The 57,671-nt window shown below is 41.0% G+C and carries 52 protein-coding genes and 1 riboswitch (1 of these 53 running past the window's edge); of the genes, 14 read left to right on the plus strand and 38 right to left on the minus strand.

The window, feature by feature from the left end; all coding sequences use genetic code 11:
• Positions 1-217: 217 nt before the first annotated feature.
• Positions 218-1,183 carry an NAD(P)/FAD-dependent oxidoreductase gene (locus tag LCM11_RS18365; RefSeq protein ID WP_224895726.1) on the minus strand — a complete coding sequence of 322 codons (966 nt, stop codon included), beginning with the start codon at positions 1,181-1,183 and terminating at the stop codon, positions 218-220.
• Between the two features lie 837 nt (positions 1,184-2,020).
• Here LCM11_RS18365 and LCM11_RS18370 point away from each other — a divergent pair.
• Complete coding sequence (locus tag LCM11_RS18370; RefSeq protein WP_224895727.1) at positions 2,021-2,866, plus strand: TetR/AcrR family transcriptional regulator; 846 nt, start codon at positions 2,021-2,023, stop codon at positions 2,864-2,866.
• 47 nt (positions 2,867-2,913) lie between these two features.
• Here LCM11_RS18370 and LCM11_RS18375 read toward each other — a convergent pair whose 3' ends face one another.
• From LCM11_RS18375 to LCM11_RS18400, 6 genes are all read right to left on the minus strand, one after another.
• Positions 2,914-3,378 (minus strand): hypothetical protein, encoded by a 465-nt coding sequence (locus LCM11_RS18375; protein WP_224895728.1) that lies wholly within the window; start codon positions 3,376-3,378, stop codon positions 2,914-2,916.
• Positions 3,379-3,398: 20 nt separating this feature from the next.
• Positions 3,399-4,631 (minus strand): NAD(P)/FAD-dependent oxidoreductase, encoded by a 1,233-nt coding sequence (locus tag LCM11_RS18380; protein WP_224895729.1) that lies wholly within the window; start codon positions 4,629-4,631, stop codon positions 3,399-3,401.
• Between the two features lie 167 nt (positions 4,632-4,798).
• On the minus strand, positions 4,799-5,716 hold the full coding sequence (locus LCM11_RS18385) for an aldo/keto reductase (RefSeq protein WP_224895730.1): 918 nt from the start codon (positions 5,714-5,716) through the stop codon (positions 4,799-4,801).
• Positions 5,717-5,860: 144 nt separating this feature from the next.
• A complete protein-coding gene (locus tag LCM11_RS18390; protein ID WP_224895731.1) occupies positions 5,861-6,124 on the minus strand; it encodes a hypothetical protein in 264 nt (87 codons plus the stop codon).
• A gap of 243 nt (positions 6,125-6,367) precedes the next feature.
• The gene (locus LCM11_RS18395; RefSeq protein WP_224895732.1) at positions 6,368-7,159 is read right to left on the minus strand and encodes an ABC transporter ATP-binding protein; all 792 of its coding nucleotides are present in this window, start codon (positions 7,157-7,159) and stop codon (positions 6,368-6,370) included.
• 915 nt (positions 7,160-8,074) lie between these two features.
• Entirely contained in the window at positions 8,075-8,272 is a 198-nt protein-coding gene (locus tag LCM11_RS18400; RefSeq protein ID WP_014645022.1) for a DUF2188 domain-containing protein, read from the minus strand.
• Positions 8,273-8,423: 151 nt separating this feature from the next.
• Positions 8,424-8,533: riboswitch (SAM riboswitch) on the plus strand.
• A 91-nt stretch (positions 8,534-8,624) separates the two neighbouring features.
• Here LCM11_RS18400 and LCM11_RS18405 point away from each other — a divergent pair.
• Together LCM11_RS18405 and metX are read left to right on the plus strand one after the other, a co-directional pair.
• Positions 8,625-10,328 carry an O-acetylhomoserine aminocarboxypropyltransferase/cysteine synthase family protein gene (locus LCM11_RS18405; protein ID WP_224895733.1) on the plus strand — a complete coding sequence of 568 codons (1,704 nt, stop codon included), beginning with the start codon at positions 8,625-8,627 and terminating at the stop codon, positions 10,326-10,328.
• A gap of 19 nt (positions 10,329-10,347) precedes the next feature.
• The gene (metX, locus tag LCM11_RS18410) at positions 10,348-11,400 is read left to right on the plus strand and encodes a homoserine O-acetyltransferase MetX (protein ID WP_224895734.1); all 1,053 of its coding nucleotides are present in this window, start codon (positions 10,348-10,350) and stop codon (positions 11,398-11,400) included.
• Between the two features lie 69 nt (positions 11,401-11,469).
• On the opposite strand, the gene LCM11_RS18415 is transcribed toward metX, so the two are convergent.
• From LCM11_RS18415 to LCM11_RS18460, 10 genes are all read right to left on the minus strand, one after another.
• Positions 11,470-12,816, minus strand: a complete 1,347-nt coding sequence (locus tag LCM11_RS18415) for a polysaccharide deacetylase family protein (RefSeq protein ID WP_224895735.1) — start codon at positions 12,814-12,816, stop codon at positions 11,470-11,472.
• Between the two features lie 96 nt (positions 12,817-12,912).
• A complete protein-coding gene (kynA, locus tag LCM11_RS18420; RefSeq protein ID WP_224895736.1) occupies positions 12,913-13,749 on the minus strand; it encodes a tryptophan 2,3-dioxygenase in 837 nt (278 codons plus the stop codon).
• A 19-nt stretch (positions 13,750-13,768) separates the two neighbouring features.
• Positions 13,769-14,413, minus strand: coding sequence for a DUF4166 domain-containing protein (locus LCM11_RS18425; RefSeq protein WP_224895737.1), 645 nt, complete (start codon positions 14,411-14,413; stop codon positions 13,769-13,771).
• Between the two features lie 249 nt (positions 14,414-14,662).
• Positions 14,663-16,189 (minus strand): RQC-minor-2 family DNA-binding protein, encoded by a 1,527-nt coding sequence (locus LCM11_RS18430; RefSeq protein WP_224895738.1) that lies wholly within the window; start codon positions 16,187-16,189, stop codon positions 14,663-14,665.
• An 83-nt stretch (positions 16,190-16,272) separates the two neighbouring features.
• On the minus strand, positions 16,273-16,974 hold the full coding sequence (rpiA, locus tag LCM11_RS18435; protein WP_224895739.1) for a ribose 5-phosphate isomerase A: 702 nt from the start codon (positions 16,972-16,974) through the stop codon (positions 16,273-16,275).
• Between the two features lie 294 nt (positions 16,975-17,268).
• Positions 17,269-17,901 carry a response regulator transcription factor gene (locus tag LCM11_RS18440; protein ID WP_224895740.1) on the minus strand — a complete coding sequence of 211 codons (633 nt, stop codon included), beginning with the start codon at positions 17,899-17,901 and terminating at the stop codon, positions 17,269-17,271.
• Positions 17,901-18,938: a sensor histidine kinase gene (locus LCM11_RS18445; RefSeq protein WP_224895741.1), complete on the minus strand. Its 1,038-nt coding sequence runs from the start codon at positions 18,936-18,938 to the stop codon at positions 17,901-17,903. The genes LCM11_RS18440 and LCM11_RS18445 overlap by 1 nt, the downstream gene beginning before the upstream one ends.
• The gene (gene liaF, locus LCM11_RS18450) at positions 18,935-19,654 is read right to left on the minus strand and encodes a cell wall-active antibiotics response protein LiaF (protein WP_224895742.1); all 720 of its coding nucleotides are present in this window, start codon (positions 19,652-19,654) and stop codon (positions 18,935-18,937) included. The genes LCM11_RS18445 and liaF overlap by 4 nt, the downstream gene beginning before the upstream one ends.
• 76 nt (positions 19,655-19,730) lie before the next feature.
• A complete protein-coding gene (locus LCM11_RS18455) occupies positions 19,731-20,372 on the minus strand; it encodes a PspA/IM30 family protein (protein ID WP_224895743.1) in 642 nt (213 codons plus the stop codon).
• Positions 20,373-20,393: 21 nt separating this feature from the next.
• Positions 20,394-20,744, minus strand: coding sequence for a flagellar basal body rod protein (locus LCM11_RS18460; protein ID WP_224895744.1), 351 nt, complete (start codon positions 20,742-20,744; stop codon positions 20,394-20,396).
• 258 nt (positions 20,745-21,002) lie between these two features.
• Here LCM11_RS18460 and LCM11_RS18465 point away from each other — a divergent pair, with 258 nt between their 5' ends.
• From LCM11_RS18465 to LCM11_RS18475, 3 genes are read left to right on the plus strand one after another with little or no spacing between them, the layout of a single operon-like run.
• On the plus strand, positions 21,003-22,829 hold the full coding sequence (locus tag LCM11_RS18465) for a polysaccharide biosynthesis protein (protein WP_224895745.1): 1,827 nt from the start codon (positions 21,003-21,005) through the stop codon (positions 22,827-22,829).
• Positions 22,830-22,872: 43 nt separating this feature from the next.
• Positions 22,873-23,640 carry a GNAT family N-acetyltransferase gene (locus tag LCM11_RS18470; protein ID WP_224895746.1) on the plus strand — a complete coding sequence of 256 codons (768 nt, stop codon included), beginning with the start codon at positions 22,873-22,875 and terminating at the stop codon, positions 23,638-23,640.
• A gap of 1 nt (position 23,641) precedes the next feature.
• Positions 23,642-24,643, plus strand: coding sequence for a lipid II:glycine glycyltransferase FemX (locus LCM11_RS18475; RefSeq protein WP_224895747.1), 1,002 nt, complete (start codon positions 23,642-23,644; stop codon positions 24,641-24,643).
• A gap of 946 nt (positions 24,644-25,589) precedes the next feature.
• Here the strand turns inward: LCM11_RS18475 and LCM11_RS18480 are convergent.
• From LCM11_RS18480 to LCM11_RS18560, 17 genes are all read right to left on the minus strand, one after another.
• The gene (locus tag LCM11_RS18480) at positions 25,590-26,390 is read right to left on the minus strand and encodes a formyltransferase family protein (RefSeq protein WP_224895748.1); all 801 of its coding nucleotides are present in this window, start codon (positions 26,388-26,390) and stop codon (positions 25,590-25,592) included.
• Positions 26,387-27,355 carry a polysaccharide deacetylase family protein gene (locus tag LCM11_RS18485; RefSeq protein WP_224895749.1) on the minus strand — a complete coding sequence of 323 codons (969 nt, stop codon included), beginning with the start codon at positions 27,353-27,355 and terminating at the stop codon, positions 26,387-26,389. The genes LCM11_RS18480 and LCM11_RS18485 overlap by 4 nt, the downstream gene beginning before the upstream one ends.
• A complete protein-coding gene (gene neuB, locus LCM11_RS18490; RefSeq protein ID WP_224895750.1) occupies positions 27,348-28,421 on the minus strand; it encodes an N-acetylneuraminate synthase in 1,074 nt (357 codons plus the stop codon). The genes LCM11_RS18485 and neuB overlap by 8 nt, the downstream gene beginning before the upstream one ends.
• Before the next feature lie 8 nt (positions 28,422-28,429).
• Entirely contained in the window at positions 28,430-29,584 is a 1,155-nt protein-coding gene (gene neuC, locus LCM11_RS18495; RefSeq protein WP_224895751.1) for a UDP-N-acetylglucosamine 2-epimerase, read from the minus strand.
• Between the two features lie 18 nt (positions 29,585-29,602).
• Positions 29,603-30,595, minus strand: a complete 993-nt coding sequence (locus LCM11_RS18500) for an NAD-dependent epimerase/dehydratase family protein (RefSeq protein WP_224895752.1) — start codon at positions 30,593-30,595, stop codon at positions 29,603-29,605.
• Entirely contained in the window at positions 30,592-32,025 is a 1,434-nt protein-coding gene (locus tag LCM11_RS18505) for a nucleotide sugar dehydrogenase (protein WP_224895753.1), read from the minus strand. The genes LCM11_RS18500 and LCM11_RS18505 overlap by 4 nt, the downstream gene beginning before the upstream one ends.
• A gap of 35 nt (positions 32,026-32,060) precedes the next feature.
• Positions 32,061-32,753 (minus strand): cytidylyltransferase domain-containing protein, encoded by a 693-nt coding sequence (locus LCM11_RS18510; RefSeq protein ID WP_224895754.1) that lies wholly within the window; start codon positions 32,751-32,753, stop codon positions 32,061-32,063.
• Positions 32,746-33,798 carry a nucleotidyltransferase family protein gene (locus LCM11_RS18515; protein ID WP_224895755.1) on the minus strand — a complete coding sequence of 351 codons (1,053 nt, stop codon included), beginning with the start codon at positions 33,796-33,798 and terminating at the stop codon, positions 32,746-32,748. Before LCM11_RS18515 ends, LCM11_RS18510 begins: the two co-directional genes overlap by 8 nt.
• A gap of 142 nt (positions 33,799-33,940) precedes the next feature.
• Entirely contained in the window at positions 33,941-35,056 is a 1,116-nt protein-coding gene (locus tag LCM11_RS18520) for an alpha-2,8-polysialyltransferase family protein (RefSeq protein ID WP_224895756.1), read from the minus strand.
• On the minus strand, positions 35,049-36,311 hold the full coding sequence (locus LCM11_RS18525; protein WP_224895757.1) for a lipopolysaccharide biosynthesis protein: 1,263 nt from the start codon (positions 36,309-36,311) through the stop codon (positions 35,049-35,051). Before LCM11_RS18525 ends, LCM11_RS18520 begins: the two co-directional genes overlap by 8 nt.
• A complete protein-coding gene (locus LCM11_RS18530; RefSeq protein WP_224895758.1) occupies positions 36,298-37,488 on the minus strand; it encodes a hypothetical protein in 1,191 nt (396 codons plus the stop codon). Before LCM11_RS18530 ends, LCM11_RS18525 begins: the two co-directional genes overlap by 14 nt.
• Positions 37,489-37,515: 27 nt before the next feature.
• Complete coding sequence (locus LCM11_RS20530) at positions 37,516-38,871, minus strand: polysaccharide biosynthesis tyrosine autokinase (RefSeq protein ID WP_224895759.1); 1,356 nt, start codon at positions 38,869-38,871, stop codon at positions 37,516-37,518.
• Between the two features lie 46 nt (positions 38,872-38,917).
• Positions 38,918-40,060, minus strand: coding sequence for a DegT/DnrJ/EryC1/StrS family aminotransferase (locus LCM11_RS18540; RefSeq protein ID WP_412098162.1), 1,143 nt, complete (start codon positions 40,058-40,060; stop codon positions 38,918-38,920).
• On the minus strand, positions 40,053-41,318 hold the full coding sequence (locus LCM11_RS20585; protein WP_224895761.1) for a NeuD/PglB/VioB family sugar acetyltransferase: 1,266 nt from the start codon (positions 41,316-41,318) through the stop codon (positions 40,053-40,055). The genes LCM11_RS18540 and LCM11_RS20585 overlap by 8 nt, the downstream gene beginning before the upstream one ends.
• Positions 41,302-42,489, minus strand: a complete 1,188-nt coding sequence (locus tag LCM11_RS18550; RefSeq protein ID WP_224895762.1) for a glycosyltransferase family 4 protein — start codon at positions 42,487-42,489, stop codon at positions 41,302-41,304. Before LCM11_RS18550 ends, LCM11_RS20585 begins: the two co-directional genes overlap by 17 nt.
• Position 42,490: 1 nt before the next feature.
• Positions 42,491-44,764, minus strand: a complete 2,274-nt coding sequence (locus tag LCM11_RS20535) for a nucleotide sugar dehydrogenase (protein WP_318246161.1) — start codon at positions 44,762-44,764, stop codon at positions 42,491-42,493.
• 335 nt (positions 44,765-45,099) lie between these two features.
• Entirely contained in the window at positions 45,100-46,200 is a 1,101-nt protein-coding gene (locus tag LCM11_RS18560) for a M24 family metallopeptidase (protein WP_224895764.1), read from the minus strand.
• A 181-nt stretch (positions 46,201-46,381) separates the two neighbouring features.
• Here LCM11_RS18560 and LCM11_RS18565 point away from each other — a divergent pair, with 181 nt between their 5' ends.
• Positions 46,382-46,780 carry a hypothetical protein gene (locus LCM11_RS18565; RefSeq protein ID WP_224895765.1) on the plus strand — a complete coding sequence of 133 codons (399 nt, stop codon included), beginning with the start codon at positions 46,382-46,384 and terminating at the stop codon, positions 46,778-46,780.
• A 98-nt stretch (positions 46,781-46,878) separates the two neighbouring features.
• Here LCM11_RS18565 and LCM11_RS18570 read toward each other — a convergent pair whose 3' ends face one another.
• Together LCM11_RS18570 and LCM11_RS18575 are read right to left on the minus strand one after the other, a co-directional pair.
• Entirely contained in the window at positions 46,879-47,928 is a 1,050-nt protein-coding gene (locus LCM11_RS18570) for a PQQ-dependent sugar dehydrogenase (RefSeq protein ID WP_224895766.1), read from the minus strand.
• 100 nt (positions 47,929-48,028) lie between these two features.
• Complete coding sequence (locus LCM11_RS18575; protein ID WP_224895767.1) at positions 48,029-48,616, minus strand: biotin transporter BioY; 588 nt, start codon at positions 48,614-48,616, stop codon at positions 48,029-48,031.
• 260 nt (positions 48,617-48,876) lie between these two features.
• Between LCM11_RS18575 and LCM11_RS18580 the strand changes: the two genes are divergently transcribed.
• Positions 48,877-50,331, plus strand: a complete 1,455-nt coding sequence (locus LCM11_RS18580) for an Eco57I restriction-modification methylase domain-containing protein (protein ID WP_224895768.1) — start codon at positions 48,877-48,879, stop codon at positions 50,329-50,331.
• A 98-nt stretch (positions 50,332-50,429) separates the two neighbouring features.
• On the opposite strand, the gene LCM11_RS18585 is transcribed toward LCM11_RS18580, so the two are convergent.
• Positions 50,430-52,706 (minus strand): ATP-dependent DNA helicase, encoded by a 2,277-nt coding sequence (locus tag LCM11_RS18585; protein WP_224895769.1) that lies wholly within the window; start codon positions 52,704-52,706, stop codon positions 50,430-50,432.
• 174 nt (positions 52,707-52,880) lie between these two features.
• On the opposite strand from LCM11_RS18585, the gene LCM11_RS18590 reads away from it, so the two are divergent.
• The 3 genes from LCM11_RS18590 (at position 52,881) to cysK (ending at position 55,525) form a co-directional block, all read left to right on the plus strand.
• Complete coding sequence (locus LCM11_RS18590; RefSeq protein ID WP_224895770.1) at positions 52,881-53,822, plus strand: SGNH/GDSL hydrolase family protein; 942 nt, start codon at positions 52,881-52,883, stop codon at positions 53,820-53,822.
• A gap of 17 nt (positions 53,823-53,839) precedes the next feature.
• Positions 53,840-54,472, plus strand: coding sequence for a YpmS family protein (locus LCM11_RS18595; protein ID WP_089751507.1), 633 nt, complete (start codon positions 53,840-53,842; stop codon positions 54,470-54,472).
• Positions 54,473-54,595: 123 nt separating this feature from the next.
• Complete coding sequence (gene cysK, locus LCM11_RS18600; RefSeq protein ID WP_224895771.1) at positions 54,596-55,525, plus strand: cysteine synthase A; 930 nt, start codon at positions 54,596-54,598, stop codon at positions 55,523-55,525.
• A 39-nt stretch (positions 55,526-55,564) separates the two neighbouring features.
• On the opposite strand, the gene LCM11_RS18605 is transcribed toward cysK, so the two are convergent.
• Positions 55,565-56,176, minus strand: a complete 612-nt coding sequence (locus LCM11_RS18605) for a trimeric intracellular cation channel family protein (RefSeq protein ID WP_224895772.1) — start codon at positions 56,174-56,176, stop codon at positions 55,565-55,567.
• Between the two features lie 247 nt (positions 56,177-56,423).
• On the opposite strand from LCM11_RS18605, the gene LCM11_RS18610 reads away from it, so the two are divergent.
• From LCM11_RS18610 to LCM11_RS18620, 3 genes are all read left to right on the plus strand, one after another.
• Positions 56,424-56,951: a helix-turn-helix domain-containing protein gene (locus LCM11_RS18610; RefSeq protein WP_224895773.1), complete on the plus strand. Its 528-nt coding sequence runs from the start codon at positions 56,424-56,426 to the stop codon at positions 56,949-56,951.
• Positions 56,952-56,968: 17 nt separating this feature from the next.
• Positions 56,969-57,121, plus strand: a complete 153-nt coding sequence (locus tag LCM11_RS18615) for a sporulation histidine kinase inhibitor Sda (RefSeq protein WP_224895774.1) — start codon at positions 56,969-56,971, stop codon at positions 57,119-57,121.
• Positions 57,122-57,197: 76 nt separating this feature from the next.
• A protein-coding gene (locus tag LCM11_RS18620; protein WP_224895775.1) for a YqjF family protein crosses the window boundary here: on the plus strand, positions 57,198-57,671 show its 5' portion. It continues 231 nt past the right edge of the window; the window shows 474 of its 705 coding nt (coding positions 1-474); its start codon is at positions 57,198-57,200; its stop codon lies beyond the right edge, outside the window.

Genomic DNA, 57,671 nt, shown 5'->3' on the forward strand with positions numbered 1-57,671 from the left:
GCGAGGAGACTTGCCAGTTCCCCCGCAGGAAAGCGAGCTGTTTCCGCAGCCATCCCTTCTCTATATTAAGTAACGGACCCGATTTATCTCGAAATCAAGTCTTCAACAAACGGGAGCTTTACTTAAATATCAACGTGGAAGTTTAACGGAGCCAATTATAAAAAAGACGGTACCTCGAATTTGCAGGTGCCGTCTTTTTTATAATTACTAATATGGTTTACCAGCTGAAATAAGCAGCTGCATCTTTTCCAGATAAGTAAGCACTCTCCAGGCGAGTACGCTTGGCTTCATCATTCTCTCTAAGGAATGCATCTCCCGCAGCTACAAGCGTTCCTTCACCCGATAGATCTAGATAAGAAGATTGCACAACATTTTTCGCCTGAGCATAACGCCAGCGTTTCAACTGTTCAGACTCAAGATCTTTCCAATCGAAGTAAGAAGCCGCTTTTTCTTTAATTAAAGAAAGCACATAATCTTCCCCGTAGTATTTCCTGGACCAGTCTGATTTCATATAGATACTGACTGTGGTTTCCTTTGAAATCCCTTTCTTCTCGTGGTCCACCATTCGTTCCATTCCCTCTGGAAGATCAGTATCCACATGACCGTCTTCAGGAAGGTTAGTAGGATGATTGAACTTGTAAATCCCTACATAAGTTGGCTCAAACACAACTCTCTTCAACTGGTTATATACAGATGAATCCACACGTACTTCACTGTCTTTTAACAGCTCTATTATTTGAGGGACAGGCATAGTCAGCAATACCTTTTCTGACTGCCACTCATTCCCATTCTCATCGTATAAGCGAAACCCACTTGTATTCTGGACAATTCGGGTCACCGTGGTATGTAGTGACGTCGGAATACCTTTAGCCAGGTGTTTAGCCAGGCTGTTCATACCGTCTACGGCTGTATAACGAGGGTACTCATCACCAAACCATCGCTTAATCCACCCTTGATCAAGCCATCCTTCAACCTCTTCTTCAAACTCCTTCGTTCTTACGGTGAAAAACTGTGCCCCGTGGTCCGCTTTACCACCTGCAACTCGCCTTGTTGCCAGTCGTCCTCCGACACTCTTGCTTTTATCGACTAACAGGAGATCTTTTCTTCCTTGCTTTAAAAATCGATTGGCAGCTGTGATCCCTGAGAAACCCGCGCCCACAATTGTAATCTCATAATTATTCATTCTTCCACCTCAATGTCTATTATAATTAATTTTCCGAAAATATATTTGGTGATGTTCTTATTCTAACAGAAAATGTTTAAGCTACTTTAACCTTTTTACATTTACTGACCCCGCCAACCTGTAAAAAAACTGCAGGTATAATTAACGGTATCCGACTAAAATTCTAATTAGAAACCTCCGAGTTCGTTCAAAAACTGAATACTAGATTTCACCTACATTCTAATGCCATCAAACAGCTAATGAATCTTTATAGCTGCAACCTTAATAAATCCCAGCTGCTTCAGCTCTTCTATAGTAGTATCATTTCTTTCTACCACCATAAATTCCTGCATTTCATTGAATAAATGTAAGTCAGAAAAAAAGATGAACCTATATCTCCATCGACTTTAAAACTTTGTTCAGCCACCACTTTTTCATCCAATTCTAAACGCACTTCTTTAAGCGGCTGGAACCTTCCATTCCTGACAACTCTATTTTATGACACGGAGACTTTCAAGAGGAAATACGTTAAAATAAAGTCGGAATATAGAAGACTATGCAGGCGCATCTAATACCTGACCGGCTGTTCCTTCAATCCTATCATCTGACGAGCCTATATTTATAGTTATTATTAAGTTATTAACTAACAGGTTTGTACGTTCATGTTCAAACCTTAATATTGACGATCTATCGCAGGCGATTGGTCACTGTTCTTACGAAAAATCCTTTTTTATCGAAGCATTAAACGCATGTTTCATTGGCCTCGTCTCAACAGCCTAAAGGAGCCGGTCATAATTTACAGACGAAACTACTCAAATCCTATACAGTTACCCCACAAACAGCCAAGGAGCAGTGAAAATGGATCAAAAATCAATTCACATCATTGAACATTCAATAAAGTTATTTGCAAAAAAAGGTTTTAGCTCCACTTCCGTTCAGGAAATTGCTAATGAATGCGGTATTTCAAAAGGTGCTTTTTATTTACACTTCAAATCAAAAGATGCACTCTTACTGGAAATATTTAATTATTACTTTCAAAATATACAGAAAAAGACGGATGCTATCCAGTCCCTTGATTTGGAACCAAGAGCTAAGTTTATGAAACAAATGACCGTCACATTTCAGGAAATCGCCCAACATAGAGAGTTTATTATTATGCAGATTAGAGAGCAGGCCATCCCGTTTAATGACAATATAGAAGCTTTCCTCACTCAAATGCGGTTCAATTCATACTTGTTTTACAAAAGGCATCTGCTTTCCATTTACGGTAAGGAAATCGATTCAGCTATCTGGGAAGTGAGCCTTCTGCTTCAAGGTATTTTTAAGGCATTTTTAGATTTGATTATTATAGAGAACGTCCAAATGGATGTAGAAGAGTTATCTCATGCCATGCTCAGGCGCATGGATTTTATTGTAGATGGCTTTAAACACAGCGGGGACCAGCCTGTCATTACTGAAGAACTTATGAGCAGTCTTATTCCTAAAGAATTCTTTCATCATGAACTAGATGCAATTATCGAAACCCTGGTTCAGCTCAGAGAGTCATCAGATGGAGACATTGAAGTAACCATTTCTGTTCTACTGGATGAAATACAAAAAATGGAGCCACGTCCGGCTATTCTAAAAGGAATGTTAGCTAATTTAGAAGGACTGCAGTCCTACCAGGGCATTGCTGGACAAATCAGAACGTTTTTTCAACTATAGTTTCTTCCCATACAAGAAGACGCCTTCCGTATAGAAGGCGTCTTTACTTAATGACTTTCAAATGCTTCAGCTTCTATCACTTCATCCAGCACAGGATAAACAGACTCTACACCATCTTCAGCAACGGAGCAAGCTACACCGAGCGGAGTTTTCCAAAAGGATTCCGGTATATAAGGGTTTTTAAGTCCTGCCGGTTGAAATAGGGCTCGGTAAATTCGCGACAGATGTTGACTGGTTTCTTGAGGATCCCTTTCTCTTTCCCCACGAGCCAACAGAAAAACATAGCGCATAGACTGAAACAAGTTGTCGCCAGGCATAAATGTATATTCCTTAAAAAATTTCAACTGCTTTAAAGATTCTTCTTTTAAACCCGACTTAACAGCAAGATCATCCAAGTGTTCATGAAGATGGTTATAAACCTGCTGAAAAATACGTCGCTTCTCATCCTGCATAACTTTATCCGTGTATATCTCCTGCAACTTCTCATAAGCCTTATTTTTTGTCCAGCTCACTGCTGCATCACCTCATATTATTAATTATCCTCTCTTACTTCCTTCTCAAATCCAAATTGTCTAGCTTCGAGTTCAACCGATTGATGTAAGAGTGGAATATCCTTAGAGTCTTCTTTTAAATGATCAGCGATTTTAGGAACCAGCTTATTCCATACCATTGGATTTGCGGCCATAGCTTGAAACAAAGCCATTTCATTACTTGTCCAACTTCGTAAACTCTGAATATAATTCAGAGTTAACTGGAACCCAGGAAGCAACTGGGCATCTCTCTTTTCCTGAAAGATTCTCATGACTTCTTCCCAGCTTTCCCCTTCTTCATAAAGCTCAATAGACTCCGCTAAAAGAAAAGCCTGCATAAATGCATCATTAATGCCAAGCCCAGTACTAGGATCTTTACTGTGGCCTGCATCGCCCAGGAGCGCCCATCCCTTACCGTAGGCCTGTCTAAAGAAATTCGGCATCCCGGAGGTGCCTATAACCTTCCCTTGTAAAGAAGCGCCCGCCAAGCGGCTCTCCATTCCATAAAGCTGTTTATACATAGATTCAAAGTGTGCTTGTGGATCCTTCATCATAGTTTTAAATTCATCTGGATGCACTTCCAGACCCAGACAATCTCTTCCTTGCTCCATTGGAAACAGAAAACCAATTCTTCCTTCATGTAGAAATATCTCTGTGACAGGTTCGGTAAGTGGTTCTACCCCTTCATAATACCCATAAAGAACTGGCCTCAGCGCTCCTTGATTATGATACTTCTCTGCCGCTGTCCATTTTGCGATATTGGAGTACTTACCATCCGCACCTACAATTAAATCACCATAATAAGAAGAACTGCCCTGTTTATGATCCACAGAGACTCCGACCACCTTATCACCTTCCCATAGAAGACTGCGAACAGTGGTGGAGGGTTGAAAGGAAACACCCTCGTATCTTTCCGCTTCTTCTAAAAGAATGTGATCTAAATGATCGCGTTTAGGAATAATGGTGTAAGAGGATCTGGGTCCTTCGACAAAACTTTGCCCAATGTATGTACGCATTCGATTAATTTGCCGTAAACCTTTCGATTCCACCCTATCCAGTACACCGAGCTTCTTTAAATAATCTACATGCGACATATGATGGGTGGAAAGCGTATCGCTGGGAAAGGAGTTTTTATCCAGGAGTAACACGGTCTTCCCAAGCTTACCTAGTTGGATGGCCAAGCTTGAACCGGCCACTCTTGCTCCTACAATGATAACATCATATCGATCGTTCATTATTTCAACTTACCTTTAATTAGTCATTTATTTCATCGTAACGGATACTCACTCAAAAACTCTAGTTTCAGCTTTTTAAGAAGATCCTGTTCTCTAGTAATAGTAGAGGGTGAGAGGGAAAAATGAAAGAAGACAGTGCTTGTTTCATTAATCTTTACACATCCTAGTTAGGGCAGCTCATTCCCTGCTGCAGTATAGAGTTCATACCATTCTGGTCTGGTTAGCTCTATATCAGAGGCCTTTGCTATGTCTCTCATACGCTCTGCGTTCATCGTGCCTACTACAGGCTGAATATTAGCCGGATGGCGAAGAATCCAGGCAATAGCAATGGCTGAATCTGTGACTCCATACTTTTCGGCCAGTTCTTTTAGCTTCGCATTGACTTGCGGGAATTCCTTATTCCCAACGAATGGCCCTTCAATCATCCCATGTTGAAACGGCGACCAGGCCTGAATGGATATATCATGTAAACGACAGTACTCTATAATACTTCCATCACGCATAACAGCTGGATCATTTTGCATATTCACGTTGAATCCAGCATCAATCATGGGTGTATGTACCACACTTAACTGCATCTGATTCACAATTAAATCTTCCTTCAAATGCTTTTTCAATAGTTCGATCTGCATCGGGTTTTGATTACTCACACCGAAATAGCGTACTTTTCCACTTTCTTGTAACACGTTGAAGGCTTCAGCCACTTCTTCTGGCTCAAACAAAGTGTCCGGGCGATGCAGTAATAAACTGTCTATATAATCTGTTTTCAGTCGTTTCAGACTTCCTTCAACAGATTTAAGAATGTGATCTTTGGAAAAATCAAAATACCCATCACGAATGCCGCATTTTGTCTGCAGCTTCATTTTTTCACGAACATCATCATTCATGTCGATTGCCTCTGCAAAAACAGACTCGGACTCGCCTGCTCCGTAAATATCTGCGTGGTCGAATAGATCGACCCCTGTATCCATCGCATTTTCAATCACATATCGGGCATCTTTCTTTTCAAGTTTATTAATTCTCATACAGCCTAAAGAAATTTCCCCAACTTCTAATTCGCTGTTACCAAGCTTAAGCTTTTTCAAACTCCCACCTCTTCCTCATTGAATGGTTCTATCCTAACATTATATTGAAAATAAAGTAATTGAAAACGTTTAATTAAAAACCCATAACTCCAGATAAAAACCCCGCTCTAAAAAATTAGAGCGGGGTTTTATCTTCATCATTGTTTAACTTTTTTCTTCAATAGGTTCATCAAATAAGTCTGTAAATTTAGCCACATTTTCATAGCTGAATTCAAACGCCATTCTTACCTCGCCAAAGCCAGGCTGAAAGAAGTAGCCTTGCACTTCATAACTGCTTTTATTCTCTCTGACTTTAGTAAGATGAAAGTAGCGCTGGATATATTGAGCCATTTCTTCCAGTTTTCTGTTTCGCACCTTTATCCACTGTTCTTTCAATTCATCTGTGGGAAAGTCCGATTCCTTTAACATTTGATCACTCCTCTACGGAAATCAAAGCTCTGAAACTGTATATAATCATTATCATATAAGAGCTTACGGATATTTTCAACTGCTATTCAAGAATAAAATTTTGATATACCACGCATTCCATTATTATATTTAACACAAATAAGAAAGTCGGGCAAACTGGATAGCAGCGAACAGCTATGTTTATTCATGAGGACACCGGGCATAAATCTTTTCAATAGTGCTTATACAGGATATGCATGCTGGTCATCCAGAAGTTCCTCGTGCTTTAGAAAGAAACGGACGATCATTCTGCCAGTTCACTTCTACCTCTAATCCAAAAAAGGATGAAAGCTGCTGACTGGTAATCATACTAGTTGTGTCCCCTGCGTTGAAGACTTCTCCTTCTTTAAGCAGTAAAGTTTTGTGGAAAACTGGAAGAATTTCTTCTACATGATGAGTCACATAAATCAGAGTAGGAGCATCCGGTTTCTTTGTAATCTCTTCAATGGATTCTAGTAACTTTTCTCGTGCAATAAAATCCAGGCCATTAGTAGGTTCATCGAGAATTAGGATAGAAGGATCCGCCATTAATGCTCGAGCAATTAAAACCCGTTGTTTTTCACCACTTGAAAGAGTTTCATAATTTCGATTAGCATAGTCAATACATCCTAGGTCTTCAAGCAGTGAAATAGCTTTCTGTCTCATCGCGTCCGTAGGGGTTTCATAAAGTCCTATAGAAGCAAACGCTCCGCTCAGCACCACTTCAAAAGCATTATCTTCCTGGTGTATCTTCTGCTGAATGGCTGAAGATACAAACCCAATCTGTTTACGCAGTCGTTCTGCAAGATAAGTCTTCCCAAATTGCATACCCAATACATTAACCTCTCCCTTGGTGGCAAAGGTATATGCGTTTAATAAATTAAGGATAAACGTTTTTCCAGAACCATTCAGCCCCAACAGGACCCAGTGCTGGCCTTCTTCAATATGCCAATTTATATTTTTTAGAATCCATCTGTCTCCTCTTCTCAAAGATACGTTTTCCATCTCCAGCACCATAGATGTGACTCCCTTCTATCCAACTATTATTTATATGAATTTATGTACATGTAATACCCTGGCAGGAATTACATTTTTCTCTTTCTAACAAAATCGTCACTCCTTCCTCTTCCTGACCTTTTCATAGAGAGACGATTTTCCCAATGGGAAATAAGTCATCATAATTATTTCAAAATTCTTTAAAATTAACAAGTCGCTCCCATACCCCCGCATCGCAGGAAATACTTCCTTCCGAACTCTGCCTTCACCGAGCTAATAAATTTAGTTAACGATTTTATAGTAAAAAGGTTATTAAGCTAAAGGGCCGGTTACTGTAAGACTCGACTTCGAGATATTTTATGAGAGGAAAGGTCCTGCGGGGGATAATTCGCTTTCCGCGGGCATGTGCTGAGCCTCCTCAAGCTAAAGCTTTCCGGGGTCTCACCGATCATGTTGATCCCGCAGGAGTCTTCATTATCCCCCTCCGGACCTTGCCCAGTCAGAAGTTCGAAACCACTTTATACATTACCTCCGTGTTGAAGCATTAGACCATTAGGATTCTACCTATTTTCAGGATGTAAAAACCCACAAAGTCTGGCATAAAAGCATTTAATCCAGATTAAGCAGGAGCATCATTCTCTTATAGAAGGGTCCGTTCGCAGTATTAAAGTGGGGTTGGTGGGGAAATGGCGAGACTCCCGTGGGAGAAGGAGCTAGGCGAGACCCCACAAGGAGTGAAACGACTGAGGAGGCTCACCAGTTCCCCCACAGGAAAGCGAGTTATTTCCCAACCAGCCCTTCTCCATTTAACGTAAAGGACCCAATTTATCTCGGAACTGAGTCTTTCGCTAACGGGGCCTTATCTTTAATAATATTGTACGGGAATTAATGGTGCGACTTATAAAAAAAGACCCCCGTTTTTGGGAGTCTTCTTAATTAATAACTTCTTTCTTCTTCCACTTCGTGGTTCTGATCTAAAATATAGAGTCTGCTTGGTTTGTTATCCTGAGCCATTTCTTCAGCTTTTGCTACTGCCGTATCACGCTCATCATACAAATCCGTAGGGGCAACATCTTCTATTTTGATCAACCAGCCTGTTACGTCTTTATTAGGTGCAACTGTGTATTCCTTCATGTCTATTCACTCCTTTTGCTGTACTTGCTAAACCATTCCCACCCCACTGTCCTTTCAAACGTATTTAGATTTTGCACAAATAGTTTGACAATTAAGCATAAAACACTTTATAATTCCATACAAGTTAATGAATAGTTGAATATTAAAAAAACTCTTATCGAGAGTGGCAGAGGGACTAGGCCCTGTGACGCCCGGCAACCTTCAAGGAGATACTTGAAAAGGTGCTAATTCCTACAGATCTATGGATCTGGAAGATAAGTGGAGGAACTGATTGCTTACGCCCTCTTCTTACTTAAGAAGGGGGCTTTTTAATTTTAGAATTAATGAATGATAAATTTAGGGAGGATTATTAATGACATTACCTTTTCACAAACTTGGACCCGAAACTTTATTGCTTCATGGAGGGCAGCAGCCGGATCCCGCTACCGGTTCACGTGCTGTTCCGATTTACCAGACCACTTCTTACGTTTTTAATGATACCGATCACGCTCAAAACTTATTCTCATTAGCAGAGCCCGGCAACATTTACACACGTATTATGAACCCAACCGTCGATGTACTAGAACAGCGCATTGCTTTACTTGAAGATGGTGCTGCGGCTGTAGCTACCGCTTCAGGCATGTCTGCTATAACGATGGCCATTTTGAATATTGCAAGCGCAGGAGATGAGATTGTAGCCTCTTCCCACTTATATGGGGGAACTTATAACTTGTTCGTACACACTCTTCCTAAATATGGAATTACTGTTCATTTTATTGAAGGAACCAGCCCAGAAGATTTCCAAAAAGCGATTACCCCTAAAACGAAAGCTATTTTTGCTGAAACGATCGGTAACCCGAGCTTAAATGTGCTGGATATTGAAGCGGTTGCTGATGTAGCTCATGAACATCATATTCCTCTTATCATTGATAATACGTTTGCTACTCCTTATATTTGCAAACCGATCAGCTGGGGGGCGGATATTGTCATTCACTCGGCTACAAAGTGGATTGGCGGTCACGGAACGACAATTGGAGGGCTCGTCGTAGACAGTGGGCGCTTCAACTGGAATCATGAAAAATTCCCGGGATTCACGGAACCTGATGAAAGTTACCACGGTGTCCGCTTTGGTATCGATGTAGGTCCGGCCGGATACGCGGTTAAGTTGAGAGTGCAGCTGCTCCGTGACACGGGTGCCTGCTTAAGTCCTCACAACGCATTCTTACTGCTTCAAGGTCTTGAGACCCTTCATTTAAGAATTACTAAACACTCTGATCAGGCTCTAGAAGTTGCTGAATACCTTCAGTCTCATGAAGGCGTTGAATGGGTGAATTTCCCCGGACTCTCTGATCACCCGACCCACCCGCTTACTAAAAAATATTTCAGTTATGGATACGGATCAATCGTCGTATTCGGCATTAAAGGTGGACGTGAGGCAGGCAAAAAACTGATTGATCAAGCGAATCTCTGGTCTCACGTAGCGAATGTTGGGGATGCGAAATCACTAATTATTCACCCTGCCTCTACCACGCACCAGCAGTTAAGTGATGAGAATCTAGAAAAATCCGGGGTAACGGAAGAATTGGTACGCCTTTCTGTAGGGCTTGAATCAATAGAAGATCTAATAGCTGAGCTTGACGTCGGCCTTAAAGAAGCCACCGGATTCTCAAAACCTTATCTTAACGCTAAAACCCTTGTAGAGGAGACACTGACGTCATCGTTGGACCGTTCGAATAATGAACTGCGACAGAGAGTTATCGCTATTACGGGAGCTGCTGCAAACAGTGAACTTTCAAGCGAAGCGAAGAAGCTATCTCGTTTAGGTTTTCAGGTTGTGGAAACGGAAAGCATTGAAGACCTTAAAGGTTCCTCCCTGCCTGTAGTGGATGTTATTTATACAAAAGAGCTCGATCAAGATTCGATCCAATCTGCTCAAGAGATTAAACCTGGCTTGTTATGGTCAAGAGAATCAGTATCAGAAAATCAGGATAACCTGGTTAAAGGACTCAGTCTTTATGAATCTATTATAGCGTTGCGTTCCGGGCAGTCTTACACGGAAACACCACTCTCTGTCTAAACTGGAAAGGAGGCATGACATGTCTGTAAAAAACCCCACCAGCTATCAGTCTCAGAATAAAACAATCTCAATTGGTTCTTTTACATTTGAATCTGGCGATCAATTGCCAAATGTGGAACTGGCCTACGAACGATTCGGACCACCTGGTGCTCCAACTATTTTAATCTGCCATGCGCTAACAGGAAACCAGTATGCGGTCGGTTCTGAGGAACAGCCTGGCTGGTGGGCCGGATTGATTGGCAGAGGACTCCCCATTGATACCTCTCAGTTTCAGGTTATAACCTTTAATGTATTAGGTGGATGCCATGGGTCTACTGGTCCAGCCAGTTTAGACCCGGAAACTGGTGAACCATACCGCTTAAGCTTTCCACCTGTAACCGTTCGTGATATCGTCCATTCACAGCGGAAGGCTTTACATGAGCTCGGGATCAATCGCCTCCATGCTGTTGCTGGAGGGTCCCTCGGGGGCATGCAAGCTTATGAATGGGGACTGCTCTACCCGACTTTTATGAAACAACTTTTTATTCTTGCTGCGACTCCTTATTTAAGTGACTATGGAATTGCGTTTAATCACATCGGTGCACGTGCCATTAAGGATGACCCCTTATTTAACCATGGAAACTACCCTTCGAACCAACACCTCAAAGGATTCGAAATTGCAAGAATGGCAGGGATGATCACTTACCGGAGTCAAACCCTTTTTCAAAAACGGTTTGATCGAAATCAAAAAGAAGATGCATCCTACGATATTCAATCGTATCTAGACTATCAGGGCGATAAAATTAAAGATCGCTTTGATGCTAACAGTTATTTATATTTACTGGAAGCCATGAATCACCATGATATCGGACGAGGGCGAGGCGGCTGGAAGCAGGCGTCGAAGCATTACGAAGCGGAAGTGTACACACTAAGTTTCGAACATGATCTTCTTTACCCATTTGATTTTATCAAGAGTTTCAGCGACCACGTCCCCGGCAGCGAACACTTTCACTCTGAAACCGACTTTGGACATGATGGGTTTTTAGTTGAATTTAATGGCTGGGCATCCTGGATTGGAAATAAAATCAACTAGTATTGCCATTTTAATACACGAAATAAAGCAGCCTGGCGATAGGATACGCCCAGGCTGCTTTATTTTTGCTTAATTTAATTCACTAACCGTTACAAATGTATAACCTTCCTGCTTTAACGACTTCACAATTAATTCTACAGCTTCATCCATAGAAGGTTTAAGGTCATGGAGTAAGATAATAGAACCATCTTCCACTTGGGATAAGACATTCTCTGCTACTTCAGAAGGCTTCAGTTTTTGCCATCTTTTCACTTCTACAGTCCAAGGCACTGTGCTGATCTCTTTTTTATACGTAACAGGCGGACGGTCTCCAAATGGAAGGCGGATAATCTTAGGTTTTTGCCCAGTCACCTGTTTAATAATCTGCTGTGTTGAATCAATTTGCTGCATTACTTCTTTTTGAGGTAAACGGGATAAGCGAGGGTGATCCCATGTATGATTTCCAATTTCGTGCCCTGCTTCAGCTACTTGCTTGGCAACTTCAGGGTAGTAGCTAATCCGTTTTCCTATCATAAAGAAAGTAGCACGAGCTTCGTACTCACTTAACGTATCAAGGATGTTAGCTGTTACTTCAGGATGAGGACCATCGTCAAACGTTAGAGCAACCTCTTTCTCCGCCGAACGTCCATCTTTTGAACGATAATCTTCAGCAGAGAAGGTCGGGTCTTCTTCTTTCAATGTTAGGTCTTCCTTTTCAACGTTTCCAGTTAGTTCTAATGCATTTGCATATTCAGGACGCATCAATTCATGTACAGCTTTCTTTCCAAGAACAATCTTTTGAGGAAAATCAGCTACACCATTGATATAAACAGCAATTCCTTCTCCGGTCAGAGCAATTTGAAGATTGTTGTTAAAAATCGTCTTTAATGCGCTTTTCGTATTTTCAGAATAGTTTCCATCTTCCTGCAAAGTGCCAGCCGTAAATTCCACAAGTCGATCTTTATAAGGAAGATCTTCCTTAAACAAGTCTTTCAATTCGATGCGTTTTCCGTTCTTTTTATCGAAATTCATAGTGGTTTTTTTTATGACCGGCTCCCCTGGTACTACATCCATGGTTTCTTCAAACTGCACGACGAAGAAACGATGATCCTGGTGCACTACTTCATAATCGATGTGCAATTCATGGGAAGATTTAACTTCATTTTCCTGTAAAGCTTTATAGCTCTCTTTTTTAAAAGCTGCCTTTTTCTGATTCACGTAATCTATTATGGTTTGGTTAATTTGGTTATTCGGAGTGTCTGGGTAATGGACTGTGATATGGTATTCTTCAAATTCTACAATTTCCGTTTGGATATTTACATCATAGATGGGCTCTGCCTGAATGGCTTTGGAATCCTCATTAGCATTCGCAATGAAAGAACAGCCTGCCATTAATAGTAAGCTAAAAAGAGCCGTGTATATAATCATAGGTTTCATTAGTCGTACCTCTTTGCTAGTTTTTTGGCACCACCTATTGTAACACAAATGTAATGTTTCATTAATGTATTTGTTATTTTCAGATTAATCCGTCAGCTATAGGCTTGTACGAACGTCCCATAATTCAGGAAAGAATCTGTGGTCAAGCACTTTTTTCAAATACCCGACTCCTGAAGAGCCCCCTGTACCCGTTTTGTGGCCAATTATTCTCTCCACCGTTTTCATATGACGAAAACGCCATTGCTGTAGGCGATCCTCAATATCAACCAGCTTCTCAGCTAACTGATATAAATCCCAGTATTGATTGACATCTTTATATACTTTCATCCACGCTTTTTCTACAGTAGGATCTTTTTCGTATAACTTTGTATAATCGCGATGAAGTACATCTGAACTAATATCCAAACCAGCTTCTGCTAATTTTTGTATAGCGGCATCATAAATTCCTGGAGATTCGTAAGCTTGTGTAAGTTCTTCGTGGAGCTCAGGCGATTTCTGATAAATTTTCAACACATGAGGGGTTTTATAGCCTAAGGCAAATTCAACCATTCTATATTGATAAGACTGAAACCCAGAAGCCTGTCCCAGCTTGTCTCTAAATTCTATATATTCTGCAGGAGTCAGAGTGGAAAGCACATCCCAGGCATGAATAATCTGTACTTGAATATTAGAAACCCTGGCAAGCATCTTAAACGCAGAAGCCAATTCACCTTTCTGAATGGCATGGATCGATTCTGTCAGTTCATGCAGGATTAGCTTCATCCATAATTCACTGACTTGATGAATGATAATGAACAGCATTTCGTCATGATGAGACGACAATCGCTTTTGAGCAGACAGCAAATCATCTAAATGCAGGTATTCTCCATAGGTCATGCGTTCTTTAAAATCCGTATGCACCTTTTCATTCTCTTTAGAGTCCTGTTCACTCACAGTCCTAGCTCCTTTCCATTTAATCCAGAATTCCACGCTCCGGAATGTTCTTATAAGTCATCGGCAGAAATTCAGTATGGACCATACCCTCATACATTAACAGCGTTCCCAACATGCCGTATTCAACATGGACATGTACCCGGTAAGCCTCCTGATCTTCATCATAATGTTCGTATACAGAGGTGGTAGGTCCTGTCACCTGAAACTTATTCTGATAGGAGGTTTGTACGGATTCCATATATAATCCCCCTTCTGCCGTTACATGAAGATCAAGCTCCGTTTGAAGAAGGGCAGATTTCCCTAAGTCGTCTATAATTTTCTGCTTTTCTTCATCATAGCGCATCGCTGCATCAAATCCCCGGATGGAATAAGGAAAGAAAAAACGCCGTATCCAACTCATAGTTTCTCTGCCTTGATCATCTCGATAGGCATAGTTTTCAAGTGTAAAAGGAACCTGCTTCCCTCTTTCAGCAAATACCAGGTGATCGAAGTTTCCTAAAAGAAAAAAAGGACGGAGGAGAGGATGAGCCCCTCGAATTTCTGTCATTCTTCCCTGTCCCAGCATCATTAAATTATCTTCACTGGTGATGCCGTATTTTTTCTGCATCGCAGGGTGTAATTGATAAAACTGCTCTCCTAGAGCCTTTTGGTAAATGGATTTCATTGTTTAAGACCTCCTTCAAACATATATGTATACCTTGGTGTGTTATTAACATACTTTCCATCATTATTGAATACAATTTTATTTAGAGAAGCCCTCATGGCTACGGTCTTTTGTCGGGCTATACTAGCATTATAGCACAAGGAAGCGGATACACGATGGATGCAAATAAGACCTGCCAAGGCAGGTCTTTATCACGAATTCAATCTCACTAAATAGCTTTTCTATATTACTATCGGCTAGAAACGCTTTTCACATAACCTCTTCAGCAAAATCACTGACTGAATATCCTTTACGCTGCTTCATAATCCAGCCTTGCTTTTGAAGTTGATTAAACAATTTCTGAATATGCTTTTCCGGCCACTCGGAAAGTAAACCAAACCATCTTGTTTCATGTAAGTTCAGCGTTCTGAGTTTATTTGTAGCCTTTCCGGCCAGCACGTGCACCAGGATATGAGCGGGATAGTCCGTACCATAGTAATAGATTAAATCCAGAATTTGCTGAGTATAAGCATAGGTTACCGGTCTTCCTTTGATTGTAATAATGACATCGTCTTCTCCATAACGAACCTCTTCCAATTTCCCTTTAAGCTCTTCCAGTACATGACTGGTCATAGGGTATACATTCTCAGGTACCAGCTGCAGCCAGTCTGGCAGTTCTTTCAGCATCCGTACATCATCAAGTTCGACTCTTGAGAGCCAGCACAGTTCTGAAGAAGATGTGCGTTCCGGAACATTTGTTCTACTGAGTTTATCGTACATATATAGGAGTGGATAGGCGGAAAGATTCGCTTCTTCCGGTTGATAAAGTTCGATCTGATGCACCAGCTGCATACTTTCTTCAAGTTTCTTACGAGCAGCCCCCAATTGCTTTTTTAAGGCTCTTAATTGGAGAAGCTGTTCAAGCAGCGTTTCATTCTGCTTAGCTATACTGTTGAATTGCTCTTCAATAGTAACCATACGTTTCCGCGCACGTTCTTCATCAAATTCCTCTTCAAAATAAACCCGATCCTCATCTACCTGATAATAAAGACAGCAATCACATGTTTCACAATAACAGCAGATAGTACGGTTAGCTGAATCGAATTGCAGCTGTTTTTCGTGTGGACAGCTGCTGTCTGGATTCTGCAGCCATTTCTCTGGAAGTGATCGGAAAGGACGCATTACAATCCCTACTCGATGACGCCAATAAGCAATATCTTCAGGGTATTTGATTACGGATAGAAGTGCAGATTGATTCATGACTTCAACAGCGTCCATAACTTCTCTCTTTTCATGGATAAGCTTAACAATCGGATGGCTGTGAAAAGCTATTGTGATTTTAGTGAGCCAGTAATCGCGTGAATATTCGCTTATATCTGCTAAGAACCTGTAATCTTCCAGCACTTCTGCAACATGATCATTCAACTTTTCAGAAGACAATTGGGTGAAATTCGTTTTGTAAATGTAGGAATCTTTTAAAGGTAGTCCATGTTCTTCAGACAATGGGCTCCATAAGAAAAGCTCTGGGCGCAATAAGTGAGGATATACCGTTTCGTCTTTTTGCAGTGATACAGGCAGAACCGCTTCACCTGAAATACCCAAATAACGACGAATCGGGGCAGCATCTATATTCATGTGCTTCATTTGATCGAGAATCGTATCATTCAATCTTGATAATAACCCCCGTTCAAATTTATGACCGACCGATCGAATAAACTTGTTTTTCTTTCCAATCGGTGCAAGCACAACGGATGGATATCGTTCATCCTGATAAATAATCGTCTCTGGCAGTCCCATAATGATTCCCCTTTTGAATGAAGGATTTACTACTATTATAGAAAAAGTATTACAGAGTACCAACAATTATTAGTAAAATGGGCTCAAACTGTTAATATTTCCACGGGATACCCAATAAATAAGCCAGTCTCTATAACCCCGGGAATGGATCGGAGTCGATTTTCAAGATCATTATCCACCTTCTCCTCTAATGTCATATCCAAAATCAAATTTCCCGATTCAGTAATGACAGGACCATCTTTCCCTTTAGCCATTCTTAAATTAAGTTTTGCCTTCATCATATCGTTAAGTTTCGTCTCTACCAGGTGAAGAGCTCTTGGATCCAACTCAATTGGCAAAGCAAATTTTTCCCCCAGTCTAGAAACGAATTTACTTCCATCTACTAAAATGTACGTTTTTGGAGAGCTCGCCATCACTAGTTTTTCTGCAAACATTGCGCCGCCTCTTCCTTTAATTAACCTGTTATCAGCATCAACCTCATCCGCGCCGTCAAAGCCCCAATCTGGACGCCCGTTCATAAGATTAGTAGTTCTAATTCCTAATGTAGCACAGTTTAGTGAGGCTTCATGGGAAGTTGGGATTGCTGATATATCAAGTCCTTCCTTCTTTACTCTGGCAGCAATTGCTTTTAATGCCAGATAAGAGGTGGACCCGGATCCTACCCCAATCACATCTCCATTCTTTACCATTTCACTAACTTGGCCAGCTGCATTTTCTTTTTGTTCTTTATTTGAAATGTCTCCAGACCAGCTCGCTTGAATTGCAGATTGATTATTCCATTTCACAGTTATCACCTCTTCCACTTGGTATTCCCGAAAATATGGATAAACAAGCATTAGACTCTGGTCAAAGTGTAACAAATATGTACCCTTTTAAAGCATAACTAAGGGGAATAATTACAAAAGCATGTAATCTTTTACTTTTAATTTACATCCGTCTTTTTAATAAACCTCATTCTTTCTGTCAAAGTTTATGAAATTGATACGAGTATACGTAAAGCTGATTATTTTTTACGTCGTTCTCTTACTATTGTTACTTTTGTTATGAATAGTCCCAGGCTATGGTTTTAGAATACCCATTTAATTAACAAGGTCATGCTTAAAGGCATAGATAACCGCCTGGGTTCTGTCATGAACTTCAAGCTTTCCAAGAATATTGCTCACATGAACTTTTACTGTTTTCAAGGCTATAAACAGCTGATCAGAAATTTCCTGATTCGTCTTCCCCTCTGTCATAAGCAATAGAATTTCCATTTCTCGTGCCGTTAACTGCTCATAGAGGTGATTGGATTGAGGAGTTCTCATCTTATTCATAATTTTCCCCGTCACTTCAGGTTCAAGAATCGACTGTCCTTTATGAGTAGCCCGAATTGCTTTAGCAATTTCCTCAGCCTTTGAGGTTTTCAGCATATAACTGACCGCTCCGGCTTCCAGTGCCGGGTACACTTTTTCATCATCTAAGAAACTGGTAACAATAATGATCTTAGCCTCGGGCCATTGCTCGACAATAAGCCTGGTCGCTTCTATTCCATCCATTTCTTTCATCACCAGATCCATAAGGATAATGTCGGGGCGATGTTGCAGAGCTAATTCGACTGCCTTGCTTCCATCGTCTGCTTCCGCGATAACCTCAATATCTGCCTGGGCTGTTAAATAGGCTGACACTCCAATTCTGACCATTTCATGATCATCTGCAAACAATACCGTTATCATTACGTCTCCCCTCCGTCTTTACGATAAGGAATTTTAACCTCGAGCCTTGTGCCTTCTTCTTTTAAACTAACGATTTTCAAAGTGCCTCCCACTTCGAAAGCACGCTCCTGCATCGTTTGCAGGCCATAGGAACTTGCCTTTTTCTCTTCTACTTCAAAACCTACTCCATCATCTGTGACTCTCAAAATGATATTCTCATCCCGTTCGATCAACATGACTTTTAAAGTATTTGCTTTCGCATGCCTAAGCGTATTGGACACAGATTCCTGAAGAATCCGAAATAACTGATCTTCTATGCCTTTGTCTACTTCAAGTGACTCTACGGTCCACTCAATATCCATAGGAACTTTTTGAGTCAGCTCATTCAGAAGTTCTTCTGCCCCTTCTGATAATGTTTTATTGTTCAATGCTGCCGGCCTCAAATGGAGCAGAAGAGCTCTCATTTCCAACTGAGATTGATGAATCATTTTTTCTACCATTTGCATCTGTTTTCGCACATTCCCATCCTCAGGTGGATTCACATCGTTGATGGCAGACATCATCATGGAAGCAGCAAACAATTGCTGGCTTACAGAATCATGCAGTTCTCTAGCCAAACGATTCCGCTCCTGAACCACCACCTCCTGAAGACTTTTTTCTCTCTCTTCAGCCCGTTCTGTCGATAACCTTTGAGCTAGCTTCGCTTGTTTTGCAAACTTATCTTCGATTTGTACGATTTTATTTTCAATTTCCTTCATTTCATATATATCTGATTCTTCATTGGTGACAGGATTTCCTCTTACAAGCTCATCTAATTGATGTTCAACAGCATGGAAACGCCTTCTCCACGTCCAGCCCTGTACAATACCAACCAGCAAACCTGAAATGGTGGATATGGTTATGATTAACAAACCATAAGGTAGATCCATGACACGACGGTTCCATAAATCAGCCCAGGTGTCTAATGGGAAAGCAACGAAGGTAAACCCTGATAAAACAACCCCGAATAGGAAAAATGTAAGGAAGCTGCTTAGAATTTGACGCTGCCATATCGTCATATGCGCTTCACCTCAAGATCTCCGGAGAATATGGACGTAATGATTTTCACTCTCGGTTTTGCCGTTACGTAATCAGAGGTGCGAAAGGATACATACTGGTTCAGTACCTTCGTTTTTTTATATTGAAAAATAGCTGCACGACCAATGACCGCGCTGTGCTGGATACTTACTTCTACTTCATAAGGCACATAAATAAAAATGTTACCTGCCAGGTGACGTATCGATATCACAGCTTCATCATGAGGCAATACAGTTTGACTTAAATCTATAATGCGGTCCCCAAAACCCCCATGAATATTTACGTCCTGCCATTTATACGATTGATGCGGAGTGGATTGATCTCCAAAGAATTTCTGCGCTAGTAATGGCTCATTGTAAGGGATTTCTTCATCGGTATCTATTATTTCCGGCTGCAGTTGTTCAGGTTCTTTTTTGGATTTGTAATAGTTATGAATAAACAATAGGAGCGCTGCTAAGATAAGGAATCTGACCGCAATCATACTCAAGACGGTCAACACTAAGCTTACCGCACCAATCCAAAAGATGACTTTCCTCCAGAAAACGTCATACTTTTTCCAGCCTATATAAATGAGAAGACTTGAAAATAAAACAGAAAATACGAGTCCCCCATTAAAAAAAACCACTTCAATAACAAGGAGGACCACCCCTATGATTAATAAAGTATTGATCGCATCCGTGGATAAACGTTTAAACATAAAGGTCATCCCCCTTTTCTATCCCGAGATTATGAAAAAGACGCAGCAACCTGCGTCTTTTATCATATCACGATTCTTATTTGGCAGTAACTTCCTCTGTATCCTTCATATCTTTTTCAAGCTGCGAGATTTTACTATCAAACGTGTTCCGGTAATAAGAACTGTTTACTTTGTACTCCAGGTCTTCCATGTAGCGGTCCATTTCTGAGAATTTAGAATATGGCTTGTCCGCCGTATCTTCAATAACTTGATTCATCCGATGATGGGCTCTTGCAATATTCTCCCGCCCCATAAGCTCCATGCGTTTCAGCTGCATGTCCTTTAATTTATGTTTCATCTGTTCGTATTTTCGTTCAAGCGATTCGAGTTGCTCGATGGCCTCCTGGCGTGCGGATTCTAACCGTTCCGCTCTATTTTCATACTCTTCCTGCTCTTTCTTTGCAAATTCGTACATCTCTGTTTCATGAGCTCGCCCAGCAATCTCAGCCTGGTCTTTGCGTTTTTCTGCCATGTCCTTAGCTTTTTGATATTCCCTTGCAAATTCGTCTTTTAAACGATATTGCCGTTCTACAAGCTTGCGTACTTTTTCAGTTTCCTTCTCACTTTCGCGCAAATAGTGGTTAAGCATGGCCATTGGATTCTTTTGTTCTTTTTGATTGAGTACCTCATGCAAATCTGCCGTTATGGAATCTTTCATGCGTGTAAATAAATTTCCCATCTTATAATCTCTCCTTTAATTTTACTTTTTTAACTCGGCCCATTGCCTTTCAAAATTTGTGAATGGGTCATTAGAAGTGAAGACCTCTGTCTCGCTGTCTTCCTTGTCACTCCAATGTTTGTAAACTAAGTAAAGGACATAGGCGGCTGCTAGTCCAATCACAGCGTACACATTGGAGACGGCCACACTTGTAATAATCAGCCCCAGAACGACCCAGCCAATTTTCCCTGCTGTTGTCTCACTTTTCATAAACTTCTTAAACACTACATATAGAAGCCAGACACTAACACCAAGCAGAATCATCGGTCCCAGGTTGGCCAGCAGAATACCAAGAGCCACCAGTGCTGCTAAGAACAACAAAAACTTTTTCATTCTATTTTCCCTCCTTGTTGTTTTGTTGTATCTATCATATCCAGAATGAAGCACTATCGTAATGAGCCTGAGATATATTCTGTTCTAAGACCAGAGGCTTATAAGCCCTTTATTCCTTATGTATATAAATGAACTAGGTGAATTTGCTAATTTCAGCTCATCTTGCCCAACTTCTCCTTATACTGCCACGTTTTTAATCACCGCTAATATGATATAAGAAACCGTGTACTTAATTTGAAACGACAAAGGTGGTGAAAAATGATGAACCCATTAACCAATAGTGTTAAGATTCGCTTAACCTTTTTATTCACCTATGCATCCATGCTCGCCGTATTTCTGTTAATGAGAGAAGATATGGAGATGGCCATGGGAGAATTAAACCTATCATTATACTTCTTTACGATGATCGTCTTTTGTATTATAACCTGCACCTCATCTCCATTCCGCACGTTTCCTAAAAACCTTATATACGCTTCGACCGCGAGTCTAATCTCGTACACTGGATTATTATTCTCACTTTCTATTCATACAGAATTTCTAATCCACCCTTTATTTACTCTTTACCTCATCGCTGTACTGCTATACATGTTCAGTGGTCTTCAGAGGACACCTCGTCATCGAGTTCCTGCCTACAAAAGGTACAGGTGGAAACGGAAAAACACCTTAATTATCGGAGCTGGGAGCGCCGGATCCATTGTGGCTAACGAGCTAAGGTATTCTCCTGATTCTACCCTTCATCCAGTTGGATACCTTGACGATCAAAAGAGTAAAATCAGTAAGAAAATAAATGGAGTAAAAGTTTTAGGTTCCACCAAACGGCTACCCTACTTTATAGAGAAGCTTGAAATAGACACCGTCATTATTGCAATTCCATCTGCACCTCGTCATGTCATCACCAATATTGTTAAAAAATGCAAAGAAATGAACGTAACTGTTAAGACAGTACCGAAGCTAGTGGATATTATAGAAGGAAAGTTATCCATGAAGATGATTCGAGACGTTAAAGTGGAAGACCTTCTAGGCCGGGAACCTATTAAACTTGATTTACAGCCTATTACAGGTTACATGCGGGACAAAGTCATTCTAGTGACGGGGGCAGGCGGCTCTATTGGCTCTGAGTTATGCAGACAGATTATGAAGTTTAATCCGCGCCATCTCCTTCTCCTTGGACGTGGGGAGAATAGTGTGTACACGATTGAGAACGAATTGAAAAGGCTGTTTCCAACCCAAAACGTAACAAGTGTAATTGCAGATGTTCAGGATGAAATAAGTATGCAGCGTGTATTCTCTCACTATATGCCCGAAGTTATTTTCCACGCTGCTGCTCATAAGCATGTACCCTTGATGGAGAAACAGCCTGAAGAAGCTATAAAAAACAATGTCTTCGGTACCAAGGTCGTAGCTGAATGTGCGCACAGGTATGGATCCGAACGCTTCATACTGATTTCTACTGATAAAGCCGTAAACCCTACGAGTGTGATGGGGGCCACAAAGCGTATTGCCGAAACTCTTATCCAGCAGTATAACGCTCATAGTCAGACAAAGTATGCAGCCGTTCGATTTGGAAACGTTCTAGGAAGCAGAGGGAGTGTAGTGTTACTCTTCAAAGAACAGATTGCAAGCGGCGGACCTGTTACGGTGACACACCCCGAAATGATCCGTTATTTCATGACCATTCCCGAAGGTGTCCAGCTTGTTATCCAAGCAGGATCCTATGCAACTGGTGGGGAAATATTTCTTCTGGATATGGGGGAGCAAATGAAAATAGTCGATTTGGCCTCTGATCTTATTCGACTTTCCGGACTTGAGCCTGGTAAAGATATTAAAATTGAATTCACAGGAATTCGTCCGGGTGAAAAGCTTTTTGAAGAGATGTTATTGGCTGAGGAAGGTAATGGAGCCACGAAGCATGAATTAATTTACGAAGCAAAGCTCGCCTCATTTTCAGAAGAAGAATTATTCGGCACACTCCACAAACTGGACGAAATGATTCATTCAAGAAATGATGTAGCCGCGCATACGTATAAAGAGACCATCTCCAATTTTATAACTACCTATAAGCCTTTCCCGTCGAAGAATTACTAAGGAACGGATGGTGGAGCAATCACGTTAGAAGGGAGTTCTTGGCTTGAAAATCGCGGTTCTAAACCAGTCCCACTGTCAGAACGTCAACCTTTTACTTCAAAATGGAATGAGACCTGACATTTATGCTCTTACTCCTTATTCATGCAAAGGCTATTCAAAATTTTTATTCCACCTTTTATCCTTTCATTATCCTCATAGTGAAAGGATTTTTATTGGTGCGTTGGATCAAGATCAGTTAATAGGATTTGCCGAATGGGTGTTCATGGAAAAGACTCTCCATTTAAATAACATCTACATTTCAGGCAGCGCTCAGGGTAAGGGTATAGGGAAGCTTTTATTTGAAGATGGTCTTCAGAGGGCTCGCCGGTTTAACCTTTCTACCATAACTCTGGATGTATTTAAGTGGAATAAGCGTGCTCTAAGCTGGTACGAGAAAATCGGCTTTATCATGAGAGAGCGAAACTACTGGTTTCAAACACCCTTGCCTGATAAAAAGGAAGAGGGGGAATTTGTTATTCATAATTACCCGGATGCAATGGCAAGCCTGGATATGTACGGATTCGGCCGCCTATTCATTGAAACTCCAGACCGAAAGTACGGGGTTTTGTTATTAGGGGATGATTATTTCAGAATAAACCATGATGAAAAATTTCTGAACCCAGATTTACTGGCAGGCCTCAATAAAATCAACAGGAATAGAAAATTAATCATCATCAACCATTCACCGACTCTTCAGGGTAATTCTGCTCTTCCCTATATAAGTGAAAGTTTGAGAATGAAAATGGATCTCCCCTATGGAAAGGAGAACTAGAATGACTACTTTCAAGCACCTACCATCTTGTAAGAACTGGGAGCCTTATTTAAAGAAGATTGAAAACCTTGATGTCTATTATGACCCCCATTATGTAAAGCTGCTCGCTCCAAAGGATCAAGGATATGGAGAAGCCGTTTACTACGAAAATGAGAAAGGACGCATTTTTTATCCTTATATTAAACGATCGTTTGATGAATTCTGGGATATTGTCACTCCATACGGTTACGGCGGGCCATTTCTTCAGGGTGACCCCTCCACCTTAATCGATTTCTATCACCTATTCACTCCTTTCTGTGCAGACCAGGGAATTGTTACTGAAAAAATTAAATGTCATCCTCTTTACACTAATTCAGCCGCTTTATCGAAAATCATGGACATCGAACTAGTCCAAGAGACAACTGCCGTGGATCTTAACCTTCCTTATGAAGATATAAAACAAGGCTATTCCAGCTCCAATAAACGGAATATCAACAAAGCGAGAAGAAATGGGGTAGAAATTATCGAAGACTCCACCCTATCTTATCTTCCAGACTTTCAAGAAATGTATTATGAAACTATGAAACGTAACGATGCAGACCAATCTTTCTTCTTTACCGATGATTATTTTCAAAACCAAATGAAAGATAGACTTCTTTATAAACCAAGGCTTTTAATTGCCAAACATAATAATAACGTGATCGCCGGTGCGCTCGTGCTCCTCGGAAAAAAGGCTGCTCATTATCACCTGGGGGCTTCCCTGACTGAACATCTTTCTCTTCGAGCTAACAATCTGCTGTTTGATGAAATGATTCAATACTGCCAGAAAGAGCAGGCAGAGATTCTTCACCTTGGAGGCGGCACAAGTAAAGATGACGGACTTTTCCGTTTTAAATCTTCTTTCACAAATAACAATCATTATAACTTTTTCATTGGAAAACACATCATTAATCCAAAAGTCTATAATGATTTATTGACCTCTACTTCCAGCCAATCCCCTTTCTTTCCACCTTACCGGTATTAAAAAGCTTCTTCCCGAATCATATTTTTTTATAATTACAACTTAAAAGACTATCCTAACCTGAATTAAATCTTTCAGAAAAGCTCCCTTTTCTGTAAGACTTGATTTCGAGATAAATGGGTCCGTTATGTTAGATGGATAAGGGTTGGTGGGGAAATAACTCGCTTTCCTGTGGCCCTATATGACGTAGGGTCGATCGACGTTGCCACAGGACGTGGCGAATTTAATCGATCCTCCTTTTTTCCATGAGCCTCCTACGTCGTTTCACTCCCTGCGGGGTCTCACCTAGATCCTTCTCCCACGGGAGTCTCATCATTTCCCAACCAACCCAACGATGGGAAGAAAAACGGACCTGCTGTAAAAAGAGGTTTTGTTTATAACTCGTTTGCAGTAAGCGCCTTTATATCAATGTTTTCCATTGTAATGAAGCAAAAAGCAGGAACTAATTCCCTGATATCATGATAACGAGGCAGGTAATATTCAGAGTGGTTTCGAGTTTCTGATCTGGCAAGGTCCGGAGGGGGATAATGAAGACTCCTGGGTTAAAAGCGGAAGCACCTCGGTCAGCGGCGTATGGACTGGACTGAGCTGGCGGAGATAAAGAAAACACGAAGAGCGGAGCGATTCGATGTTGCCTTATCATACAGAAGTGAGGGAAGTCTCACTAGCCGCTAGGTGCTAGAGCTGGATAGCTCTCCTTGTCGTTTATGTTCTGATATTTGATTAAGACTAAAAAAATGATAAGAACGGTATGAACATGATCGGTGAGACCCCGGAGAGCTTTAGCTCGAGAAGGCTCAGCACATGCCCGCGGAAAGCGAATTATCCCCCGCAGGACCTTTCCTCTCATAAAATATCTCGAAACTGAGTCTTCAACAAAACGTCCCTATAAAGGAAGACTATGGAATTTAAAAAAGAAGTCAGGAGTGGGGGTTCCTGACTTCTTTTTTTATGATTGGATGACCGGGTTTGTGAACATGGACAGATCACGCTGTTCTATCTTCTTCTTTACCCAGGCGGGTGAAGGAAGATTGCTTAAATAATCCGCAGCCACTGCATCGGTAAAATCTTTATTTCTTGTATATTTAATCTCTTTCTGTGCATTTTGTATTACAGGTGATATTTTATGGACTGTTCCTGACTGGATCGAATCGATAAGCGCGCACTGTGCGCTCTTTACGGCTTCCATTCCCAGTATAAAAGGGTCATAATCCAGGGATCGGCCAGGTAAGGCATGAAATAACATTTCTCCTGAATCCAGCCCTTTTCCAAGTAAGTGGATCGTCGCGCCAACTAAATCAGGACGCCCATCATACATTGCCCAAAAGTTGCATGAATTACCCCGATAATAAGGGGAAATGCCCATATGGATGTTAATAGCCTTTTGGCTAACCAGCCAATCACAAAGTTCCCCTTTAATGAAGCTTGCTCCAAACACCACGTAGTAATCAGAATGAAGAGCATCTTTCAAATGAGTCAAATCCACCAGGCTGACCTCCCCGGCTTTCAGGGCAATCGACCGGACGTTAGGAGGAGAAAATCTAATTTCCCCAAACACTTTCGCTTCTGCCTGAAGCACATAAGAAAAATATTCTTTCATAATTTCGCTCTTTTTATAAAATCCTTCTTCCTTCCCTGGAAAAGCCGAATGGCATTCCTGAACAACGTAGACTTCCTCACAAATGGAAGCCAACCGCTCAATGAACGCGATATGGCGAGGCTGATTGCTTGTGAACACTGTTACCTTCAAGTCGCCCTCCCCATTTCCTTAAGAATATTGGCATGATCTTCCCTTGGATATTCGTATCGACTACTCAGGTTACCGTACATATTAGCTCGAAAGCCCACTTTCACTCCTAGCTTGTGTAATATACTCAGTGTATCCTGGTTGTAGGAATTACATGGATGCGATACTGTAACAGGGTCCTTGGCTAATACGTTTTTTAGAACGGAAGCATTCTTTCTATACTCTTTTTCCTGCTCTGTGGCAGGCAGTCTGCCTAAATAGGTAGGATGAGAGTGAGAGTGTAAACCAATTATGTTATGTTCCGAATCCAGCTGACGTAATTGCTCTTCATTCATCCACAGCTTGCCTTTTAATTGGCCTATATCAACTTGATAGTCTATTAGCATTTGTTCCATGATCTCTTGATAAGGCTCCGCACCCAAAATCCGATCTCGTATATATCTAAATATCTTATCCTCTTTTGTGTAAAAGGGAAACTCGGTTAGATACTTGGATGGATCAAAATTATTTAATGCTTTCTCCACCCTTTTCAAATAAGGAGACGTCTGAACTGCTTTAAGAAAAGCCTGATAAAAGTCATTTACAGAAGCGAAATTAGAACAACGAAAATGCCGATAAATCTCAATTCGTTCAAGCTCCCCCTCTAATGGTGATGTATAAACAAACCAAAAAGCTTTAATCCCATAGCTTTTTAGCACAGGATAAGCTACATCGTATTGACATTTTAAATTATCATCAAATGTAATACAGAGATCGTTCTTATCTAACTTTCCTGCTACAGCTCGCTCATACCAATCACTGGCAGATAGAATATATTTGCATCCTACAAAATCAATCATATCTGCTAAGGTTGCTGCAGATATCGATCCTTGACCCTTTACATGCTCATCATTATGAAAGTGGTGAAACATAAGCCCATGCGGAATTGAAGCCAAGTAATTCCCCTCTTGCCTGCCAGGTTTAGTCAATGGCCTCATCCTCCTGATAATTCCGCTTTGCGACTTTCCCTTCATACTCCCAATACAGAAGCGGTGAGATGCCCGTACCTGGACGCTTACACCCTAAATTTTCAGAAGAAAGTAATTCGCCTTTTTTTATTGATTTCGCCGCTACTAAACTTTTTCTAACCACTTCCCGGTTGGCCCGTTCCCCCTGTGTAATCCTTTTTAGCTTCTCTCCAAGAGCGGATTCAACTTCCCTGATACTCGTTACCATTTCTTTTAGCTCTTCAGGGTCCAAAGAGGCTTTGTGATCTGGGCCTTCCATATCTTTATCCAGAGTGAAGTGTTTTTCGAGGACTGCTGCTCCTCGTGCTACAGCTGCAATAGGAACAGCAATTCCAAGGGTATGATCTGATAAACCTACTGGCAGCTGGAAGGCTTGCTGGAGGGTATCCATAACCTGTAAATGAACATCCCCAGACGCTGCCGGATATTCAGAAACACAATGAAGTAAGGTAACATATTGTTTTAACCAGCCAAGACCTTCCGTCGAATCATATGCTTCTCGAAAGTTTGGGAGTGACGGAGATTTACCTCTACAATACCCGTAGGCAAGGACGCCAAGAGCTGCTTCAATATCACCAAGACTGCTCATACCCGTTGATAAAATCAATGCTTTTCTAGTCTGACCCAGATAATATAGTAGCGGTGCATTAGTTATTTCTCCTGAAGGGATCTTAATGGGTTCCAGGTTAAAGTTACGATGAAGCATTTGAGCACTGACTAAATCAAAAGGTGAAGAAAGAAAAGTAATACCGCTGCTTTTACAATGCTCGATAATGGTTTCATGGTCTTCCCTGCTTAGCTCTAACCTTTTCGACATTTCATAATGGCTCTCTTTTTCACTCGTGAGCCCTTTCTGGTACAAAGCTTTCCTGGCCGACCGAGCTACCGAGGCGCTTGCGTTGAACGTCTGGAACTTCACGGCATCTGCTCCCGCATAAGTAGCTGCATCAACCAGGTCTTTCGCCAGCTGAAGCGAACCGTTATGATTGACACCCGCTTCAGCGATGATATAAGTAGAGGAGGACAACAATGGATTCACCTCTCAAAAAAGTGTTTTTTCAGCAGGCTTGTGAAATCTTCTATAGAAGATAAATGCTGGACTATTTTTTCTGAACTGTACCCGTCACCATAAGGGTTCACAACTTGAGAACAATCCAAAGTAAATGCTTTTTGAATTGCAGATAAGATTGCTTCTTTTTCGGGAGAGCAATTAATGACTGAATCTGCTTGCATCCGTCCCTTTTGTCTATCCCCTATGTTTATAGTTGGAATATGAAAAGAAGGAGCTTCCGAGAGTCCGCTTGAAGAATTGCCGACTACCATATCCACATGACGAAGTGTATTTAGATACCTTAATTGACCAAGAGAAGTATATACTTTCGCGTTTTTTTTCTTATGAACGAATTTCAAAAGCTGCTCCATAATTGCCCGCCCCTCTGTATCAGCATTAGGCATTGTAAAAATCAGGCCTGTCTCCTTCTCATCTAATTCGTCCAGGGCATTTAACAATTCCTCGCACTGTGCACGAGCAGCAGATTTCTCTAAAGTAACAGGATGAAAAGTGATCATTAAATTTTTATCGTAGAATATGAAATCCAATTCTTCAGCCAGTTCTTGCTTTGTCATTCTAGGCATTTTACGAATGTAATCGAGACCCGGGTACCCCACTTGAAAAATACAATCCGGATTCTCGCCCATCTGCTCGACTCTTTGTTTACAAGGAGCAGTGGTCACGAAGTGAAGGTGAGACATCTTCGTAATGCTATGTCTGATTGATTCATCAAAGGCTCCTTCAGTCGTATCACCCCCGCATAAGTGAGCAATTGGTATTCGTGCAACGAGAGCAGCCTGCGCCGCAGCGAGCAATTCAAAACGGTCTCCAAGTAGAACCACTAAGTCAGGCTTCAGCCGCTGAAAGGCTTCTGCAAACCCAATCGTTCCAAGCCCCATTGATTTAGCAATCCCCACAGGGGTGTCACTGGAGAGAAGGATCTCAATTTTTTCGTCAATTGAAAATCCATCTTCCTCGATGGTTTGGTAAGTCAGCCCAAACTCGGGAGAAAGATGCATACCTGTTGCGGCCACTTGCAGTATATAGCTCTTATCTTCCTTGAGGAGTCTCATCAGCCAGTACAGCAGGCCATACTCCGCTCTAGTACCCGTTACTATACAAATTTTCCTCTGTTTCACTTGAGCTGCCCCCTATTGTTAAATAGCAGATGGACCCTCGCCGGAAAATACATTCTTTTTGTACCATTGATAGGTGCGAGTGATGCCCTCCTCTAAACCGACAAGGGGCTTATACCCCGTCACATTCATGACTTCAGTTATATCCGGACACCTGCGAGCGGGTGACCCAGCTGTAGCGGGTTTTGAAATAATAGTAAGGTTCTTTCCAACCGTCGATATTATTTTTTCAGCCAACGTGCGGATGGTGATCTCAGGGTCTTGATTGCCGATGTTGAGTACTTTTCCTTCCCCATCTTTTTTAAGCATCGATTTGCAAAGCAAATGGACAGCATCCTCCACGTAGCAGAAAGTCCGCTTATGATCTACGGAAAAAACCTCTAGTTCACTATGGTCAGCTGCTTCATGAGCTTTTTTCAGTAGTTCTGGAATGACGTGAGATAATCCCATCCTCGGTCCGTAAATATTATGAGGCCGAATAATCGTAAACGGGAGTCCTGATTGCTCGAGCAAAGCCTCCCCATAAAGTTTTGAGAGCATATAAGAAGTTCTGGGATGGGCTAATTCGGTAAGAGCAATTGGTGTAGATTCAGGTGTAGGGATGGGCAGCTGAAAGTGAGCCAGGGTTCCTGCATAAACTTCGCTGGTTGAAGCAAACAGCACCCTTTTCAGAGCAGATTGTTTTTCAGCAAAGCTGATAAGATTAAGCAGCATGAGCAGATTGTCCTTCAGCACTTGATAAGGACGATTTAAGACAGCTGCCACTCCTAAAATAGCAGCGAAATGCACGATATACTCATAATCATTACCTAAAGAACTGAGACCATCAGGATTCAGTAAATCTGCCTGAACCAGCCTGACATTCGGGCGCTGAATTAACGTTTGAATAAATTCATCGCTCACCCCTCGCGCCATATTATCGACAAGGTCAATTTGAAAGCCTTTGTCGGCTAAATAAACAGCCGTATGACCGCCTATGAACCCTGCGCCACCGGTAATCAATACCCTGCTCATAAATTATCCCCCCTGCCAATACTAATGACATCGCATCCTATGGTGCGCAGTTGAAGCCTCTGTTCATCACTTAAGACGTTATTAGCATCTAAAACTAAGGGCGTACGACCGTTTAACCATTGGCGGAAATCAATCTGACGGTACTCCTGATGCCCGACCGCGAATACCATCGCATCATATGGAGCAGATGGAAGCTGCTGTTGTACGTCCATCTTCATCTCCTCCCACCTTGGAACCAGCGGGTCATAACAATCCACTATAGCTTCCGATTCGGTAAGTTTCTTTACGAATGGTTCTGATGGTGAATAACGAGTATCCCCAACATCCTGCCGATAACTCACTCCAAACAAGGCTACTTTTTTGCCTTTTAAGTCTTGCTTGAAATGGTTGTAAAGCTTATTAAAGCTGACCATGGGCATCTTACGATTGACTTCCACAGCCCGCTTACAAAACTCAAAATCTATATGAGAAAGCTGATAATATTTTTCCGCGGCAATCTGGGCGAATAGCGGATCTTTCGTTAGACAGTATCCCCCTACACCAAACCCCGGCTGCCTCATATTAGAGTGCGTTGGGCGCATGCGTATAGCCTCAATAATTTGAAACATATCGATATCTACGGACTCCGCAAATCTTCCCCATTCTTCCATAAAAGCGATTGTCATCGCTCGATAACTATTCTCCAGTACCTTTGCGGTTTCAGATGCTGTTGTAGAGTGGAGGCGAGTCATAGGATAGTCTTTCGTATTGATAATGGAGGAAAGAAAGGTTTCGCAGCGATCCCCCGCTTCTTCGGTTACCCCTGCATAAACACGCCAATAATTGATGATGGAGTCCAAATAATCTTTTCCCGGCATAACTCGTTCATAGGAGTGCGACACATGGACCTGATGTTTGGGTAACCCTCGCTTAACCAGGGCTTGATTCAACTCAGGAACGACCACGTTCTCGCAAGTTCCAGGAGGCACGGTGGTTTCCACGATAATTAAGGTATCCGGCTGCACCGACTCACCGATTGTCTGAATAGCTTTGCGGAACCCACTTAGAGGCACATCCGCTTTCCCGCCTTCATAGCTGATATCCAAGTTCACATCTACAATGATCACATCCGCCATTGTGTAGACAGATGAATTCGTTACCGCTATTAAATTCCCTGCTCTGTGGGCAGAAGCCAGCGCTTCTTTTAACTGGATATCACTATTCTCGAAGGGCAATAAACCTTGAGTAATAGCATCTGCACGACGTTTTCCTTCTTCAGTGGGAAGATCCACACCGATTACATCATACAATCTGTTTCCCTCAGTATCTTTGGCATTTGAAACAGCCACAGCCATGGCAGCCCCTACAAACCCCAGCCCTTGCACACAGACTACAGGCCGATTCCCCTTCTCCAGCTTTAAAAAAGACTCTTCCTTTTCAAACCTACGCATGGAACTACCTCCCACCCTGCTTCTCGAATTTCAGTTTATTTATTCCTCTCGCTTAACAAGAATTCACAGATCGTAAAATCTAAATAAGTATCAATATCGTAAGAGCGTTCCTGGCTCATCACATAGCTAATGGTTTCTCCTTCTTTATAGAAATCTTTTGTTTTTTTCAGCCACTCGACTTTAGCTGCATAAACGGCTCCGTTCACCGCATACGCTGGCCTTTGATCTTGCCTTCTAACACTTCGGTCTCCTGGAAGAACAGGGGTAAGAGAGTAGTCCTGATTTTGATAATACATCCAATCTGGATGCTTAGAGGTTTCCACAACGGTTATACATGCATTGGCCTGGTTATTGATGCAGGTCATCAGACACTGATCGATATCCTCCGCCTTCCTAAGAGGAGAAGTCGGCTGTAAAAGAACAATATAATCATAACCTTCTATTTCCTCTAAAGCATGAAGAACTGGAGCTATACCTGGAGTCTCATCCAGGGCTAGCTCTCTCGGTCTTACAAAAGGAACTTCCGCTCCCCATTCAGTTGCTACATGGATAATCCCCCAATCCTCACTAGAAACAATAAGTCGATCTATAAAGATCGACTTTTGCGCTTCTTCTATAGTCCAGGCAATCAAAGGCTTCCCTGAAATTTTGCGAATGTTTTTCCGAATCACTCCTTTGGATCCGCCACGAGCCGGAATAACACCCAGCACTTTCTTTCCTTTAATCATTATGAAACACCTCATAATATTCTACATTTGCACGCTCATAATCAGCTATACGCCCTATGTCGAGCCAATATTCACGAATAGGGAAAATGTACACTCCTCTTTTTTCTTCTATCACTTCTTCAAACAGTGTGGGCATATCATAGAATCTGTCCTGAGGGATTTTCTTTAACACTTCTGGACTAATTACGTTAATTCCAGCGCTTATGAAATGACGCTCAATCGGTTTTTCTTCAATGCTTAGTAACTGATTCTTATCAATCCGGCACACTCCATACGGAATTTGGATATCGTACTCTCTTACACACATCGTTACAGCAGCCTGGTTTTTTGTATGGTAATCCAGTAATTTATCAGCCTTCATCTTTGTGAGAATGTCACCGTTCATGACAAGTAAAGGATCTTCTGGTTTTTCCTGAATCAAGCTTAAAGCACCTGCTGTGCCCAACCGCTCTTTTTCCTTTAAGTAACGAATAGTCGCTCCCCACTTCGATCCATCTCCAAAATATTCTTCTATCATTTCTGATTTATAGTTAACAGACAAATAAAATTTATGAAATCCATGATCCATTAAGTTCATAATGATTGTTTCCAATAATGGTTTCTCTCCCACTTTCAAGAGTGGTTTAGGACAATTCTTGGTTAGAGGGTGCAGTCGGGTACCTAATCCTCCCGCCATGATGACCACCCAGTTACTTCTTAATGTCGGTTTATCTTCCCCATCGACCATTACATCCACTATTTCCTGCTTTTCATTCACGATGGGTAAATGCTTTATTCCATATTTTTTCATGATGGCTCGAGCTTTTGCAGCAGTTACTTTTTCTTTGGTCATGACGGGGTTCGAATTCATGACTCTTTCCACAGATTCCGAAAGTGAAACACCTCTAAGAATACCTCTTCGGATGTCTCCGTCTGTTACGGTTCCTATCAACTGCTTTTGCTGATTGATGACAAAAGCAATGTGATAGGCCTCTGAATCTATAATTTGCAGTGTTTCGTGGATTGAAGTGTCAGCGGAGATCATCATATTCTTGTATTTGTACACGCCGTTCTCTCCCTTCTTTACTATTTGCCTTCAATAAACCTGAAGGGTATTGTCATAGTATTCGGGAGAACGAGTTTCGGCATGGACAATAGCTTAGATCAAGACTTTTAAACTAAAATAGGCGGTGAAAAAGGACTTGATTTTAATAGTTAAGAATTTGAGAGGCAAAACGCTGATAAGAAATATCACCATCTGCGATATTCCGCTCTCCTGTTCTTTCCTTAAGTACACTCAGCTCTGTTTTTAACTGTTCATACGAATAAATAAAGGTACCATTCATTTTCTTTTCATAATCGAGCCGCTTCTTAATTGTTAAGTGATGGAGATAAAAAGCAGGAAGCTGAAACGCAAGTGCCATGTTATCACCGGCTGAAGATGAAGAAGAGACAACAGCTGTGAACGGAAAGAAAGCGGGCAATAATTCTGCAGGAGCAGATTCATTGAAGACATGGACATTCTGTAAATCCGTGTATTTTGATAAATCTTCACTGGGATGAGGTTTCACAAATAAGGTGAAGTTCTCTTTAATAATCTTAAATACTCGTTCTAAATAGCGAATTTCTATATCTTTATCTACTAGATTTATCTCTGATAACGGCTGGCCAAGAAATAAGATACTTTTTTCATACCTGGGTACATCGTCTAACCGAATATCCACAGCATCCGCAAGAGACGCTAAGTATTTGGAAGGTGGCAACCCGGCTGGCAACGGAACAATGGTTCTCCCTGTTTTTTTATACTCCGGGAATTCACCCTCATCGTTAATGGCTATCCACTTCACAGCTGGATGCATGGCTTGCATGTCGCTATATATTTTAGGATAACCAATGAAAGATAAGGCCCACTGAATCATCTTTCTTTTAAAATTTATCCGATGCTTTGTATAGATCCCAAGCCCTTCTTGCAACATCATAATCTTGGCCTTTGATTTCACACTTTCCTCAATGATACAGGCATTCATAAAATCATTATCTTTAAAAACAATGACTTTCTCAGGCGCAAGATTACGAGTGAAATCGGAAGCTTTTCTAAAAATTTTTCTATTGTCCCATAAAAGGCTTTTCAAATCTTTTTTTACTCTCGGAAGCAATAAGGAACGCTCAGCAGTAAAGAGTTCCTCTGCCAATTTATTCACTCTTTCATTGATAGAATAAGAGATAATATAGCATTCCTGCTTTAAGTAAATCTGTATGAAATAAGCCATCATTACTTGATAATTAGAACTGGCAACGAAACAGATTTTTTGAGGTTCACCCACGGCCTACCCGCCTTTCATCCCTTTGCAATTTTTCAGCCCACCATATATTCAATACAGAGCGAGCAAATTCTGCGATATAAGTAGCTATAATCGCACCCCATATCCCTACCATCGGGATGAAAATAAAATTAAAGCCAATATTTAGAATAGCTGCTGTGCTGCTGCTTATGGAAAGCCTTCCTGTCATCTTTTGATAAGCAATCCTGGCTGTGAGAAGATAGTTCAAACCAAAGATCATTTCCGCCCCGATTAAAGCCCATAAGTATTGTGAGGCTCCTTCAAAATCCGGAGTTGTCACCCAGGACAAAAACAGTTGCCCTAAAGCGAGGGAAAACACACCGCATCCAATCATGAGGATTAAAAACATATGTGTAAGCTTTCTAGCCTCTGCATCCTTCGAGGAGGACAAAAGATCATTATACTTAGGAACAAATGCACTATTCACACTCATATAAACCATTCGAAGGACCATTGCTCCCTGGACAGCGAGGGCGAAAACTCCGAGCTCTTCAAGCGATATAAATTTCTCCAGGATAACCCGGTCAGAGGTAGTAATGATCCAATTGCTTAATACGTGAGGAAGCAGCGGCAAGCTGAATAGAAGGCTTATTTTTATATAGTGCCAGGACCAGGAAGCGCTTATATCTTTTCGGATGGACCAGATGAATATAACAAAGGTCACTATACCGCTCCCCGCCATGGCTAATAAGTAGCTGCTAGGTCCAAGAGAAGTATTAAATAACAAGTACAATGTAAGCAGAAGAGTTACCGCGCTCTTTATAACATGAATAGCCGTGTAAACTACGGCTCTCTCTTTTACTCTTAAAATCGTAGCCGGCAATGAATTTAAAGCAGATAGTAAAGATAGGATAACTAAATAATAGTAGAAAGGACGGGCGGGGATAGAGGAAAATATAACCGGACTAATTATAGGTTGAGATAACATGAGAACAATGGAAAGAAAAACAGAAAATAAAATCACAAACAGGACGATAGTTCCTAGATACCTTTTTCTATCCTGTGAATGGTTCTTATAATCGTAATAAAGCCGTGTCACTGCCCCATGCAAAGAAAGCACCATAAACAGCTGTAAAATGCCGACCAATGCTTGAACAGTCGTCATAATCCCGTATTCAGCTGAGGTTAATTGACTCGTAAAGACCGGAAGTAGAATGAATCCAAGAGCAGGGGTTAACATCGTTGCTATCGTATATAAAGCGGCATCACGCAAAAATGGAATGTCATGCCTTTTCATTTCGTGCCGCCTCTTTTGCGTTTTCAATCGAATAATAGCTCAGGTAAATAAGGGAGATTAACACCCAGAATATCGTATTCCGAATTCCGTTGTGTGCGATCCCGTAAAGCAGTACGAAAAAGAGCGGACTGCTGTGAGCCAATGATTTACGACTGATACTTTGCGCAATGATAAATAAAAATAACAATAATCCAATCAGTCCATAACAAAAAAATAAGTTTCCAAAAGTTGAATGGATCTCATATCCCGAAAGTTTACTATCAAACCTTGTGTACGCCCCTTCTCCCGCCCCAAACACTAAATATTCCGAATCATTAATGATCCGGTCATATCCCCTATTCGCAGGATTATCATCATTGGCTTTTCCGATATCATTCATCCGATCGTCTAAATTAGATATGAGTTCAACGTCTGCTATTTCTTGAGTAAGTTCCGGCATGGTAAAAAATATAAATCCTATCACCATGGCCACTAGGAGGGCATTGACCTTTACGGACCAGCGCCTCGATAAAATAATCCACGTGATCAGCATGAGCCCACCACTGATCGTAGCGGCCTTTGATAAAGAAGCTGCTATTAACACTAAGCAGCTGATGACAGATAGCAGAAACCATAGTCTCCCCCTGTTCATTACATGGGAGGTAATTAGAATGATCCCCAAACTGGCAAGACTGGCATATCCCAGCTGATTGGGATTATTGTAAAAAAGGCTCTCCCGATATTGACCCGATGTGAAAAAGAAGGAAAGGAAAAATTGAAGCACTGTGGATATAGAAATACTAAGATAAACAATTTTAAATAAATAATCACCCAGTTTTTCATATAGAAGCAGAAATACGAACACCGTCATGATATTAAAAACGTAAAAAGCAGAAGAGTATAGAATACTGTAGTCAGAGAGCCAGAACGACCAGAATGAGTTCACAAATATGGTGTAACCAGCAAAGCAGACTCCCGTAAACATCATTAGTTTGTAAGATTGATAGATCAATAAAGGCCTAGAAAAGATAAGGAAAACAAACATACTTACAAGAGTGAAGTCAGATAGTTGAGGCAGTCCGCTGCTGAATAAATAGAATGGGGAAAGCATAAAGTAGACAAACAATAAAACCGTATAAAAATATCTATTAAATTGGTCAATGTTCTGCTGAAAACCTAAATCTCTTAAGTCCCTCAAGACCACCTCACCTGCCTTCAGCTTAAATTAATGTCTATAACGGTTCACAAAGACTCCCGCAATATTTGCCCCGCATTCTTTTAATTGATTAAACGAGGAGATAATTTGACTCATCTTACCATTCTTATAATTGACTACGAAGACACACCCGTCTGTTTGGTTCGCAAATAAGATGGTATCAGCTGAATCCTCTATGGGAGGACAATCAACGATTACATAATCATAATTTCTTTTTAAATCGTTCATAAACGAAGACACTTGATTAAGAGTGAAGTGGTCTGCTGTATGAGGCAGGTCGCGTCCTGCGGTGATTAAATCAAGATTGGGATGGAATGTAGACTGAATCACTTGAGAAAGATTTTTCTTTCCTGTCATAAAGGCTGTTAATCCAGTAATATTTTTCGTAGCAAACATCTCGTGAGAAGCAGGATTATGGATATTTCCATCTACGAACACCGTCTTCTTCCCTGAGTGAGCAAGTAGTAAAGCCAGATTTCCACTCGTCAGTGTAGTACCTTCCTTGCGTCTTGATCCCGTGACGGCAATGGACCGAAGATCTTTCGTTTGATTCATGAATGATAAGTTGGTCTTTAGTTTTCGATAGCCTTCTTTTTGCTCAGATTGCTGGGTACTGCGGACAACCAACCTTCGAAACAGCTCTGGTGCTGTCTGTTCAAACAAATAATCACTAGCAAATTTAGACTCATTATAATTTCCAGGCCGTACTTTTGTTGTGGTACCAAGAATCGGGACACCCAGTGCTGATTGTATTTCGTTATAGCTTCTAAATTTAGCAAAAAAGAAGCGGCTTAAACACACGATTAAAACTCCAGCAAAAAGCGAAAAGATCAGAGCTATCCCAATGTTTAAAAATGGATTGGGCCGAACCGGCTCCTTATTCATAGATGCCCGATTTAAGACGAATACGTTATCTAATTTCATGACTGAATTTATCTCTTCTATCGACATTTCAGCCATTGTGTTAGCTAGTAACACGGCTATCCGCGGGTCTTTATGCTCCGCTTTAATTGTAATTAACTGTGTTACGGGGTCAGTGGTAACTTGGATTTGACTGCTAATCTCGTCACTTTTCATTTCCAGTTTAGAAGCGGCTTTATCCACGACAGCGGGACTTTCAATTATTTCACTATACGTAGGAATTAGCTTAAGCAGGGAGTCAATGTCAGCCACTTGCAGCTGTTCATCTTTTTTAGGTATTTCATGTACCATTAATTTAGTTTTAGCGTCATAAACGGGCTCCATAACCAAATAAGTAACAAAAGCACTGAACATCGTAATCAAAAATGTACCTAGTAAAATAAATCTTAAATTCTTTTTGACGGCATCCAGGTAATCCCTTAAATCAATAACTTCCTTTTGCACGCTGCTTTGCACCCTCTCTTCTAGTTATCTATCTACCTGAAAGCTGTCAGCTTTTCAATACGGAATGAATGATGGAAAGCACTTTACTCTGCTGGGCATCTGTTAAGTTAGAACCTGAGGGCAGACAAATGCCCTTATGGAATAGTGACTGGGCGACATCTCCGGTGTGATGAGGAAAGAATAAGCATTTCTGAAATAATGGCTGCAAATGAAGGGGTTTCCAGGCGGGACGAGCTTCAATGTCTTCTTTACTTAATTGATTAATTAAATAATTTACACTTGGTTTGATTGTCGATGGATCAAGTGTCATAACCGTAAGCCATCTGGAGGATCGGCTATTTTTCATTTCAGGCATAAAGTCTATACCGCTTACCGGGCTCAATTCCTGACGGTATCTTTCGAACACTCTTCTTCTCGCTTCTACTCGATCTGTGAGAACCCTTAACTGTCCCCTGCCTATTCCGGCCAGAATATTGCTGAGCCTGTAATTGTAGCCTACTTCTTTATGTTCATAATGAAGTACAGGTTCACGAGCCTGCGTAGACCAGAATCGGGCTTTCTCCAAAGCCTTTTGATTATTGGAGAGAAGCATGCCTCCTCCTGACGTGGTAATCATTTTATTACCGTTAAAGGATAAAATACTGAAGTCGCCGAAAGAACCGCTCGGTTTGTTGTTATAGAAAGCTCCAAATGATTCTGCGGCATCCTCAATAATCGGGACATTATACTGATCAGCTAGAGGTTTTATCTTCTCAAAGTCTGCACTTTGCCCATAAATGTTGACGACAACCACAGCCTTAGGCAGCTTATTTAACCTGACTGCATTTTCAAAAGCTCTTCGCAAGGCATCGGGACACATATTCCAGGAACCCGGTTCAGAATCAATAAACACAGGCTCAGCTCCAAGGTAAAGAATAGGATTTGCACTTGCCACAAAAGTAAGCGAAGAACAAAAAACTACATCCCCGGGCTCTACTCCAGTCAATTTCAAGGCTAAATGAAGAGCAGAACTCCCGGAATTAAGGGCCACTCCCCCTTTCACCCCCACATAATCTGCTGTTTCCTGTTCAAATGCTGAAACGTGAGGACCCAGTGGTGAAATCCAATTGGTACGAAAAGCGTCCTCAATATAATCTTTCTCTAACCCGCTCATGTGTGGGGAGGATAAAAAAATACGTTCTTTACTCATCCATCTCATCTCCCATCTTTCTCTCGAGGTACCGGTTTTTAATGACTTTGGCCGGTACTCCCACTGAAGTTGTGTGGGCAGGTATTGAATTTATTACGGCAGCCCCTGCTCCTATGACTGTCCAGGCTCCTATACTGAGCCCCGGAACAATAGAACTTCCACATCCTATTTCGGCTCCTTCATGAATGTGAACTTCTCCAGATACGTTTGTGCCAGGGTAAATTGAACAATAGTCACCTATTAGACTGTCATGCCCAACTGTGCACCCATAATTAATAAGAACATGATCTCCGGTAGAGACATTGTTGGAGAGCACGACATTCGGAGCCACATACGTACCCCTTCCTACTGAAGTATCCTGAGCTATTACGGAAGCTGGATGGATAATCGATAGATATCGCAAAGGAACAGGACGCTCCTCTAATTTTTGTAAGACTTCTTTTTTAACCGAAGGATTTCCAATAGAACAGATAACATTGGTGTTATTGTATTCCGGGGACACAAGTATGTTCACCGGTCCAAGTACAGGAACACCTCGATACCTGCTTCCATGCAAAGAAGTATTATCGTCCACAAAACCAACCACTTCGTATATACCATCTTTTTGATTAAGAAGATTGATGGTTTCTAAAATTTCTCCCCCTTGAGCCCCCGCTCCGATAATGACTACTTTCTTTTTCTCAAAGACAGGCATCGTTGCCGTCCCGCGATGATTGACTCCCTTTCTCTTAAACAAATTGGAGATGGTCATAGCCAGAATGAATAAATCAAGACAGGTGGAACGGTTCTCTACGTACCAAAGATCAGCCTTAAATTTGTCCTCCCAGGTGAGTGCATTTCTTCCATTTACTTGTGCCCAACCGGTTATCCCTGGCTTCACCTCATGTCTTCTCGCCTGCTCTTCGTTATAAATGGATAGATAATCTTTAAGAAGCGGACGCGGTCCCACTAGACTCAAATCCCCTTTTAAAACGTTAAAAAACTGTGGAATCTCATCCAGACTCCATGCTCTCATCGTTTTCCCCAACCGAGTCAGTCTTTTATCGTCAGGCAGCAGTCGGCCTTGTGCATCTCTTTCATTGGTCATCGTTCTGAATTTATAAATCTTAAACAAATGCCCTTTGAGCCCTGGTCTTTCTTGAGTAAAGATGACAGGGTCGCCAAGTTTAATTTTCACTAATACGTACAAAAAGCACATGAGAGGGAAAAATAGTGCTGTAAGGAAACCCGCAATCAGGAGATCAAGAATCCGCTTCATTCTTCAAACTCCTTTCTTCTGAAGAAGCTACGAGGCATCTAAATAATTGTATTTGTTTTTCCACCACTTTAGTCTCGTTAAATAAATCTTCTGCCATCAATCTTCCATTTGTGCCTAACGTGTTTCTCAATTCATCCTGGTCAATTAACTGGATTAACTTGTCTGTGAGCACCGTAGTATCTTGTGTAGGTATGAGATACCCATTTTCCCCATGACGGACTTCTTCCCTGCAGCCCCTTATGTCTGTAGCAATAACTGGGAGCCCCATCGCCATAGCCTCGATTATGGAACGTGGCAATCCTTCACGGTAAGACGGAAGCACAAAGACATCGCTTGCATATAACAAATCCGCAATATCGTTCCTGTAACCTACCGATAAGATAGATGGATCTTCCAGAAGTTCCTTTAAACGATAATAGCTCTGCTGGTCCCTTTCGCTTTCAGAAAGTGTACCTATAACTAAAAGTCTGGCATTTTTACGCTGATCTTTAACTTGGTGGAAGCTTTCCAGAAGTTCAAAGATTCCTTTCTCGCGGACTAAACGACCTATAAAACAGATGACTCTGTCTTCAGAAGAAGCTCCGAGTTCTTTCCTCACATTCAAACGTATCCGTTGGTTATAAAGAGCAGGATTGAAACTTTCCTCGACATCTACACCGTTACTCAGATGCAAAAGATAATCCTCTGGTAAAAATCTGGAGTGTACACATAACTCATAGTCTTCTATACTCTGAAGCAGAAGATAGTCGGTAAAATATTTAGCTAATTGCTTCTCCAGCTGGAACCAGAATAGATATTTAAGCTTAGGCATACCCTCATGAAAATAGAATCCATGAGCGGTGTACACGATATGCTTGATCCCTGCCATCTTCGCAGCGACACGCCCAATAGCAGCTGCAATGGGCGTGTGAACGTGAACAATATCATATTTTTCTTTTTTCATAAGTCTATACAGCTGATACAGGATGCGAAGATGGTTGAATGGAGAGATTTTTCTCTTGAAAGGAAGCGTAATCAAGGTATAACCCTCTTCACGCAAGCTTAGGGTTCTGCCGGTATCTGCGCAAACCGTGTGAACCTCATGCCCTTCTTTTTCCAACCCTGACAACAGAGGCTTCAGTAACTTCTCGGCTGTTTCATCTACGCTGCACACTTGCAGAATTTTAGCCATATTAAAGCCCCCATATATGGATACAGTCAGATATGTTTTTTTCAGCCAGTTCACTTTTAACGTCTATGATGATTCCTTTATTTTCTTTTAGTAACTTTTCAAAGAAACGATCTTCCTGCTCTGCATAATACTGATGTGGTACTGCATAAACCAGTGCGTCTGCTTCTTTTAAATTATTTATTTCCTCCGTTAACTCCATTCCGAATTCTTCTTTTACTTGTTCAGGGTCAGCTAAAGGATCATGTAATTGTATTTGGAGGCCAAACTCCTTTAATGCACGAATAACATCTGTTACTTTTGAATTTCTAATATCGGGAACATTTTCTTTAAAGGTGGCACCTAAGATCGTGACGCATGCTTGATTTACTTTAATATCCTGGTTAATCATTAATTTAATCAGAGAATGAGCAATAAATTCAGCCATGTCATCATTAATTCTTCTTCCCGCTTGAATAACTTGAGGATGGTAGCCAATGCTCTCAGCTTTATAAACCAGATAGTAAGGGTCGACTCCAATACAATGCCCCCCCACCAGTCCTGGCGTGTATTTATGAAAGTTCCATTTTGTACCCGCAGCTTCCAACACATCTTTTGTACAAATACCTATCCGATCAAAAATTAGTGCCAGCTCATTCATAAGTGCAATGTTTAAATCACGCTGAGTATTCTCTATGACTTTTGCAGCTTCTGCCACTTTAATCGATGCTGCTGGGAATACTTCTTGAACCACCGTTTGATAACGCCTCGCTATCTCCTCTGTTATCTTCGGACTTTCTCCTGCTACAACTTTCACAATGGACTCGAAAGAATGATTAGCATCACCAGGATTAATACGCTCTGGGGAGTAGCCTATATGAAAATCCTTACCTCCTGCCAGTCCCGATTTCTCTTCCAAGATAGGCAGACAGACTTCCTCCGTAACTCCGGGATAAACGGTAGATTCATAGACAACTGTAGTACCTTTCGTGAGCGCTTTTCCTACTGTCTCAGAAGCGCTCCTCAACGGATTTAAGTTCGGTTGATTCGCCTCATCAATTGGAGTAGGTACGGTAACGATAATGAAATTACATTCTTTCAATTTCTCTGGATCCGTTGTAAATTCAATTTGACTCGAAGCCAATTCCTCTTCAGTCATCTCACCAGTGGCGTCATAACCGTTCTTTAACTGATCAATCCGAGATTCACTGATATCAAAACCAACCACATCTTCCTTAGAAGCAAATGCAGCCGCTACAGGAAGTCCTACATACCCCAATCCTACAATGCCCAATTTTTTCGCTTTATTACCATAGTAATCAAGATACCAATCGACAAAATGATTTATTCCTTCCTCTATAGAAGTTGAGGGCTGGAAACCTACTTTTTCGTTCAATGGCGTAATATCAGCATACGTTTCCGGAACATCCCCCGGCTGCAGCGGCAAATATTTGCGCTTAGCTTTTTTCCCCACTTTAGTTTCAATCAACGAAATAAAGTCCATAAGTTCTGTTGGCCGGTTATTCCCAATATTATATACATAAGCAGGAGCGAGACTCGCTTTCTCTCTTACTTGTTCTTCATCAGGAATTTGGAATAGTAATCGAAAAATACCTTCGACAATATCATCTACGTAAGTAAAATCTCTTTTCATTTTTCCTTCATTGTAAATTTCAATAGGTTCTTCATTCAGAATAGCTTTTGTAAACTTAAAGAGCGCCATATCCGGTCGTCCCCAGGGACCATAAACTGTAAAAAAACGAAGTCCAGTTGTAGGTAATCTAAATAAGTGACTATACGTATGCGCCATTAATTCATTCGCACATTTAGTTGCAGCATAAAGGCTTAATGGTTCATCTACACGTTGCTTTGTAGAAAATGGCATTTCCTTATTAGAACCATATACAGAACTTGAAGAAGCATAAAGTAAATGGGCAACCTTGTAGTGTCTTGAGGCTTCTAAAATATTTAGAAAACCTACAATGTTAGCATCTATATAATCCATGGGATGATCAATGCTGTGCCTGACCCCTGCCTGAGCGGCAAGGTTTACGACCACTTCAATGTTATGTGCTTTAAACACTTGGTTCACATCATCTGCCTTACTAAGGTCCAGCTGATAAAATATAAACTGATCATAATTATTTATAAGTGAAAGACGGTCTTCTTTTAATCGAACGTCATAGTAATCATTCATATTATCCACTCCAATTACCTGAAACCCTTCTTCAAGTAATCGTTTGGAAACGTGAAAGCCGATAAAGCCTGCACATCCTGTGACTAAAATTTCTCTCCTCACCATAATTTCTCCATTTCCCTTCTATATTGTCTTTCTTTTATTTAACTTATGTCCTCCAGAAGAAGGGGTTCTTAGATAGAAGACATTTAGGCATGGTTCGGTCTTTTATACTTATAAAGTACATCTTCGCATTGGTTTACAGACAAGCTTCCAATTGCGTAGTAAGAATTTGTTTCGACGACTTCTTGCGGTAGCTCGGTAAGGAGGAATTTACGTCTTTAGAATGTACTAAAAGCTATTCAGTTTAATAAGTCTCTTAAAATTCCATAATCATATAAGTATAAAAAAAGATCAGGCTGCTTGAGCCTGATCTTTAATAATAATTATTCCTAATGTTATTGAATAACCTGCAACTCTCTTGAAGTTTTGGTTAATGTTTCGTATCCATCTTTTGTAACGAGTACATCATCTTCAAGTCGTACCCCGCCAAGATCTGGATCATAAATACCAGGTTCGATGGTATAGGTCATACCTTCCCGTAACACTCCATCATTCAGGTGACTCATAGAAGGGAACTCATGTACATTAATTCCTAATCCATGACCAATTCGGTGAGGAAATAACTTTCCATAGCCTGCCTTTGTAATAATATCTCTTGCTGTTTGGTCAAGATCACCAATTCGCGTTCCTGGTTTGCTAATCGAAAGAGAAGCTTCCAAAGCTTCTTGCACCTTTTTATAAATTTTTTCCTGTTCCTCGGAAACGGATTGATATGCAAATGTTCTTGTAATATCAGAGGTATAGCCTTTCCAAACAACTCCCAGGTCGAAAAGAACAAAGTCCCCTGCTTTTAACTTGCGGCCGCCAGGGTTCCCATGAGGTTGTCCAGATTTCTCTCCGAACAATACCATAGTTGAAAAAGACATCTCAGCGACCCCTTTTTTCTTCAACTCATATTCAATACCTGCGAGAACTTCCATTTCAGTAATACCTGCCTGTAAAGACTCAACCCCCACTTTCACTCCATAATCCGCCAATTCAGCGGCTTCACGCATAATAGCGATCTCTTCAGCATCCTTCACAACGCGCATTTCATTTAATTGAGGTTCAATATCTATAACTTCCAGATCATTAAATAATCCAAAAAAAGACTCACTCCGGCCGTAAGATAACACCTGTTTCTCAATTCCTGCCGTTTGTATAGGACCAATCCCCTTTTTCTTCATCGACTGATCAATTAAATCCCATGGGTCTTCGTGATCCGCATATCCAATAACTTCATATGTCCATCCCGCTTCACGTATTTGTCCCTCTTCCATACCCGGGAGCACCGCGATCGGTTCTGCTTCAGGAAATACCACAAGTCCTAGAAGTCTTTCATGAGGGTCGGTTTGAAACCCCGTTAAGTAAAAAAAGTTTTCTGTAGAGTTAATAAAAGCAGCATCTATTTGTTTAGTCCTTAAATAACGTGCAAACTTGTTTAATCTATCTTCCATACATCCCACTCCTCTATCTATTTCATTTACCATGCCTATCATATACCAACCTGGTTCATATTCCAAATTGCGGTCCAATGTTTGAAGGTTTTGCGACATTAGCCTGATTATTATTTTAATTTGGGAAGGGTTTCGATATAATAGCGAAAGGTTGATAGATTTGTCATTGGAGGTCATTATATTGGATCGAACGCGCTTTTTCGTCCGTGTATCAGCAATCTATGCTCTGATTGGAGCTTTTATGGGGTCCCATATGGCTGGAGGCGGCGGCCTAGAATTAAGTGCCATTCACGCCCACATTCTGGTGGTCGGCTGGTTATCCCTTTTCGCTTTTGCTATATATTATAAAGTCTTTTCTATCCCTAAGGATTCCAAACTCTCGCTTATTCATGTATGGAGTTCCTTTGTCGGTGTGCTGGGGCTTACTCTTGGCATGTTTCTTTATTACACCCAACCAATTGAGGGCATGCGCACTTTCAACACCGTATTCTTTATTGTTGGAGGTACCATTCTCCTGATTGCTTTTGTAGTCTTTGCTATTATGGCGTTTGTTCATGGAAAAGTAATATCTGAAGATTGAACGCTTCCCCGCCTATTTTGGTAAGAAAGATTTCCAGAACACATAATGGGAGTCCCAGTCGCTCCAATAGATAAAGCAGGCAATAGGCCTGCTTTTTTCTATGGAGAATATTTCACCAGCTGATCATCTTCAGATTCAGGACTACCTCTACCATCCGTATTATTGGTAATAAAATAAAGTCTATCGTCCACAACTTCAACATCTCTTATCCTGCCGTATTGTTCGGTAAGTGTTTCAGGATCACCTCCTGAAGGTGACAGCTTCATAACCGCTTTTCCTCGTAAGGAGGCCACGATTAGTTCTTCCCGAAAAAACACAACTCCGGATGGCGCCCAAGTATTTCTTCCGGTTTCAAAAAGTGGAGTAACCATCCCCTCCCTCTCTTCGTCTCCAACAATCTGCGGCCAGCCATAGTTTTGGCCAGGCTGGATCAGGTTGACTTCATCATGATTATCAGGACCATGCTCCGCAGCATAGAGCTCTCCATCTTTATTCCAGGTTAATCCTTGCGGGTTCCGATGCCCGTAGCTATATACATATGAGGAATCAAAGGGATTACCTTCAGCTGCAGTCCCATCAGTGCTGAGCCTTAAGATTTTCCCTGCCAGACTCTCCGGGTCTTGAGCCAGGGATTCATTCAGAGAATCGCCCGTAGTCACATAAATCTGATTGTCAGGACCAATTTCTATCCTGCCGCCATTATGAAATTGTGCTCCAGGAATATTTTCCAATAAGACAGATGTTTCTTTCCATTGATCCGAGTTCCTTTCAATTTCAATGATCCTGTTCATAATTGAGCCTTCCTCTTCATACGTATGGTAAGCCAAAGCACGTTGGTGGTCCTTGAATCCAGGGAGTAATTTAAAGCCAAGCAGGCCGCCTTCCCCCCGCTGTACTATTTCTTTCCTGGTTTGAACAGGATAGCGTACAGACTCTTCTCCCTCTGTCCATGATGTGATCGTTCCTTCCCTCTCTGAAATGTAAAAAGTCTGCTGATCGTATTCAATGTCCCAAGGAGACTTTAAATCAGTGACTAACGTCTGGAAAGATTCATCGTTAGAAGCAGCAGATCCATCATCTTGCTGTACTTGATCGGAGGAGCATGCAGCAAGCCAAAACAACATAATTACTATTCCTGCCCTCTTCATAAAAGACCACCACTCTTTTCTATAAGATTACTACTAATGTAGCAGAGCGAATCGATTACACACAAAAAAAGCTGCTCCCTTTAGTGGGAGCAGCTTTAAGTCAGGCTGCCTGACGAAGCTGCGTACGATGAAGCACTGTTCTTTCTAGACGATGAGCAAATAAAGCAGCTAATATGCATATGGCAACATCCTTGATTAAGAAAGGCCCCATACTCGTCCATGCGAGTGCGTAACTAATGGGATCACCCGGAGCCCAGAAGTTTAACGCAGCATAAAACCACGTAACACCGATGATGTAGTTAACAGCTACTCCTATTAATGCTGCAGTTATGTACATGGGAATTTTTCTTGATGACTCTACTATTTTACCGGCAATAAAAGCTAAAACAACATAGGATAATATAAATCCAAAGGATGTTTTAAATAAGACTGCAGGTCCTCCTGAAAATCCAGCAAAAATAGGAGCTCCAATCAATCCTAACACCATATATACAAGCATGGAGAAAAAGCCTAGACGGCTGCCGAGAATCAACCCTGATAAAACAGCGAAAAAGGTTTGAAGAGTTAAAGGTACTCCTAAAATCATTAAAAAAGGGACGAGTGAAGTAATATTAGCCCCTATTGCCATAAGAGCTACAAATAAAGCTCCTATAGTTATTTCATAAGCTGACAAGCGTGAACGTTTCATCTGAAATCCTCCCGTTTCTTATCGTTATCTTAAAGATAATGGAAGAACTCACATAATGTCAACTAGATATTTAAAAGGTTAACATAATGAAATGAAAGATAATTCAATCTACACTATTCGATTATACAGTAAGTTCAATACCAATTTCAGAGGACTTATTATCTATAATTCTCATAAAATATTAATACTTTTTAACTATTAATTGGTGACTTTTTCCTTTTTATATAGTAGAGTATAGTCAAAAAGATTGGAGAGGTTTTATGTTATCTCCGAAAAGAACAATGGGGCAGTACAGTACCCCGCAAGAAACCGTTACCTATATGACTGAGAATCTTTTAAAGTTTTTACCTTCCACTGTTCAGGAGTCAAAAATTCTTGACCCCTGTACCGGTGATGGCATATTCATTAAGTCCCTTCTTCAATCTGGGGTTTCAGCTGACCATTTATTTGCTTTTGATATCGATCCCCTTACCCCGCCGCCTGATGAAAAAGTACATTTTATTCAAACAGATTTTCTTAAAGAATCTAACGCGGAAAAATTTGATGCGATTATTGGTAACCCGCCTTACAAATCCAAAAGACAAAGCTCCTACCTTTTAGAAAACAAGAAATATTTATCAGAGGAATTTCAAGAAATAGGTGTACATAATTTATATACTTTGTTCATCTATAAAGGAATTCAAAAGTTAAAAGATGGAGGAATCCTGACTATGATTGTTCAAGATTCCTTTCTGTCCAATGTCTATTATAAAAATTTCCGAAAATATGTGTTGGACCATACAGAGATTAAGGAAATTATCCTTGCACCACGCCGTCTATTCCATAAAGGAAAAGCGGATGTAAGAACGTGTATTCTTACTCTAAAAAAAAGACCGTCAGCTCTGATTGATAAGAACCATACTATGCGGTTAATCGACCGGCTAAGCGCACAGGAATACACGAACCCTCCTGATGAAAGCATACAGCACCTGAACCAAATTCACTTTGAAAATAATCCGAATTACAACTATTCTATCAATGTACCGATTGAAATCCTTAGTTTGTTCCATACTCCCTACGTACCTTTAGGAGATGTGGTAAAAATCGTTACAGGCATTTCTACCGGAAACGATAAATATTTTTTACGCGAGCAAAGTGACGTAACTAATTATGCAGACTGGCTGCCGTTTTACAAAAATGGAGGGGCAAAAGATGCCTGGTACTATGAACCCAAATATTACATTCATAAGAATTGGCCCCAGTACAAAAATATCCATTCTAATTTCATGGTTCGAAACCCCTCTTATTATTATAAGGAAGGAATCACATGTTCTTCTATGGGAGTGGAGTTTTCAGCTGCTTATCTCCCTCCGGGAAGTTTATTTGGTGTAAACGCAAACTTGTTTCCCCAAAACCAGGAAGATCTTTTTTATTTCCTGGGTTTACTCAATAGTCTGCTTGTGAAATTCATGTTGCGTAAATTTTTAAACCGAACAAATATGATTACGGCGGGGTATCTAAAAAAACTGCCTTACGTAGAGCCTTCTGAATCTCTTAAAGAAGTGGTAGTCGAAAACACGAGCTCCCTTATTGAAGGCAAGAAAAAGGACCCTTCTTTCAATACTCAGCAACTGCAGCGTAAAGTTGACCAGGCTATTTTTGAAAGTTATGGAATACCAGAAGTCACTCAAGCTCATGTGAAACGGTTTTGTAAAGATTTATTAGAGAATATTTAGGGGAGCAGCACTAGTGCTGCTCCCCTGCCATCTAATTGTATTTACTGTCGAAAACCTCTACAACATTATTCTCCAAGACTATTTCCCAGGAAATCATATTATTTCTTTATTCGATAATTTCCCCAATCTTCCGGAAATAGGCTTTGATATTTAGGCGAAAGGAAGCGGTCATCTATCAGTTGGATCGATCCATAATCTGTTTCTGAACGTATTAATCTACCACCGGCTTGAAGTACTTTATTCATACCTGGATAAACGTAGGCATAATCATAGCCATTTCTTCCACGATTAGAAAAATACTCTTTAATTAATTCTTTTTCGAAGCTTCTTGGGGCCAGGCCAATACCTACTACAGCAACACCATTCAAGCGATCACCTCTTAAATCGACACCTTCCGAAAAGACACCTCCAAGAACCGCAAATCCTGCCAAATTACCCCCTGAGACAAACTGAGCTAGAAACTCATCTCTTCTAATCTCGTCCATACCTTGTTCCTGCACGATTGTATTAACGTAATCGTAGTTTCGGAAATGATTGTACACCAGTTCCAAATAGTGATAAGAAGGAAAGAAAAACAAGTGATTCCCAGGGTTCTCAGTGACTTGCTGATAAAGAGATTGAGCAAGACGTTCTGCCGTTTCTTCCCTGTTTTTATAACGAGTAGAGAGCGGAGCCACCATCACATCAATCTGGGAAGAATCGTACGGTGATGGAAGCTTCAAGATATAATCATCCTTTTTACCCCCAAGCATGTCTTTATAGTAGCCAAATGGGGATAATGTGGCCGAGAAAAACACACTTGACCGAAAGGACTTTGCTGTTTTCTCAAGGACATGGGAAGGATCTATACAGAAAAGCTTAAGCGTGAACTCTCTGCCGGTTTTGGAGGCTGTAAAACGATAATGGTCATCTACAAGAGGAATAATTTTCAAGAAATTTTGCACAGAAAAATATAGTTCCAGTAATTCTTCGCTCTGGTCATTCTCTGTGGAATCTTGAAGTTCAACCTCTGCTGTTTCAATAAACCTTTCCAGACTCTCTTCTAATTCACCCGGTATCTCTTCTAAAACAAAATCTCTTTCTCCCTGTTTACTCAAATTCTTCAGATCTTTATAAATTGCACTTGCTGCTTTATTTAAAGGGTGCTCTGCTCCATGCCAGATATCTGCTATTTCAGCAAAATCATTCATTCGAATAGAAGCCGAAAACATCTCTCTTGCACGTTCTACCAGATTATGAGCTTCATCAATCAATAGAGCGGTTTTTTTCTTATATTCGGGCAGGAGTCTCTTCAAAGAAACACGAGGATCAAATATATAATTATAATCTCCTATAACCACGTCTGCCACATTTGTTAAATCTAAAGAAAACTCAAACGGACATACTTTATGCTTTCTTGCATACGCTTCAATAACCGAGCGAGTTAAACGTGTTTCATTCCATAGGATATCGGTAAGAGCTCCGTTGATCTTATCGTAATATCCATCGGCAAATTCACAATAATCGGGCTGACAAATCGTTTCGTCCTTGAAACAAATTTTGTCTTTGGCCGTCAGGGTGACTGATCGCAAGGACAGCCCTTTATCTTCCATAAGGCCTAGAGCTTCTTCAGCAGTGGCCCTCGTAACCGTTTTAGCAGTTAAATAATAAATACGATCTACTTGATCAACATCCATGGCTTTTATAGCAGGAAAGAGCGTTGATATGGTCTTACCTATACCAGTTGGGGCCTGAGCAAATAAATTACGCTTCTCTTCAATCGTTCGATAGACACTTCCAGCAAGTTTTCTCTGCCCTTTACGATACTCTGAAAACGGAAAGGATAGATCTGCTACCGACTTTTGTTTTTGCTCTCGAATATGCAGAAGCACTCTCGCATAAGAGGAATACTCCTTCATCGTATTCTTCAGAAAAAGCTCGAGATCCTGGAAAGAGATTTTTTGTTTTAATCGTTTTTTTTCTTTGGACTTCTTCTGCACATAGGTCAGTTGAACTTGAATTTCATCAAGACCTTCTTGTTCCGCATACATGTAAGCATAGCCTTTAGCCTGAGCCCAATACACGGGGTGAGTCGTTTCTGTGATATCATCCAGCTCTCTTGCTGTAGACTTGATTTCATCAATTACAGGTCCATCTTTCGTCTCCAATATACCATCACAACGGCCCTGGATCTTGATATTCATGCCGTCTTCCTGATATAAATATTCTAAAAAGGTTTCTTTTTTATCATTTTCTTTATACGTGCTCTGTACTTCCTGATGAATAGCTGTACCTTCCGTTAATGCCGTACTCGAACGAAAGCGATTGTCAATGCTTCCGCCCCTGTAAACGTAGGCCACCAACTCACGTACTGAGATTGTGACTTGTTCCACCATCTTCCGCACCCTTTCATTAATTCCCTATGCTTACCCTCAAATTAACGTAAGCACTTACGTATGTCTATTGTAAATCTTTTCGTGATATAATTGTGGGAAAAACTTTTCAATTTCCCATTAGATGGATACAACATATAATAGGAGAGAGGAACATTAAAATCGAGGTGATCTTAATTGAAAATATGGAGATGGGTAGCGTCCGTTTTGCTCACCCTCACGATCGCCTTTTTCATCATAGCAGCATTTATATATACACCAGAAAATCAAGAGAGTGACCATGACCAGTCTCCTCCCCCGCAAACTGAACCAGAAGGGGTAGAAAAGGAACATCAATCCAGTGATGAAGAAAGGGATATAAATGAATCGGATAGCGAAAACAAGACTGATAAATCGGAAGAAACCCTGAGCGGTGAACTTCGCGAAGTATTTACAAGTGTTATTGAAAGTGCCCGCGGTCTATTCGTTCGGCAGGATCTTGATATTGTAGCCATAGGTGATTCACTCACTCAGGGTGTTGGTGATTCTACCGATAATGGTGGTTATGTAGGAATACTTGAAGACACAATTAACAGTAATCAGCCCCTGGAAACACTGGACATAGCTAATTACGGGGTCCGCGGAAATCGTACTGATCAGCTGTTAGAACGGATGCAAACGGAAGAAATCTCCCAATCGTTGCGTGAAGCAGATGTAGTTATCATTACGATCGGAGCCAACGATGTTATGAAAGTAGTTAAAAATAATTTTGCCAGTTTGAATTACGAGCAATTCCAGGAAGCTCAAACAGGATATAAGGAACGTTTAAACGAGATATTTCAAAGAGTGGAAAGCCTTAATCCGGATGTCCCTATCTATTTGGTCGGTCTCTACAATCCCTTTGAATATTATTTTAATAATATTCCGGAACTGGGACAGATTATGAGTGACTGGAACCGTGTAAGCAAGGAAGTAATTTCAAACTATGAACAGGCGGAATTCATTCCTATTAAAGATATCTTTCTGGGATCTGAAGAGGAACTTCTGTGGAAAGAAGACTATTTCCACCCAAATGAAAAAGGTTATAAAAGAATTGCAGAGCGCGTGTTAGAATATATAAGACCGGATATTGAACAATAAACAGGTGGAATGTTCATATGAAACGATTTTTCCTAAATAATAAGTGGCGCACTTCTTTTTGGCTATTAGCTCTTTTAAATATTATAGTCTTATTAGTGGTGCTCTCCCTTGTTTTTTTACCGAGCACCTATACGCTCGTCAACGTAGATAAAGAAAAGCAAAGTTCAGATGCAGAATTTACAATTGTATCGACTAAGGAAAATATGGAACAGCTGGCCAATGAATATTTAAAAGAATTATCAACGCAGACTGTTTTTGATTATTCGATAACCCTGGATAGAAATGTAACGCTCACAGGTAACATTAAAGCATTTGATCAGGTCATCCCCATTAAAGTGGAATTAAATCCGATCGTCCAGGAAAACGGGGACCTTGTTCTTGAGCAGGAGCGGATATCACTTGGACAGCTTCCGTTGCCAAATAAGAAAGTCCTGGGGTTCGTGAAGGATAACTATAAACTTCCAGAGTGGGTAATGGTTAATCCTAATGAAGAAAATATTTATGTAGCTGTCACTCAAATGGACACAGCCAGTAACTTTAACATCCGAGTTGACCGCTTTAACTTAAACTCCAATCAGTTAGCCTTTAAAATCTCCGTCCCTCAGGATTCGTTCCAGTTTGCTCAGAAGATGGTACAGAAAAATTTTTAATAACCGCTCACACATCATTAGAGTGGTTATTTCGATTTTCTTCGGCAGTCCCCGAGAGATGAAGGTTATAGAAGAACATGATAAAATTAGATTTAAACCCTTGTATAAAAAGGAAGTGACCGTATGCGTGTGGTAAATAATATTGCTGATTTAATTGGAGATACTCCTCTTGTTAAATTAAATCGGTTGGCTCCAAAAGACGGAGCAGACATTTATATGAAACTTGAAAAGTACAACCCGAGCGGAAGCGTTAAAGACCGTGCTGCCTACAATATGATGGCTCAGGCTGAACAGGACGGCCTGCTGAAAGAAGGTTCTACACTTGTCGAGCCTACTAGCGGAAACACGGGAATAGGTATTGCCATGAATGCTGCCGCTAAAGGTTATCGCGCTATTCTTGTCATGCCTGATACGATGACTCAAGAGCGGATCAATCTACTGAAAGCCTACGGTGCAGAGATCGTTTTAACTCCAGGAGATGAGAAAATGCCTGGGGCTATTAAAAAAGCGAAAGAACTTGTAGAAGAAATAGATAATAGTTTTATGCCCATGCAATTTGAAAATATGGCCAATCCGGATGCCCACCGTCACACAACAGCTGCTGAAATTATTGAGGCAATGGACGAGTTAGGAAAACCGCTAAGCGCATTCGTTTCAACTGCCGGCACAGGAGGAACGATTACAGGTACAGGCGAAGAACTTAAGAAGCGTTTTGAGGATATGACGATACATGTTGCCGAACCATCCGGCTCTCCTGTTCTCTCCGGTGGAAAGCCAGGAAAACACAAGCTGGTTGGTACAAGCCCTGGTTTCATCCCTAGTATTTTGAACCAGGAAGTCTATGATGAGATTTTCCAAGTAACGGATGAAGATGCCTACGATATTACGAGAAGGTTAGCGCGAGAAGAAGGTCTTCTATTAGGTACATCCTGCGGTGCAGCCTGCTGGGCCGCCATGCAGGTAGCTTCACAAAAACAACCCGGAGAAATCGTGGTCTGTATTGCTCCAGACACTGGGGAGAGGTACCTGTCCGGAGATCTTTTCCGATACTAATGAGAAAGAGTTCGTCCTTGTAGAGGTCGAACTCTTTTTTTACAGTCTATATAGATCTCTAAATCTTAGATGCCAACCTAAATGATAGGACAAAACACGGCAAGTAATCACTAAGAAGAACAAAAAGTAAGTCTGCGCAGCGCTTTGCACATCTATTATACCCACACCGATAAGCAAACCTGCCATTAATGCCCAAACAGCATAAATTTCCTGATGGAGAACCATCGGTCTCCGCTGAGCCAGAACATCCCTTGTAACTCCGCCTCCTACCCCAGTCAATATAGCAGCAAAAATAACTCCTCCCAGCGGGAAGTTATGTGCGATAGCAAATGAGGCTCCTTGTAAAGCAAAGGCTGATAAACCAACCGCGTCCGGATAAATGTTCCAACGATCCCAGGAAAGTACCCATGTCTTAGGAAAGAAATAGACCACCGCAATAGTCCCAAACGCAACATAAAGTAGATAACCCTGTTCCCACACATGAACTACAGGAACATCCAGTGCTATATTACGGATTATTCCACCCGCGAAAGGCGTAGCAATACCTAATATGAATGTGCCAAATATATCATAGCGCTCATTGAGTGCCACGATTGCTCCACTGAAAGCAAAAGCACTGACCGCCAAAATATTTAATATTTCCCAAGTCATGAATGTCCTCCTTTCGTCCACCAGTTTCTAATCTTTAAATAAACAACCTGAATGATTATAACAGAAACTTCTGTAAAAAAAATAATAATATTCAAAATAACTAAAGTCCAACCAAAATCATCCATTTCATAGATTCCCATTGCTACTTTTGCACCAAATCAAGTAAACTTGTTGCAAACTGCCACAAGGGATATTCAAAAATAATGCGAAATATTCTATTTAGAAAAGAAAGTAGGATGTGGAAAAAATGAGAAGATGGCTGACCCAGCTCCGAAAGGAACAACAATTGACTCAACAGCAAATTGCCGAAGGTGCTCATATTGACCGAGCCTATTATGCTCAAATTGAAAATGGGACTAGAAACCCCAGTATGGCCGTGGCCTCTCAAATAGCTTCCTTCCTCCATATTAACCCTTCTTTATTTTTTACAGAGCACCTGAGCGAACCTTTTCAGACTGCTTTAGCTAATTCCCCTATCACCCTGGCCCATTGTGACCTTTCACTGCGATACACCTGGATGTTTAACCCCCACCCTGACTTTAAGATGAGTCATATACTTGGAAAGCGTGACGATGAACTTGACTATAATGAAGGCACGCTTGCTTTAATGGATTTAAAAAAAAGAGTGATCGAAACAAAGGAAACTCAACGAGAACGAATTTGTTTCCCTTTGTCAGATGGATTACTATATTACGATATATTTGCACAGCCTCTCTACAACCAAAAAGGCGAAATCATAGGAGCAGCTACTGCATCTACAGAGCTTCCATCCTAATGAAAGGGGACTATGATATGATCGTTGAAAAATTACCACACCGTCTGCTTATTCGTTCACTTCACACAGCTGTAGAGATGAAACTAGATCACTCTTTTATTCACCTGCTTGAAAATGAGCTGCAGAAAAGGAAACTAGAAAAAACATATTCTGCCCAGAAGGCAGAGTGAACATCATTACTTAGGGAAGCCTATTAGGGTGAATGTTTACTCCATAAGAGAGAATAACGTAAGAAAAAAGAGGTGAATGTCCGTGGCAACTTCACCATGGATCATACGGCAGTCTTGGGAAGATCTTATTTTTATGCATTGGCCTGTCCCAGAGACGGATTTGCGCCCCTTTGTACCCCGTGAATTAGAATTAGATTTGTATAATGGTATGGCCTGGATTGCAATCGTTCCCTTTCATATGAAAGATATCCAATTTAGAGGCCTTCCCCGCCTTCCTTTTGGTAACCAATTATTAGAATTAAACGTGAGAACTTACGTCACATTTAAAGGAGAACCAGGTGTTTATTTTATCTCCCTTGACGCTAACCACCGTCTTGGGGTTTTTTTAGCGCGTACATTATTTGGATTACGCTATTTAAACGCTCAAGTAAGGTTAGATAAGAAGGGAAACGACCTTCACTTTTCGAGCCGTAGAATTTATCCCGGAATGCCCTCCTCTCAATTTCACGCACGGTTTAAGATTTCAAATTCCATCCACACTTATAAAACT

Source organism: Halobacillus halophilus, assembly GCF_020171985.1.
GTDB classification, from domain to species: domain Bacteria; phylum Bacillota; class Bacilli; order Bacillales; family Halobacillaceae; genus Halobacillus; species Halobacillus halophilus_A.

What these genes read in the sequence shown, in the direction of transcription:
- LCM11_RS18365 (WP_224895726.1), bottom strand. Translation starts at nt 1,183, where the DNA reads ATGAATAATTATGAGATTACAATTGTGGGCGCGGGTTTCTCAGGGATC.
- LCM11_RS18370 (WP_224895727.1), top strand. Translation starts at nt 2,021, where the DNA reads ATGGATCAAAAATCAATTCACATCATTGAACATTCAATAAAGTTATTT.
- LCM11_RS18380 (WP_224895729.1), bottom strand. Translation starts at nt 4,631, where the DNA reads ATGAACGATCGATATGATGTTATCATTGTAGGAGCAAGAGTGGCCGGT.
- LCM11_RS18390 (WP_224895731.1), bottom strand. Translation starts at nt 6,124, where the DNA reads ATGTTAAAGGAATCGGACTTTCCCACAGATGAATTGAAAGAACAGTGG.
- LCM11_RS18395 (WP_224895732.1), bottom strand. Translation starts at nt 7,159, where the DNA reads ATGGTGCTGGAGATGGAAAACGTATCTTTGAGAAGAGGAGACAGATGG.
- LCM11_RS18400 (WP_014645022.1), bottom strand. Translation starts at nt 8,272, where the DNA reads ATGAAGGAATACACAGTTGCACCTAATAAAGACGTAACAGGCTGGTTG.
- LCM11_RS18405 (WP_224895733.1), top strand. Translation starts at nt 8,625, where the DNA reads ATGACATTACCTTTTCACAAACTTGGACCCGAAACTTTATTGCTTCAT.
- metX (WP_224895734.1), top strand. Translation starts at nt 10,348, where the DNA reads ATGTCTGTAAAAAACCCCACCAGCTATCAGTCTCAGAATAAAACAATC.
- LCM11_RS18415 (WP_224895735.1), bottom strand. Translation starts at nt 12,816, where the DNA reads ATGAAACCTATGATTATATACACGGCTCTTTTTAGCTTACTATTAATG.
- LCM11_RS18425 (WP_224895737.1), bottom strand. Translation starts at nt 14,413, where the DNA reads ATGAAATCCATTTACCAAAAGGCTCTAGGAGAGCAGTTTTATCAATTA.
- LCM11_RS18430 (WP_224895738.1), bottom strand. Translation starts at nt 16,189, where the DNA reads ATGGGACTGCCAGAGACGATTATTTATCAGGATGAACGATATCCATCC.
- LCM11_RS18440 (WP_224895740.1), bottom strand. Translation starts at nt 17,901, where the DNA reads ATGATAACGGTATTGTTTGCAGATGATCATGAAATGGTCAGAATTGGA.
- LCM11_RS18445 (WP_224895741.1), bottom strand. Translation starts at nt 18,938, where the DNA reads ATGACGATATGGCAGCGTCAAATTCTAAGCAGCTTCCTTACATTTTTC.
- liaF (WP_224895742.1), bottom strand. Translation starts at nt 19,654, where the DNA reads ATGTTTAAACGTTTATCCACGGATGCGATCAATACTTTATTAATCATA.
- LCM11_RS18455 (WP_224895743.1), bottom strand. Translation starts at nt 20,372, where the DNA reads ATGGGAAATTTATTTACACGCATGAAAGATTCCATAACGGCAGATTTG.
- LCM11_RS18460 (WP_224895744.1), bottom strand. Translation starts at nt 20,744, where the DNA reads ATGAAAAAGTTTTTGTTGTTCTTAGCAGCACTGGTGGCTCTTGGTATT.
- LCM11_RS18465 (WP_224895745.1), top strand. Translation starts at nt 21,003, where the DNA reads ATGATGAACCCATTAACCAATAGTGTTAAGATTCGCTTAACCTTTTTA.
- LCM11_RS18475 (WP_224895747.1), top strand. Translation starts at nt 23,642, where the DNA reads ATGACTACTTTCAAGCACCTACCATCTTGTAAGAACTGGGAGCCTTAT.
- LCM11_RS18500 (WP_224895752.1), bottom strand. Translation starts at nt 30,595, where the DNA reads ATGAGCAGGGTATTGATTACCGGTGGCGCAGGGTTCATAGGCGGTCAT.
- LCM11_RS18505 (WP_224895753.1), bottom strand. Translation starts at nt 32,025, where the DNA reads ATGCGTAGGTTTGAAAAGGAAGAGTCTTTTTTAAAGCTGGAGAAGGGG.
- LCM11_RS18510 (WP_224895754.1), bottom strand. Translation starts at nt 32,753, where the DNA reads ATGATTAAAGGAAAGAAAGTGCTGGGTGTTATTCCGGCTCGTGGCGGA.
- LCM11_RS18525 (WP_224895757.1), bottom strand. Translation starts at nt 36,311, where the DNA reads ATGAAAAGGCATGACATTCCATTTTTGCGTGATGCCGCTTTATATACG.
- LCM11_RS18540 (WP_412098162.1), bottom strand. Translation starts at nt 40,060, where the DNA reads ATGAGTAAAGAACGTATTTTTTTATCCTCCCCACACATGAGCGGGTTA.
- LCM11_RS20585 (WP_224895761.1), bottom strand. Translation starts at nt 41,318, where the DNA reads ATGAAGCGGATTCTTGATCTCCTGATTGCGGGTTTCCTTACAGCACTA.
- LCM11_RS18550 (WP_224895762.1), bottom strand. Translation starts at nt 42,489, where the DNA reads ATGGCTAAAATTCTGCAAGTGTGCAGCGTAGATGAAACAGCCGAGAAG.
- LCM11_RS18560 (WP_224895764.1), bottom strand. Translation starts at nt 46,200, where the DNA reads ATGGAAGATAGATTAAACAAGTTTGCACGTTATTTAAGGACTAAACAA.
- LCM11_RS18570 (WP_224895766.1), bottom strand. Translation starts at nt 47,928, where the DNA reads ATGAAGAGGGCAGGAATAGTAATTATGTTGTTTTGGCTTGCTGCATGC.
- LCM11_RS18575 (WP_224895767.1), bottom strand. Translation starts at nt 48,616, where the DNA reads ATGAAACGTTCACGCTTGTCAGCTTATGAAATAACTATAGGAGCTTTA.
- LCM11_RS18580 (WP_224895768.1), top strand. Translation starts at nt 48,877, where the DNA reads ATGTTATCTCCGAAAAGAACAATGGGGCAGTACAGTACCCCGCAAGAA.
- LCM11_RS18585 (WP_224895769.1), bottom strand. Translation starts at nt 52,706, where the DNA reads ATGGTGGAACAAGTCACAATCTCAGTACGTGAGTTGGTGGCCTACGTT.
- LCM11_RS18595 (WP_089751507.1), top strand. Translation starts at nt 53,840, where the DNA reads ATGAAACGATTTTTCCTAAATAATAAGTGGCGCACTTCTTTTTGGCTA.
- cysK (WP_224895771.1), top strand. Translation starts at nt 54,596, where the DNA reads ATGCGTGTGGTAAATAATATTGCTGATTTAATTGGAGATACTCCTCTT.
- LCM11_RS18605 (WP_224895772.1), bottom strand. Translation starts at nt 56,176, where the DNA reads ATGACTTGGGAAATATTAAATATTTTGGCGGTCAGTGCTTTTGCTTTC.
- LCM11_RS18610 (WP_224895773.1), top strand. Translation starts at nt 56,424, where the DNA reads ATGAGAAGATGGCTGACCCAGCTCCGAAAGGAACAACAATTGACTCAA.
- LCM11_RS18615 (WP_224895774.1), top strand. Translation starts at nt 56,969, where the DNA reads ATGATCGTTGAAAAATTACCACACCGTCTGCTTATTCGTTCACTTCAC.